At 63.6% G+C, this 56,390-nt stretch carries 52 protein-coding genes and 2 pseudogenes (2 of these 54 running past the window's edge); 31 read left to right on the forward strand and 23 right to left on the reverse strand.

The genetic code is table 11. The annotated features are described in order from the left end of the window. The 4 genes from EGM71_RS19110 to EGM71_RS19125 all read right to left on the reverse strand — a co-directional run. Positions 1-693: the 5' portion of a hypothetical protein gene (locus EGM71_RS19110; protein WP_188486414.1), read on the reverse strand. 447 nt of this gene lie to the left of the window's left edge; 693 of the gene's 1,140 nt are visible here — the first part of the coding sequence; the start codon lies at positions 691-693; its stop codon lies beyond the left edge, outside the window. Positions 694-895: 202 nt separating this feature from the next. After that, entirely contained in the window at positions 896-1,501 is a 606-nt protein-coding gene (locus EGM71_RS19115; RefSeq protein ID WP_188486416.1) for a thioredoxin family protein, read from the reverse strand. 19 nt (positions 1,502-1,520) lie between these two features. Continuing rightward, a complete protein-coding gene (locus EGM71_RS19120) occupies positions 1,521-3,020 on the reverse strand; it encodes a peptide MFS transporter (protein ID WP_188486418.1) in 1,500 nt (499 codons plus the stop codon). A 181-nt stretch (positions 3,021-3,201) separates the two neighbouring features. Continuing rightward, a complete protein-coding gene (locus EGM71_RS19125) occupies positions 3,202-4,077 on the reverse strand; it encodes a tryptophan 2,3-dioxygenase (RefSeq protein ID WP_100442121.1) in 876 nt (291 codons plus the stop codon). 335 nt (positions 4,078-4,412) lie between these two features. On the opposite strand from EGM71_RS19125, the gene pdhA reads away from it, so the two are divergent. The 4 genes from pdhA to EGM71_RS19145 are packed head-to-tail and all read left to right on the forward strand — an operon-like array spanning position 4,413 to position 8,295. Continuing rightward, positions 4,413-5,495 carry a pyruvate dehydrogenase (acetyl-transferring) E1 component subunit alpha gene (pdhA, locus tag EGM71_RS19130; protein ID WP_019338597.1) on the forward strand — a complete coding sequence of 361 codons (1,083 nt, stop codon included), beginning with the start codon at positions 4,413-4,415 and terminating at the stop codon, positions 5,493-5,495. Continuing rightward, the gene (locus tag EGM71_RS19135; RefSeq protein ID WP_005419896.1) at positions 5,488-6,555 is read left to right on the forward strand and encodes an alpha-ketoacid dehydrogenase subunit beta; all 1,068 of its coding nucleotides are present in this window, start codon (positions 5,488-5,490) and stop codon (positions 6,553-6,555) included. Before pdhA ends, EGM71_RS19135 begins: the two co-directional genes overlap by 8 nt. A 1-nt stretch (position 6,556) precedes the next feature. Then, complete coding sequence (locus EGM71_RS19140) at positions 6,557-6,910, forward strand: SH3 domain-containing protein (RefSeq protein ID WP_008265756.1); 354 nt, start codon at positions 6,557-6,559, stop codon at positions 6,908-6,910. Next, positions 6,907-8,295 carry a dihydrolipoamide acetyltransferase family protein gene (locus EGM71_RS19145; RefSeq protein ID WP_188486420.1) on the forward strand — a complete coding sequence of 463 codons (1,389 nt, stop codon included), beginning with the start codon at positions 6,907-6,909 and terminating at the stop codon, positions 8,293-8,295. Before EGM71_RS19140 ends, EGM71_RS19145 begins: the two co-directional genes overlap by 4 nt. 198 nt (positions 8,296-8,493) lie before the next feature. Here the strand turns inward: EGM71_RS19145 and EGM71_RS19150 are convergent, their stop codons facing one another. The 3 genes from EGM71_RS19150 to EGM71_RS19160 all read right to left on the reverse strand — a co-directional run bounded on the left by EGM71_RS19150 (position 8,494) and on the right by EGM71_RS19160 (position 10,547). Continuing rightward, on the reverse strand, positions 8,494-8,880 hold the full coding sequence (locus EGM71_RS19150) for a VOC family protein (RefSeq protein ID WP_188486422.1): 387 nt from the start codon (positions 8,878-8,880) through the stop codon (positions 8,494-8,496). A 324-nt stretch (positions 8,881-9,204) separates the two neighbouring features. Continuing rightward, on the reverse strand, positions 9,205-9,912 hold the full coding sequence (locus EGM71_RS19155; RefSeq protein WP_188486423.1) for a helix-turn-helix transcriptional regulator: 708 nt from the start codon (positions 9,910-9,912) through the stop codon (positions 9,205-9,207). After that, a complete protein-coding gene (locus tag EGM71_RS19160; protein WP_188486425.1) occupies positions 9,912-10,547 on the reverse strand; it encodes an NAD-dependent dehydratase in 636 nt (211 codons plus the stop codon). The genes EGM71_RS19155 and EGM71_RS19160 overlap by 1 nt, the downstream gene beginning before the upstream one ends. Before the next feature lie 105 nt (positions 10,548-10,652). Here EGM71_RS19160 and EGM71_RS19165 point away from each other — a divergent pair, with 105 nt between their 5' ends. Continuing rightward, a complete protein-coding gene (locus tag EGM71_RS19165; protein ID WP_188486427.1) occupies positions 10,653-12,191 on the forward strand; it encodes a GGDEF domain-containing protein in 1,539 nt (512 codons plus the stop codon). A 438-nt stretch (positions 12,192-12,629) separates the two neighbouring features. Here EGM71_RS19165 and EGM71_RS19170 read toward each other — a convergent pair whose 3' ends face one another. Next, entirely contained in the window at positions 12,630-13,556 is a 927-nt protein-coding gene (locus tag EGM71_RS19170) for a DUF808 domain-containing protein (RefSeq protein ID WP_188486429.1), read from the reverse strand. 207 nt (positions 13,557-13,763) lie between these two features. On the opposite strand from EGM71_RS19170, the pseudogene EGM71_RS19175 reads away from it, so the two are divergent. Both EGM71_RS19175 and EGM71_RS19180 read left to right on the forward strand, forming a co-directional pair. Then, a pseudogene (locus EGM71_RS19175) lies at positions 13,764-15,410 on the forward strand (ABC1 kinase family protein); the annotation flags it as partial. 244 nt (positions 15,411-15,654) lie between these two features. After that, the gene (locus EGM71_RS19180) at positions 15,655-17,760 is read left to right on the forward strand and encodes a phosphoglycerol transferase I (RefSeq protein WP_188486433.1); all 2,106 of its coding nucleotides are present in this window, start codon (positions 15,655-15,657) and stop codon (positions 17,758-17,760) included. Positions 17,761-18,308: 548 nt separating this feature from the next. Here EGM71_RS19180 and EGM71_RS19185 read toward each other — a convergent pair. Beyond that, positions 18,309-20,729 carry a DUF3772 domain-containing protein gene (locus EGM71_RS19185; RefSeq protein ID WP_188486435.1) on the reverse strand — a complete coding sequence of 807 codons (2,421 nt, stop codon included), beginning with the start codon at positions 20,727-20,729 and terminating at the stop codon, positions 18,309-18,311. A 121-nt stretch (positions 20,730-20,850) separates the two neighbouring features. After that, complete coding sequence (locus EGM71_RS19190; protein ID WP_006399378.1) at positions 20,851-21,099, reverse strand: hypothetical protein; 249 nt, start codon at positions 21,097-21,099, stop codon at positions 20,851-20,853. Between the two features lie 182 nt (positions 21,100-21,281). On the opposite strand from EGM71_RS19190, the gene EGM71_RS19195 reads away from it, so the two are divergent. The 3 genes from EGM71_RS19195 (at position 21,282) to EGM71_RS19205 (ending at position 23,604) form a co-directional block, all read left to right on the forward strand. Then, complete coding sequence (locus EGM71_RS19195; protein ID WP_053497449.1) at positions 21,282-21,776, forward strand: lipocalin family protein; 495 nt, start codon at positions 21,282-21,284, stop codon at positions 21,774-21,776. Positions 21,777-21,789: 13 nt separating this feature from the next. After that, positions 21,790-22,998, forward strand: a complete 1,209-nt coding sequence (locus tag EGM71_RS19200) for an NAD(P)/FAD-dependent oxidoreductase (protein WP_188486437.1) — start codon at positions 21,790-21,792, stop codon at positions 22,996-22,998. A gap of 126 nt (positions 22,999-23,124) precedes the next feature. Further along, a complete protein-coding gene (locus EGM71_RS19205) occupies positions 23,125-23,604 on the forward strand; it encodes a hypothetical protein (protein WP_014038776.1) in 480 nt (159 codons plus the stop codon). Positions 23,605-23,756: 152 nt separating this feature from the next. Here EGM71_RS19205 and EGM71_RS19210 read toward each other — a convergent pair whose 3' ends face one another. Next, positions 23,757-24,191, reverse strand: coding sequence for a PepSY domain-containing protein (locus EGM71_RS19210; RefSeq protein WP_188486439.1), 435 nt, complete (start codon positions 24,189-24,191; stop codon positions 23,757-23,759). Positions 24,192-24,342: 151 nt separating this feature from the next. Between EGM71_RS19210 and EGM71_RS19215 the strand changes: the two genes are divergently transcribed. Genes EGM71_RS19215 through EGM71_RS19225 form a run of 3 tightly spaced genes read left to right on the forward strand, consistent with a single transcriptional unit; the run spans position 24,343 to position 26,608 of the window. After that, on the forward strand, positions 24,343-24,633 hold the full coding sequence (locus EGM71_RS19215; RefSeq protein WP_014038778.1) for a PepSY domain-containing protein: 291 nt from the start codon (positions 24,343-24,345) through the stop codon (positions 24,631-24,633). Beyond that, a complete protein-coding gene (locus EGM71_RS19220) occupies positions 24,633-25,292 on the forward strand; it encodes a response regulator transcription factor (RefSeq protein ID WP_188486441.1) in 660 nt (219 codons plus the stop codon). The genes EGM71_RS19215 and EGM71_RS19220 overlap by 1 nt, the downstream gene beginning before the upstream one ends. Beyond that, positions 25,289-26,608 carry a sensor histidine kinase gene (locus tag EGM71_RS19225; protein ID WP_188486443.1) on the forward strand — a complete coding sequence of 440 codons (1,320 nt, stop codon included), beginning with the start codon at positions 25,289-25,291 and terminating at the stop codon, positions 26,606-26,608. Before EGM71_RS19220 ends, EGM71_RS19225 begins: the two co-directional genes overlap by 4 nt. Before the next feature lie 639 nt (positions 26,609-27,247). On the opposite strand, the gene EGM71_RS19230 is transcribed toward EGM71_RS19225, so the two are convergent. Both EGM71_RS19230 and speA read right to left on the reverse strand, forming a co-directional pair. Then, the gene (locus EGM71_RS19230) at positions 27,248-27,568 is read right to left on the reverse strand and encodes a DUF6122 family protein (protein WP_006474656.1); all 321 of its coding nucleotides are present in this window, start codon (positions 27,566-27,568) and stop codon (positions 27,248-27,250) included. 44 nt (positions 27,569-27,612) lie between these two features. Next, positions 27,613-29,502 carry an arginine decarboxylase gene (gene speA, locus EGM71_RS19235; RefSeq protein WP_012512349.1) on the reverse strand — a complete coding sequence of 630 codons (1,890 nt, stop codon included), beginning with the start codon at positions 29,500-29,502 and terminating at the stop codon, positions 27,613-27,615. A gap of 190 nt (positions 29,503-29,692) precedes the next feature. Here speA and speE point away from each other — a divergent pair, with 190 nt between their 5' ends. Beyond that, on the forward strand, positions 29,693-30,544 hold the full coding sequence (speE, locus tag EGM71_RS19240; protein ID WP_188486445.1) for a polyamine aminopropyltransferase: 852 nt from the start codon (positions 29,693-29,695) through the stop codon (positions 30,542-30,544). A 117-nt stretch (positions 30,545-30,661) separates the two neighbouring features. Here the strand turns inward: speE and EGM71_RS19245 are convergent, their stop codons facing one another. Then, positions 30,662-31,567 (reverse strand): aspartyl/asparaginyl beta-hydroxylase domain-containing protein, encoded by a 906-nt coding sequence (locus EGM71_RS19245; protein ID WP_024957655.1) that lies wholly within the window; start codon positions 31,565-31,567, stop codon positions 30,662-30,664. Between the two features lie 436 nt (positions 31,568-32,003). Between EGM71_RS19245 and EGM71_RS19250 the strand changes: the two genes are divergently transcribed. After that, a complete protein-coding gene (locus EGM71_RS19250) occupies positions 32,004-32,663 on the forward strand; it encodes an RIO1 family regulatory kinase/ATPase (RefSeq protein ID WP_188486447.1) in 660 nt (219 codons plus the stop codon). A gap of 89 nt (positions 32,664-32,752) precedes the next feature. Here EGM71_RS19250 and EGM71_RS19255 read toward each other — a convergent pair whose 3' ends face one another. Next, entirely contained in the window at positions 32,753-33,091 is a 339-nt protein-coding gene (locus EGM71_RS19255) for a P-II family nitrogen regulator (protein WP_005411374.1), read from the reverse strand. Between the two features lie 155 nt (positions 33,092-33,246). Here EGM71_RS19255 and ubiK point away from each other — a divergent pair, with 155 nt between their 5' ends. Both ubiK and arr read left to right on the forward strand, forming a co-directional pair. Further along, on the forward strand, positions 33,247-33,498 hold the full coding sequence (gene ubiK, locus EGM71_RS19260; RefSeq protein WP_005419983.1) for a ubiquinone biosynthesis accessory factor UbiK: 252 nt from the start codon (positions 33,247-33,249) through the stop codon (positions 33,496-33,498). Positions 33,499-33,624: 126 nt separating this feature from the next. Further along, positions 33,625-34,059 (forward strand): NAD(+)--rifampin ADP-ribosyltransferase, encoded by a 435-nt coding sequence (gene arr / locus EGM71_RS19265; RefSeq protein ID WP_188486448.1) that lies wholly within the window; start codon positions 33,625-33,627, stop codon positions 34,057-34,059. On the opposite strand, the gene EGM71_RS19270 is transcribed toward arr, so the two are convergent. The 4 genes from EGM71_RS19270 to EGM71_RS19285 form a co-directional block, all read right to left on the reverse strand. Then, positions 34,052-34,498: a DUF4279 domain-containing protein gene (locus tag EGM71_RS19270; protein WP_188486450.1), complete on the reverse strand. Its 447-nt coding sequence runs from the start codon at positions 34,496-34,498 to the stop codon at positions 34,052-34,054. The genes arr and EGM71_RS19270 overlap by 8 nt on opposite strands. Before the next feature lie 143 nt (positions 34,499-34,641). Further along, positions 34,642-35,493: a hypothetical protein gene (locus EGM71_RS19275; RefSeq protein WP_188486452.1), complete on the reverse strand. Its 852-nt coding sequence runs from the start codon at positions 35,491-35,493 to the stop codon at positions 34,642-34,644. A 221-nt stretch (positions 35,494-35,714) separates the two neighbouring features. Further along, a complete protein-coding gene (locus EGM71_RS19280) occupies positions 35,715-36,854 on the reverse strand; it encodes a hypothetical protein (protein ID WP_188486454.1) in 1,140 nt (379 codons plus the stop codon). A 301-nt stretch (positions 36,855-37,155) separates the two neighbouring features. Then, the gene (locus tag EGM71_RS19285) at positions 37,156-37,758 is read right to left on the reverse strand and encodes a DUF998 domain-containing protein (RefSeq protein WP_188486456.1); all 603 of its coding nucleotides are present in this window, start codon (positions 37,756-37,758) and stop codon (positions 37,156-37,158) included. A 644-nt stretch (positions 37,759-38,402) separates the two neighbouring features. On the opposite strand from EGM71_RS19285, the gene EGM71_RS19290 reads away from it, so the two are divergent. After that, complete coding sequence (locus EGM71_RS19290) at positions 38,403-38,759, forward strand: hypothetical protein (RefSeq protein ID WP_121504212.1); 357 nt, start codon at positions 38,403-38,405, stop codon at positions 38,757-38,759. Positions 38,760-38,804: 45 nt separating this feature from the next. Beyond that, a complete protein-coding gene (locus EGM71_RS19295) occupies positions 38,805-39,335 on the forward strand; it encodes a cold-shock protein (RefSeq protein ID WP_188486458.1) in 531 nt (176 codons plus the stop codon). A gap of 52 nt (positions 39,336-39,387) precedes the next feature. Here the strand turns inward: EGM71_RS19295 and EGM71_RS19300 are convergent, their stop codons facing one another. Together EGM71_RS19300 and EGM71_RS19305 are read right to left on the reverse strand one after the other, a co-directional pair. Continuing rightward, positions 39,388-39,705 (reverse strand): hypothetical protein, encoded by a 318-nt coding sequence (locus EGM71_RS19300; protein WP_188486460.1) that lies wholly within the window; start codon positions 39,703-39,705, stop codon positions 39,388-39,390. A 75-nt stretch (positions 39,706-39,780) separates the two neighbouring features. Further along, positions 39,781-40,410 carry a hypothetical protein gene (locus tag EGM71_RS19305; RefSeq protein ID WP_188486462.1) on the reverse strand — a complete coding sequence of 210 codons (630 nt, stop codon included), beginning with the start codon at positions 40,408-40,410 and terminating at the stop codon, positions 39,781-39,783. A gap of 887 nt (positions 40,411-41,297) precedes the next feature. On the opposite strand from EGM71_RS19305, the pseudogene EGM71_RS19310 reads away from it, so the two are divergent. The 11 genes and pseudogenes from EGM71_RS19310 to EGM71_RS19360 all read left to right on the forward strand — a co-directional run. Beyond that, positions 41,298-42,200: pseudogene (locus tag EGM71_RS19310) on the forward strand (YifB family Mg chelatase-like AAA ATPase); the annotation flags it as partial. Between the two features lie 92 nt (positions 42,201-42,292). Beyond that, complete coding sequence (locus tag EGM71_RS19315) at positions 42,293-44,530, forward strand: hypothetical protein (RefSeq protein ID WP_188486464.1); 2,238 nt, start codon at positions 42,293-42,295, stop codon at positions 44,528-44,530. Beyond that, entirely contained in the window at positions 44,523-46,577 is a 2,055-nt protein-coding gene (locus tag EGM71_RS19320; protein WP_188486465.1) for a hypothetical protein, read from the forward strand. The genes EGM71_RS19315 and EGM71_RS19320 overlap by 8 nt, the downstream gene beginning before the upstream one ends. Before the next feature lie 720 nt (positions 46,578-47,297). After that, the gene (locus tag EGM71_RS19325) at positions 47,298-48,557 is read left to right on the forward strand and encodes a site-specific integrase (protein WP_188486467.1); all 1,260 of its coding nucleotides are present in this window, start codon (positions 47,298-47,300) and stop codon (positions 48,555-48,557) included. Between the two features lie 284 nt (positions 48,558-48,841). After that, positions 48,842-50,422: an ATP-dependent nuclease gene (locus tag EGM71_RS19330; protein WP_188486469.1), complete on the forward strand. Its 1,581-nt coding sequence runs from the start codon at positions 48,842-48,844 to the stop codon at positions 50,420-50,422. Continuing rightward, entirely contained in the window at positions 50,400-51,503 is a 1,104-nt protein-coding gene (locus EGM71_RS19335; RefSeq protein ID WP_188486471.1) for a UvrD-helicase domain-containing protein, read from the forward strand. The genes EGM71_RS19330 and EGM71_RS19335 overlap by 23 nt, the downstream gene beginning before the upstream one ends. A gap of 71 nt (positions 51,504-51,574) precedes the next feature. Further along, positions 51,575-51,922, forward strand: coding sequence for an ArsR/SmtB family transcription factor (locus EGM71_RS19340; protein WP_188486473.1), 348 nt, complete (start codon positions 51,575-51,577; stop codon positions 51,920-51,922). Then, complete coding sequence (locus tag EGM71_RS19345) at positions 51,919-52,449, forward strand: arsenate reductase ArsC (protein WP_188486475.1); 531 nt, start codon at positions 51,919-51,921, stop codon at positions 52,447-52,449. Before EGM71_RS19340 ends, EGM71_RS19345 begins: the two co-directional genes overlap by 4 nt. 10 nt (positions 52,450-52,459) lie before the next feature. Next, positions 52,460-52,870, forward strand: coding sequence for an arsenate reductase (glutaredoxin) (arsC, locus tag EGM71_RS19350; RefSeq protein WP_188486477.1), 411 nt, complete (start codon positions 52,460-52,462; stop codon positions 52,868-52,870). Further along, positions 52,867-53,592 (forward strand): arsenical resistance protein ArsH, encoded by a 726-nt coding sequence (arsH, locus tag EGM71_RS19355; RefSeq protein WP_188486479.1) that lies wholly within the window; start codon positions 52,867-52,869, stop codon positions 53,590-53,592. The genes arsC and arsH overlap by 4 nt, the downstream gene beginning before the upstream one ends. A 17-nt stretch (positions 53,593-53,609) precedes the next feature. Further along, complete coding sequence (locus tag EGM71_RS19360) at positions 53,610-54,914, forward strand: arsenic transporter (RefSeq protein ID WP_188486481.1); 1,305 nt, start codon at positions 53,610-53,612, stop codon at positions 54,912-54,914. A gap of 135 nt (positions 54,915-55,049) precedes the next feature. Here EGM71_RS19360 and EGM71_RS20885 read toward each other — a convergent pair whose 3' ends face one another. Then, positions 55,050-55,226, reverse strand: coding sequence for a hypothetical protein (locus EGM71_RS20885; RefSeq protein ID WP_223224504.1), 177 nt, complete (start codon positions 55,224-55,226; stop codon positions 55,050-55,052). A 194-nt stretch (positions 55,227-55,420) separates the two neighbouring features. After that, entirely contained in the window at positions 55,421-55,981 is a 561-nt protein-coding gene (locus EGM71_RS19370) for a cyclin-dependent kinase inhibitor 3 family protein (protein ID WP_188486483.1), read from the reverse strand. 280 nt (positions 55,982-56,261) lie between these two features. Between EGM71_RS19370 and EGM71_RS19375 the strand changes: the two genes are divergently transcribed. Further along, positions 56,262-56,390: the 5' portion of a hypothetical protein gene (locus EGM71_RS19375; RefSeq protein WP_188486485.1), read on the forward strand. Its footprint extends 315 nt past the window's final position; only the first 129 of its 444 coding nucleotides appear in the window; the start codon lies at positions 56,262-56,264; its stop codon lies beyond the right edge, outside the window.

A 56,390-nucleotide genomic window follows, 5' to 3' on the forward strand; every position in this document is an offset into this window, starting at 1 on the left:
GCACCAGATCTGCGGCTGTCCGTGCGCAGTGACGCTGTACAGCGCCAGTTCGTTGGCCGGCGGATAGCCCAGCATGGTCACCCGCGCTGCCAGGCTGTCCTGGCCCATCGCGCGCAGGAAACCGGGGCGGCTACGCCCTTCCTGCATCCACGCCAGGCCCAGCGCGCCGACCAGCCAGGCCTCTGCGACGTCCTTGCTGCCGGCGGTGGCACGTTCGTCACTGGCCAGATACCAGGCCAGCGATTTCGGCTCGGCGACATCGTCCAGGCCCCAGCGGCTGTCGTCCCCCAGCACGTGGCGTACCGGCAGGCGGGCCGGTGCGGTTTCGCCACGTTCGCCGGTCTGCAGGAACGGCAGCACGCCCTGGATGAAGGTGGACAGATCGATGGCACGCACGCCGTGGCCCTGCCATTCCGGCGGCAGCAGGCCAGCCAGCTGGCCCTCGGCGGCCAACGCGTCCAATCGCGATTTCTGCTCCACCAGTTTCTGCACCGCGCCCTTCAGCACCACGTTGTCGGGCAGCGCGATCTGCGGCAGGCGGTGGCGTGGCGGTTCCAGTTCAACAGCGTCCTCGCCGATGCCCGCGTCATCCAGCAGGGCCTCCTGCGGCGGCAGGGTCACGCCCTCGCCTGCCCCACCCTCGGCCAGGTCGCTGGCAGGTTCGGGCAATCGTTCGGCGTGGTCGCTGTGCATGGGCGTTCCGGTAGGTTGCGTCGACGGGGCGTCGACTGAGGTCCTTGCCGGTAACGGCGAGCGCGGTGCGATATTGAGATGCCGATTCCGGGAATGTGACCGCAACCACAGTAGATCCACGCCATGCGTGGATGCGACCCAACATCAGTGCCGACCAACGGTCGGCACCCACCGAAGCTGCCGGCCAGCGGCCGGCACTACCCTATTCCGGTTTGTCAGGCGCCCACTGCTTGAGGAAGGCGGTCACCCGTGCGGCCTGGAAGGATTCGCCCTTGCGCAGCTCGCCGGTCGCCTGCGACACCAGCAGGCCGCCATCGGCGTCGAGTACCAGCAGGTACGGGTAGTCGCGCTCCATCACCGGGTAGTGGGCGAAGAAGGCGGCGTTGGGCTGTTCGTCGCTGGCGTTGACCTTCACCCACACGTAGTGGGCATCGCGGAAGCGGCGCAGGTCGCCGTTGCCTTCCACCACTTCGTCCAACGCCCGGCAGCGATCGCAGGCGGCGTTGCCGACCTCGAGCAGGATGCGCTTCTTGCCGCGCTGGGCTTCCACCTTGGCGGTGGCCAGATCGTCGGCGGGGTCGCGGGCCGGGTCGAACTGCGCGCCGAGCCCGGCGATGGCGGCGATGTCCGCCGCCACCGGGGTGTTGCCCGAGGCCACCGGTTCGCTGGGGTCAGCGACCGGTGGCTCGGTGGGTCGGGTATCCAGGGGCTGCGTAGGCTCGGCAGCGGCAGGCGGTTGCGGTTGGGAACAGGCGCCGATCAGCGCCGCACAGACCACCACCACTGCACTACCGAGCTTGCTACGCATGCCTTCTACCCTCTCATCATCATTTGACGCCGTGCATCAGCTTGTTGATCAGCGGGGCGACCAGGAACAGCACCACGCCGGAGCCGATCAGGGCCCAGAACCCGAAGGTATACCCCTTCAGGGCCGACTCGACCGTCATGCCGCCTTCACCACTGACCACGCCAGCGAAGATGCCCGACAGGTTGTTGCCGATGCCGGTGGACAGGAACCAGCCACCCATGCCGAAGCCAACCAGCCGCACCGGGGCCAGCTTGGTCACCATCGACAGGCCGATCGGCGACAGGCACAGCTCACCCACGGACTGGATGACGTAGACCATGAACAGGGTCCAGAACGGGATCTTGCCGTCCACGACCATCTGCGACAGCGCATACATCAGCAGGGCGAAGGCGGCGCCGTTGAACAGCAGGCCCAGGCCGAACTTGCGCGGAATGGACGGATTGGCGCGGCCCAGGGCCACCCAGATCCAGGCGATGATCGGCGCCAGAGTGATGATGGCCACCGAGTTGACCGACTGGAACCACGCGGTCGGGAAGGTCCAGTCACCCATCTGGCGGTTGACGATGTTCTCGGCCAGGAAGGTGAACGAGCTGCCGGCCTGTTCGAAGAACATCCAGAACATCACGTTGAAGGCGAAGATGATCAGCATGGCGATCACGCGGTCGCGCTGCACCTTGCCCTCGCGGATGCCCTCGACCAGCAGCAGGATGGCCAGGGCGGTGAACATCGCGCCCAGGATCCAGGCCAGCGCGGTTGCGCCGGTGGCCAGCAGGAAGTACGCGACCGGGATGGCGACCACGGCGCCGACCAGCACCATGATGATGCGACCGAAGCCTTCAGCGCCGGCCGGCGGTGCACCGATGCCCTTCAGGCCGGCACGACCGATGTAGAACCACACCAGCGAGATCAGCATGCCCACGCCGGAGGCGATGAACACGACCTTGTAGGACGGCATCGCATCGGTACCGAACACCTTGCGGGCCAGGTACTCGGTCAGCACCGGGGCGATCATCGCGCCGATGTTGATGCCCATGTAGAAGATGGTGAAGCCCGAGTCGCGGCGCTCATCCTTCAGGCCGTACAGCTTGCCGACCATGGTCGAGATGTTGGGCTTGAACAGGCCGTTGCCGACGATGATCGTGGCCAGGCCGAGCTTGAAGATGTGCTCCTGCGGCAGCGAGATCATGAACAGGCCGGCAGCCATGATGATCGCGCCGGTCAGGATCGAGCGCTGGTAGCCCAGTACCCGGTCGGCCACGTAGCCACCGAAGATCGCCGCGGCGTACACCAGGGCCAGGTAGGCGCCGTAGATGCGGCTGGCGTCGCCTTCACCGGCAGCGCTGCCGTTGTAGAACTGGGCAACGATGTACAGCACCAAGGCCCAGCGGATGCCATAGAACGCAAAGCGCTCCCAGAACTCGGTCATGAACAGCATCCACAACGGGCGCGGATGGCCCATCGTGGTCTTGAAGTCCGGCAGCGCCGGCTCTGGGGTGTTCGCAGTGGCGTTTAGGCTCATGCGGATTTCCTGGTTCGGTGGATGACGAGCACGTCCGGTGTGCAGTTGGAGCAACGCGCGAGGATCACCGACTTCTGGCGTTCACGTCAAATACACGCCGTTTGAGGCAGGTGGCAACCTGCTCGCTGAACTTGCATCTGAAACGATCCAGCCGCCGGCCGGGAACCAAGCTGAATGGGGATCAGCCCAGCTCTGCCGGGGGCGCGGCCTGCAGGCTGGTGCGCACCTGGAACAGTTCGGGGAAGAAGGTCAGTTCCAGCGCCTTGGCCAGGAAGCCCACGCCGGACGAGCCGCCGGTGCCGCGCTTGAAGCCGATCACGCGCATCACGGTGCGCATGTGTCGGAATCGCCACAGCTGGAAGGCAGTCTCCAGGTCCACCAGGTCCTCGCACAGCGAGTACTCGCGCCAATAGCGGTCGGTGTCCTGGTAGATGCGTTCGAAGACCGGCTGCAGTGCGTCGTCGGCCACATGCGGCTGGGTCCAGTCATGGGCCTCGTAGACCGCCGGGACGGCATGGCCGAAGCGGGCCAGGTACTTCAGGAACTCCTCGTACAGGCTGGGCGCTTCCAGCACGATGCGCAGCTGCGCCTGCCCGGCCGGGTCGTGTTCGAACACCTGCAGCATCTGCGCGTTCTTGTTGCCCAGCAGGAACTCGATGTAGCGGTACTGCAGCGACTGGAAGCCCGAAGACGGGCCCAGCACGTCGCGGAAACCCATGTATTCCGACGGGGTCAGCGTTTCCAGCACCGACCACTGCTCGGTGAGCTGGCGCAGCACCTGCTTGCTGCGTGCCAGCACCTTGCGGCACTGCCAGACTTCATCGCGCTGCAGGAAGCCGATCGCCGCGCGCAGTTCGTGGCCGAGCAGCTTCAGCCACAGCTCCGAGGTCTGGTGCTGGATGATGAAGAGCATCTCGTCGTGGTGCGGCGGACTGGACAGCGGCTGCTGCGCGCTGAGCAGCTGGTCCAGCCGCAGGTAGCCGCCGTAGGTCAGGCGTCCCTGCAGGTCGGTGTGGATGCCGGCTTCGAGATCGCGTTGGTTGTTGTCGACGGACATGGGCGGGACCAGATCGGGGGCGGCAAGGGTAGCGCGTTGCCGCCGCGCTGGCAGCCGCCGGGTCCATACCGGGGCGTGCGGTTGGTCGTGGAGCATCGGCCGATGCCGGGCCTGCGCGTGGAACCGTCCAGGCCGTTGTACTGGCGGTCAGCCAGAGGCGTATTCTGATGCTTTGCAGCAACGACTGAATACGTTGTTGTTATTGGCCCCCCACCCGCCGGCAGGGGTAAAACGGGGAATCGCCGTGTTGCGGCGCAGGAAGGCTATTCCGTACGCGTTCCTTAACATGGCGATTCATATCATTTGTAACTTCTCTGTCGAAGGTGCAGTACGCAATGACGGTTGCCGCTGAATTCAAGATCGAATACCTGCAGTACCTGGACGCGGACGGCAAGCTCGTCCGCGATGACCTGCCCGCGTCGCTGCGCGACCCCAAGGTCCTGGTACCGCTGTTCAAGCAGATGCTGTTCGTACGTACGTTCGACAGCAAATCCATTGCGCTGCAGCGCACCGGCAAGCTCGGCACCTATGCCGCCTGCCTGGGCCATGAAGCCGCGCACGTGGGTATCGGCGCTGCGATGCAGAAGGACGACGTGTTCGCACCTTCGTACCGCGAGTATGGCGCGATGTTCATGCGTGGCGTGCGCCCGCACGACGTGCTGATGTACTGGGGCGGCGACGAACGCGGCAACGATTACGGCGGCAACGCGGCCAAGGACTTCCCGTTCTGCGTGCCGATTTCCACCCAGTGCCTGCATGCCGCAGGCGCCGCGCTGAAGTTCAAGCTCAACAAGGAACCGCAGATCGCCGTTGCGGTGTGCGGCGACGGCGGCAGCTCCAAGACCGACTTCTACGCGGCACTGAATTCGGCCGGCGCCTACAAGCTGCCGCTGATCCTGTGCATCGTCAACAACGGCTGGGCCATCTCGGTTCCGCGTTCGGCACAGACCGGTGCCGAAACGCTGGCGCAGAAGGGCCTGGCCGGCGGCCTGCACTGCCTGCAGGTGGACGGCAACGACCTGATCGCGGTACTGGCGGCAATGGAACAGGCGCGCGAACGTGCGCTGGCCGGCGACGGCGGCACCGTGCTGGAACTGATGACCTACCGCCTGTCCGACCACACCACCGCCGATGACGCGCGCCGCTACCGCGACGACGCCGAAGTGAAGGATGCCTGGCAGCGCGAGCCGATGCTGCGCCTGCGCAAGTACCTGATCAACGCCGGTGTGTGGAGCGAAGAAGAGGAAACCGCTTGGGTCGCCGAGTGCGGTACGCGCGTGGACGAGGAAGTGAACCTGTACCTCAACACGCCGGTGCAGCCGGTCGAGGCAATGTTCGACTTCCTGTATGCCGATCCGCCGCCGGACCTGCTGGCCCAGCGTGCCCAGGCAATCGCCCTGGAGAAGCGCCATGGATGAGATCAAGAACGGCGCGCCCGGCGCGCACACCAACGCCGCCGACAGCGCTGCTGTCGCGCGCGGAGATGACAGCATGACCACCACCCCGATCACCCTCATCGAAGCCATCACTCAGGCGCTGGCCTGGGAGCTGGAACACGACCCGTCGGTGCTGGTGCTGGGCGAAGACGTGGGCGTCAACGGCGGCGTGTTCCGCGCCACCGCCGGTCTGCAGCAGCGCTTCGGCTCGGACCGCATCCTCGACACCCCGCTGGACGAAACCACCATCGCCGGCCTGACCATCGGCCTGGCCGCGCAAGGCATGAAGCCGGTGGCAGAGGCCCAGTTCGATGGCTTCATGTACCCGATGGTCGACCATATCGTCTGCCACGCCGCACGCCTGCGTTACCGCACGCGTGGCCGCCTGCACTGCCCGATGGTGCTGCGCGTGCCGTGGGGTGGTGGCATCCGCGCGCCGGAACACCACAGCGAAGCCAACGAGGCGATCTTCACCAACGTGCCGGGCCTGCGGGTGGTGCTGCCATCGTCGCCGCAGCGTGCCTATGGCCTGCTGCTGGCCGCGATCCGCGAGCCGGATCCGGTGATCTACATGGAGCCCAAGCGCATCTACCGCCAGTACAAGGAAGTGGTCGTCAACGACGGCGAAGCCTTGCCGCTGGACGTCTGCTTCGTGCTGCGCGACGGCACCGACGTGACCCTGGTGACCTGGGGCGCGCAGGTGAAGGAAGCGCTGGAAGCGGCCGACAAGCTGGCCGGTGAAGGCATCAGTGCCGAAGTCATCGACGTGGCCACGCTGCGTCCGCTGGACTTTGCCACCATCGCCGAATCGGTGGCCAAGACCGGCCGCTGCGTGATCGTGCAGGAGGCCCCGAAGACCGCGGGCTTCGGCGCCGAGATCGCCGCGCGCCTGGCCGAGGAATCGATCTACGACCTGCTGGCCCCGGTCGAGCGCGTCACTGGCTACGACACCCACATTCCGCTTTTCCGCCTGGAAATGAAGTACCTGCCGAGCGTTGAGCGGATCGTGGCTGCGGCCAAGCGCGCGGTGGCGGCCGGCTGACATGCGGGCCCGCCTTCTGGGGGCTTACCGCAGCCAGTATCCCAACCCGCTCCGGTTCCACACCGGCCAGATCGTCGAAGTAGGTGTCCGTGACGAGGAATGGCCGGCGTTTGCCTGGGTTCGCACCAACGATGGGCGCGCTGGATGGGCGCCCGTCGCCTGGTTGCAGCTGCTGGACGAGGGTCGCGCCGAAGCGCTGTGCGACTACGACGCCCGCGAGCTGGATGTGGAAAGCGGCGAGATGGTGAAGCTTCATCACGAACACGGCGGGTGGTGGTGGTCCGAGCGCGCCAATGGCGCGACGGGTTGGCTGCCGGCCCGCGAACTGGAACTGCTGGAAGAGAACTGCAAATGAGCCAGACCAAGAACTTCAACCTGCCCGACCTGGGCGAAGGCCTGCCGGACGCGACCATCGTCGAGTGGTTCGTCAAGGAAGGCGATGTGATCAAGCTGGACGAGCCACTGGTCTCGATGGAGACCGCCAAGGCCGTGGTGGAAGTGCCCTCGCCGTTCTCCGGCAAGGTGCTGAAGCTGTCCGGTGGTGCCGGCGACATCATCCCGACCGGATCGGTGCTGGCCAGCTTCGAACTGGACCCGAACCTGCCGCAGCGTGCCGATGGCCAGGACACCGGCCACAGCCATGGCCACGCCGCACCGGCCGCCGCACCGACCCCGCCGCCGCTGCCGGCCGCCGCTGCACCGGTGGCCGCCGAAGCCGCCAAGCCGGCCGCTGCCGAGCGTGATGACGCCGGTACCGTGGTCGGCGCGATGCAGAGCTCCAATGCCGTGCACGCCGAACAGGCGCTGGCCGTCGGTGGCGTCAAGGCCGTGCCGGCCGTGCGTGCGATGGCGCGCAAGCTGGGCGTGGACCTGAGCCGCGTGGCCGCTACCGGCACCGATGGCGCGGTCACCATGGCCGACGTCAAGCAGGCCGCCGCCAACGGCACCGCCAAGCTCGGCGCTGCTCCCGCACCGGTCGCTGCCGCCGCCTATGCCGCGCCGGCCCCGGCACAGGTGTCTGCCCCGGTGCAGAGCGAAGCACGCACCCCGCTGTCTGCCGCCGGCAAGCCGATGCGCACCCAGCCGCCGGGCGTGGTCGCCAAGGGCCAGCCGGAACCGCTGAAGGGCGTGCGCCGCAACATGGCCCGCGTGATGGCCGATGCGCACAGCAAGGTCGTGCCGACCACGCTGAACGACGACGCCGACATCCACGCCTGGCTGCCGGGCAACGACGTCACCGCACGCCTGGTGCGCTCGATCGTGGTCGCCGCGCAGAAGGTTCCGGCGATGAACGCCTGGTTCGACGGCGAAGCGCTGACCCGCACCCTGCACGCGCAGGTGGACATCGGCATCGCCGTGGACACCGACGACGGCCTGTTCGTGCCGGCGCTGCGCAATGCCGACATGCTCGATGCACGCGGCATCCGCGAAGGCGTCAACCGCCTGCGCGAGCAGGTGGAATCGCGTTCGATCGCCGCCTCGGAACTGAGCGGCTACACCATCTCGCTGTCCAACTTCGGCATGTTCGCCGGCCGCTACGCGACCCCGGTCGTGGTGCCGCCGTGCGTGGCCATTGTCGGTGCCGGCCGTGCCCGCCACCAGATGACCCCGGTGATGGGCGGCGTGGAAGCGCACAAGGTGATCCCGCTGTCGGTCACCTTCGACCACCGCGCGGCCACCGGTGGCGAAGCAGCCCGCTTCCTGCGCGCGATGATGGACGACCTGGCACTGGCCAGCTGATCGACCACCTGATCGGTGGGTGCCAACCGTTGGTTGGCACATGTACGGGAAAAGCGCCGGGCACTGCCCGGCGTTTTTTTGTGCCTGCTCTACCGTAGAGCCGAGCCATGGCCGGCTGCTTCTTGCCTTCATCCACGCATGGCGTGGATCTACTGAAAAGCAAGCCGAGCGTGGCTCGGTTCTACAGAACGCATGTGCTCAATCGCGCGCGACCATGCCCTCGGCACGGCTGTACACACGCAGGCGGTGACCATCAGGGTCGGCACCGACGAAGGTGTGGCCGAATTCCAGTGTCACCGGTGCCTGCAGAATCCGCACGCCGAGCGCGCGCCACGCATCGTGCATCTTCTGCACGGCCTCCGGGTTGCCGACCACCATCGCCAGTTCCGCGGCGCCGGCCTGCGCGGACACCGGCGGCTGCACGTCGTCGCCTTGCCACAGGCCCAGTGCGGCGCCATCGCCGAGCAGGAACAGGGCGAAGCCAGGCGACTGCTCGACCGGCGGCTTGCCGAGGATGCCGCTGTAGAAGGTGGCGCTGGCGGCGACGTCGCGCACGTACTGCAGCAGGGTGCTGGGCTTGAACATGGGGAAGCTCCGTTGTTGGGAGCGTTCATGGTGGTACGGCGCTACTGACAGATTCTGTCAGTAGCGTCGAGCGTGCTCGACTGCTGTTGCCCCCGCCTTGGTAGAGGTCGAGCTTGCTCTACTGCTGTTGCCTCTGCCGTGGTAGATGTCGAGCTTGCTCGACTGCTGTTGCCCTTGCCCTGGTAGATGTCGAGCTTGCTCGACTGCTGTTCGCGAAGATCAAAAGCGGTCGAGCAAGCTCGACCCCTACCAGGAACGAAGAACGAAGGCCCCCTCCCCCAGAAGCAGGAAGCGAAGCGCGGAAGCAGTCGAGCAAGCTCGATGCTACAAACGATCCAGCCAGTCCGGCGCAATGCCCTGCGCCTTCTGCCAGCGCCGCAGCAGCGTGGCACGAGGCACGAGGTAGTGATCCTCCAGCGCGCGCACCTGGCGGATGCGGTCCAGTCGGAAATGACGGAAATCCTCGCGGCTCTCGCACCACGCCGCCAGCATCGGCACTTCGTCGAAGTAGCCCAGCGCGAACGGCCATACAATGCGCTCGCTGCGCCGGCCTTGCGCATCCTCGTAGCCGAACTTCAGGCGCTGCTGTGAACCCACAGCCTCACGCACGGCCTGCAGACGCGCGGGGGGAACCTTGCTCCCAGCGCGCGAAGGGCCAACGCGCAGACCACTGTCACGCAGCGCTTCGCGACGCGCGGCAGGCAATACATGCGCGATGCGCGCCAGGGCATCACGTGCGGCCTCGGCCAGCGCAGGCTCGGTGCGCGCCGCAACCCAACGCAGGCCCAGCACCAGTGCATCGATCTCGGCGGGTGGCAGGGTCATCGGCGGCAGGGTATCGCTCGGTGCCAGCTGGTAGCCGACGCCAGCCTCACCACGCAGGTCGGCGCCCTGCTCGCGCAGGGTCTCGATATCGCGGTACAGCGTGCGCAGGCTGATGCCCAGCGCTTCGGCCAGCACCTGCCCCGCGACCGGCCGCCGATGGCGGCGCAGCAGCTGTTGAAGCTGTGTCAGGCGCAGCGCACGCGACATCAGCCGGCCAGTGCGCTCGATGCCACCACGTGCTCACCCGGTTGCGGGGCCAGCGCGGCATCCACCAGTGCCTTGGCGATCTCGCTGGCCGGGTTGATCCGCCACGCCCGCGGCAGTACCGGCCCCAGCACGCCGAGTACCGTCAGTGCGAAACGCTCGCCACGGCGTACCTGCTGCCGCTGCCCGCCAATCAGGCCGGGCCGCACCAGAGTGAGCGAAGCAAATTCGAGCGCGCGCAGATCGCGCTCCAGTTCACCCTTCACCCGGTTGTAGAAGATCGCGGAGCCTGCATTGGCCCCTGCTGCCGAATTCAGTACGAAGGCGCGCGCACCCTGGCCGCGTGCCAGCCGCGCAAATGCGAGCGGGTAGTCATGGTCGATGCGATGGAAGGCCTCACGGCTCCCCGCCTGGGCCATCGTGCTGCCCAGCGCGCAGATCACCGTATCGACCTGCGCCCAGTCGGGCGCCTCCGGCAGGGCGTCGAACTGCAGCAGCGGGGCGTACAGCTTCGGGTGGGCCAGGGTCAGCGCCCGTCGGGTCGGGGCCACCACGGCACGGCAGCGCGGGTCGTCCAGCAGCATCGGCAGGGCCAGCCCGCCGACCAGCCCGGTTGCCCCCAGCAACATCACGCGCATCACCACCTCCACTGCGGCATCCTGTCGCCCATCCTAGCCGTTCAAGCCGTCGGCGGCCGCGCCGATATGCTGGAACCAGTCCCTGCCAACTCCAGGATTTGCTCGATGACGGACCAGCCCGACCACCGCCCTGCCCCCGGTACCGCCCTTGGGCCGCCGGCACGCGTGCGCGCGGTGGTGGACGATGGGCTGGGCGACCGCGTGGTGTTGCAGGGTGGCGGTGGCGTGGCCCTGCAGCAGCTGTTCGCCGGCGCCGATGCGCCGGAGCCGCTGCTGGCGGCGTTCGCCAACGGCATGGCCACCCTGCCCGGCGAGCTGGGCGACATGGGCGACCGCCTGCAATCGGCGCAGGCCAGTGCCGATTGGCCGCGCTACGGGCGCGCGATGCGGCAGTTGATCGACAAGTACATCCGCACCATCGAACAGCATTCCCCGGATGGGCAGCCGGAAAGCCTGCGCTTGTCCGAGCAGCTGCGGCTGCTGCTGGGCGGCGCCGTGGTGGCCCTGCTGCAGCACGACCCAGATCTGCGCGAACAAGCGCAGGCACTGGCCATGAACCTGCGCCAGTGGCAGCCCGGTACGGCGCTGGAACCGATCGAACAGGGCGTGCGCGAACTTGGCCACCAGGTCGGCGTGCGCGCCGAGAGCTGGCAGGAGCAGCAGGCCTTGCTGCTGGAGCTGTTCGCGTTGCTGCTGGAGAACGTGAGCGAGCTGCTGGATGACCGCAGCTGGCTGCAGGGCCAGATCGCGGCGGTACGCCAGCTGCTGGACGGGCCGCTGGAAGCCGAGGCGGTCGAGCGCACCCGCGCCGAACTGCGCGAAGTGATCTACAAGCAGGGCCTGCTGCGCCAGGGCATCGACGACTCGAAGGCGGCGATGCGCGGGTTGATGGGCGAGTTCATCGAGCGCATGGACGGCATGGCCACCAGCACCGGTGAGTACCATGACCGTATCGGCAGTTACGCGCTGCAGCTGCGTGAGGCGCGCAGCATCGCCGACCTCAACCAGCTGCTGCAGGACGTGATGCGCGACACCGGCAAGGTGCAGCAGCAGGCCGCACAGGCCCGCGACCACCTGGCCAACGCGCGGCAGGAAGTGGAACGTGCAGAGCAGCGCATTGCCGAGCTGGAGCAGGAACTGCGTGCCGCCGGTGACCTGGCACGCATCGATCCGCTGACCCAGGCGCTGAACCGACGTGGCCTGGACGAACTGCTGCAGCGCGAGCTGGCCCGCGCCGCACGCAACAACTCGCCGCTGGGCGTGGCGGTGATCGACCTTGATGATTTCCATCAGACCAACGATGCGCACGGCCACGCCGGTGGCGATGCGCTGCTTCAACACCTGGTGGCCGTGTGCAAGCTGCTGCTGCGCGCCACCGACGGCATCGCACGCCTGGGCGGCGACGAGTTCGTCCTGGTGCTGCCGGAAACCCAGGGCGCCGACAGCATGGCCACCGTGCAGCGCCTGCAGCGTTCACTGGCGCATCGCGTGCTGACCGTACAGGACCGCCGCGTGCCCGTGCATTTCAGCGCCGGGCTGGCGCAATGGCAGCCCGGCGACGATATCGAAACCCTGCTGCGGCGCGCCGATGACGCGCTGTATGCAGCCAAGCGGCAGGGCAAGAACCGGGTACAGGCGGGGTAGTTCTTCCGTACACCGAAAACTGCTTCGGTAGGTGCCAACCCTGGTTGGCACACGTGGAAACAAAGCGCCGACCAAGGTCGGCCTCTACCAACGCAGAGGACAGCGCTTCGGTAGGTGCCAACCTTGGTTGGCACACGCGGAAACAAAGCGCCGACCAAGGTCCGCCTCTACCAACCCAGAGGACAGCGCTTCGGTAGGTGCCAACCTTGGTTGGCACACGCGGAAACAAGGCGCCGACCAAGGTCGGCCTCTACCAACCCAGAGGACAGCGCTTCGGTAGGTGCCAACCCTGGTTGGCACGCGTGGAAACAAAGCGCCGACCAAGGTCGGCCTCTACCAACGCAGAGGACAGCGCTTCGGTAGGTGCCAACCCTGGTTGGCACGCGTGGAAACAAGGCGCCGAACAAGGTCGGCCTCTACCGGGCAATGAGCCGCCGCTTACTTACCGCGCAGCTTCTGGAACCCGGTCACCGCCGCCAGCACGATGGCGCCGGCGATGATGCCGACCACCATGTTGGCCGCAGCACCGATCAGCCAGCCCCACTGCCCCTCGCCGCCCAGCGCCTGCACCGCGTGGTGCAGCGCCGGCACGTTGTGCACCAGGATGCCGCCGCCGACCAGGAACATGGCGATGGTGCCGGCTACCGACAGGAACTTCATCAGCCACGGCGCCGACGCCACCAAGCCGCGACCGAAGGCGGCAATGGCACCGCCCTTGCGCGACAGATACAGGCCAACGTCATCGAGCTTGACGATGCCTGCCACCAGTCCGTAGACGAACACGGTCATGGCCAGCGCAACCACGCTCAGGGTGAGGATCTGGTTGGTGAACGGCGCGGCGGCGACTACGCCCAGGGTCAGCACGATGATCTCGGCCGAAAGGATGAAGTCGGTGCGGATCGCACCCTTCACCTTGTCCTTCTCCCACGCAACCATGTCCACCTGCGCATCGGCCAGCGCCTTGCGGCGTTCGGTCTGGCGCTCGGCATCGTCGTCGGAGGAGTGCAGGAAGCGGTGCGCCAGCTTCTCCACGCCTTCAAAGCACAGGAAGGCACCACCGATCATCATCAGCGGCACGATCAGCGGCACGTTCCAGCCGCGGCTGTGCAACCACGCCTCCAGCGCACTGATCGCCAGGGCCGCCGGCACCAGGATGACCTTGTTGACCAGCGAGCCCTTGGCCACCGCCCACACCACCGGCAGCTCGCGGTTGGCGTTGACCCCGGTGACCTGCTGCGCATTCAGCGCCAGGTCGTCGCCCAGCACGCCCGCGGTCTTCTTCGCCGCGACTTTGGTCAGCACCGAGACATCGTCGAGCAGGGAGGCGATATCGTCGAGCAGGGCGAACAGGCTGGCACCGGCCATGGGGCGTCCAAGAAAGGGAATGCGCCGATTCTGACCGATCCGCCGGTCCCTGCGATAGCCGCGGGGTTCACTGTGTGCCTACCGTGCCCCGGCGACACTGCGAAATCCGGACATTGCCGGCCAGCGCCCGGCACGACCGCCTTTGCCGCATGGGAGTCCCGCTTGAGCAATCCGCCCACCGCCAATGGCAATCCCCCGCTGGTCAAAGGCATGAACCGGCGCAGCCAGATCCTGCGCCTGTTGATGCGCTACCGCCATTCGGGCGTGTTCTCGGGCATGAACCTGGACGCCGCCAGCAACCAGGCCGACGTGCCGGCCGACGGCAACCCGGAACAGTTCGTCAGCGACCTGGAAGCGCTGGGGCCGACCTTCGTCAAGCTGGGCCAGATGCTGTCCACCCGCCCGGACATGGTGCCGGTGGAATTCGCCACGGCGCTGGAGCGCATGCAGGAAAAGGTGGCCGAGATCCCCGTCGAGCGCATCCATGCCATCGTCGAGCAGGAACTGGGCGCACCGGTGAACAAGCTGTTCGCCGCGTTCGATCCCGAGCCACTGGGCTGTGCGTCGATCGCGCAGGTGCATCGGGCAGTGCTGCACGATGGCCGCCAGGTGGCGGTGAAGGTGCAGAAGCCCGAGGTCGCCGCGCAACTGCGTTCGGACCTGGAGGCGCTGCGCAGCTTCGCGCTGGCCGCCGACCACCTGACCCAGGTGGGCCGTCGCGTGCGCCTGCGCGACTGGCTCAACGAGTTCGCCAAGACCCTGATGCAGGAGCTGGACTACCACGCCGAGGCCGAGAACCTGGCCCGGTTCGGCCGACACCTGAAGCCGTTCCGCCGCCTGTGGATTCCGCAGCCGCTGTGGGATTACAGCAGCCAACGCGTGCTGACCATGGAACTGGCCACTGGCGTGCGCGTGGATGCGATTCCCGATGTGCGCCGCACCGAGCAATCGATGGATCCTCTGGCGGCGGCACTGATCCGCGGCTACCTGGACCAGATCTTCGTGCACGGCGAGATCCATGCGGACCCGCACCCCGGAAACCTGCGGGTGATGCCCGATGGCCGGCTGGCGATCTTCGACCTGGGCATGGTCGCGCACATGCCGCCGCGCCTGCGCGAGCGGCTGCTGAAGATCCTGTTCGCCGCTGTTGATGGTCGTGGCGAAGAAGTGGCCGACGACCTGATCAGCATCAGCACGCGGCTGGAGGCCTTCGACGAGGAGCGCTACCTGCGCGAGACCGGCCAGCTGATCGCGCGCTACGCCGCCAGTGGCAGCTTCTCGGAAGGCCGCGTGGTGCTGGACATGGTGCGCATCGCCACTGCCTGCGGCCTGCGCACACCGCCGGAACTGAGTCTGCTCGGCAAGGCCCTGCTCAACCTGGAAACCGTGTGCCGGCTGCTCGCACCGGAGCTGGACACGCGCCGCATCGTCGAGCGCCAACTGCAGCACGTGATGCGCGCGCGCCTGAAGAAATCACTGTCGGCGGCCAACATCGCCAGCGAAGCGATGGAGCTGCAGCAGCTGCTGCGCGATGGGCCACGCAAGCTGTCGGACATCATGGCGCTGCTGGCCGAGAACCGCCTGCAGATGAAGGTGACCGGCCTGGAAGAATCGCGGTTGATGGAGAACCTGCAGAAGATCGCCAACCGCGTGGCGGCCGGCATCATCAGCGCGGCATTGATCATGGCCGCCGCGATGATGATGAAGATCGACACCGGCTGGCACCTGTTCGGCTATCCCCTCATCGCGCTGGTACTGCTGTTGATCGGCGTGGTGCTGGGGTTGGGCATCGTCATCAGTGCATTGCTGTTCGACCGCCGCGCACGGGCACGCGAGGAACGCGGGCACCGTTAGTACATCGACAAAAAGCCGCGTATTCATGCGGTTTTTAATGCAACCCAACGAATCATTTCACGCTCGTTTTACCTTCTGAGCGCGATTGCGCGCGCGTCATTTCAACAAACATTTCAGTCAGGTTCGTGCATGCACTATCGGGTCATCGGCCTGTCATGTGAGTGTGCTTGCGGCAGCGTCGGTCGGATGGACACGCGTCGGTACGACGTCCATCACCACCACCCCGTCACTGCCGAAGCTGCCTATGCTCTGGATACTGCTGCTGTCGTTGTTGCTGCTGTGCTGGTTGTTCCTCGCGTCCGACAAGTGGGTGTGGTGGAAGGCCGGTGCGTTCTCGGTGCTGCTGCTGACGCTCAGCGCGTGGTGGCTGATCGACAAGTTGTCCGGTGATGGGCTCAATGCCGCCACCCTGTACCACCTCGGCGCCGACATGGAAGGCGCCGGTGTCTCCGATTTCAAGGGATATATCGCCGGCTTCATCGTGCTCGCGCTGGTCTCGCTGCTGCCGCTGTTCGCCACACGGGTGAAGCGCTGGCGCCGGCCCGGCCACGGTGGCGCGTTGTTCGCCGGTTTCGCGGCCGTGTGGGTGGCCACGATCATGATCAGCCCGCTTGCCCGCGACGGCCAACGCCTGTACCAGCAGCTGCGCCCGGTCGACTTCGCCCGCATCGCCCCCGAGTACCAGGTGCCGACGCAGCCGCTACAGCGCCCGCGCAACATCGTCTGGATCTACGGCGAAAGCCTGGAACGCACCTATCTGGACGAGGCCGTGTTTCCCGGCCTGATGCCCAACCTCAACCGCCTGGCGTCCAAGTCGCTGGACGTACGTGCCCTGGCTTCGGCCGAGGGCAGCGGCTGGACCATCGCCGGGCTGGTCTCGTCGATGTGCGGCGTGCCGCTGACCACCTCGCAGGGCGATGAGAACAGCATGGACCGCATGGGCAGCTTCCTGCCCAAGGCGGTCTGCCTGGGCGACTACCTCAAGCAGCAGGGCTACACCAACCACTATCTGGGTGGTGCCAACGGCCAGTTCGCCGGCAAGGGCCAGTTCCTGGCCAGCCATGGTTTCGATGAAGTGCATGACCTGGCGTGGTTCAAGCAGCAGAAGAAGATCGGCCGCATCCACTACTCGGCCTGGGGCGTGCACGACGATGTGCTGCTGGATACCGCCTACCAGCGCTTCGAGCAGCTCTCGCGCGCCGGATCGCCGTTCATGCTGACCACGCTGACCATGGACACGCACCACCCGGCGGGCCACCTGCCGGTGTCGTGCAAGGGCGAGCGCTACCAGAGCCAGTACGGCAACATCAACATGCTCAACGCGCTCAAGTGCAGCGACCGGCTGATCTCGCAGCTGGTGCAGCGCATCCAGGCTAGCCCGTACGGCAAGGACACGCTGATCGTGATCGCCTCCGACCACCTGGCGATGCCCAACGATCTGACCCACATCCTGACCCGGCAGAAGCGCGAGAACCTGCTGCTGTTCCTCGGCGATGGCATTGCCCCGCAGCAGCTCAGCGCCGACGCCGGCACCACCCTGGATTCGGGTGCGACCCTGCTCAGCCTGCTGGACCCGAACCTGAAGACGATGGGCTTCGGCCGTTCGCTGATCGACAGCCAGCGCGCGCCCAGCGCCAGCGTGGCAACCCAGCGCGATGGTGGCCGTGACTATCCGCAGTACCTGGCCTTCGCGCGTTCACTGTGGCTGGGCGAACCGACCCGCGAGCTGAAGATCGATGGTGATGACCAGGTGGTGGTCGGCCTGCAGCACGTGCAGCCACCGGTACTGCTGGAGTACGACAAGGACTGGGGGTTGAAGTCGGTGTACCTGGAGAACACCTCGCGCCAGTTCGATGATGCCAATCCGGACAACACCCTGGCCTACGTCGACCGCTGCACCGCATTCGAGGATGGCTCGGCCGACGGCGACTGGTGCGCCCTCCTCGTCAACCGCGACAACGGCATCAAGCTGTACCGCGACAACGACCTGCGCGGCGGAATCGCGGTGGATGCACCGCTGGATGCGCTGCAGGGCCCGCGCCCGAGCGTGCGCCAGGCGCACATGATCACCCAGAAGGGACGCCGCACCCGTGCCGGCCAGTACATGCTGCAGCTGGTGGCGAGCACGCGCCCGGATCGCGGTTTCTGGATCGAAGCGGTTTCCTCGCAGCGCAAGGTGGTGCTGGCCCAGCAATGGGTGCAGCCCGATGCCAACGGCAAGATCAACGTGTCGTTCGGGCTGGACCACGAAGTGGATGATCTGGAGATCCGCGCGTGGTTGAACCACGCCGAGAAGCTGGCGGTGGATACGTTCGCACTGGTGCCCTCGCGCAGCCGACCACGAGGATAGGGGTTTCTTTGCAGGGCTGCGCCCTGCACCCGTGGTAGTGCCGGCCGCTGGCCGGCAACCTCAGAGGCAACAGCAACAGCAACAGCGGGCATTCCGTGGGATGGCGGGGCGGTGTCGCAGTGCGGGGACGCCGTGAACCCATCCCTGGGGGCTTGGCAGCCGCATCCATGCGGCTGACACCCCGCACTCCGACACCGCCCCACCTCTGACAGATTTCTGCGGCCGCCGGTAGGTGTCGACCTTGGTCGACACATCTGTCAGATATCGAATGAATTTCCGGGGTCAGATCCGTTTTCCTCCGGAAAACGGATCTGACCCCAAGAGCATGTCCAGCAGATCACGGAAATCTGTCAAAGGCGGGGTGGGTCCGGTTGCGGGAGTGTCCGCGGCATGGATGCCGCGGCCAAGCCCCAGGGATGGGTTTACGACGTCTCCCGCAACCGGACCCACCCCGCCATCCCACAGGAAACCAGCTTTTGCCGTTGCGGTTGCTGTTGCCGTTGCTCCGGCTTGTAGCAGGTGCAGGGCGCAGCCCTGCAAAGAAACCCCTACTCCTGCGGATCGCGGGTGATGTGGATATCGGTCGGGGTCGACAGCGGAATATTCCGCTCGGCCAGGATCTGCAGCAGGCTGAAGTACAGATCGCTGCGGGTGGCATAGACCTGCCGCGGGCTGGCCACGTACGCGAAACTGTTGATGGTGATCTGGCCACCGGCAATGCTGTCGATGTAGACCGTCGGCGCCGGCTGCTTCAGCACGTTGGTGTGCGCGGTGTACGCATCCAGCAGCGCCTGCCGCAGGTTGCCGACATCCGTGCTGGGCGGCACCGCGAACTGGATCTGGATGCGACCCTGGTTGTTGCCCATCGTCATGTTGCGCACGGTCTTGGTGACCAGCTCGGAGTTGGGCACGATCAGCGTCGACTTGTCGCCCACCTGGATCTCGGTCGAACGCAGGCTGATGCGGCGGATGTCGCCCTCCTGGTCGCCCAGCTTCACCCAGTCGCCGATCTTCACCGGGCGCTCGGCCAGCAGGATCAGGCCGGAGACGAAGTTCTGGGTGATCACCTGCAGGCCGAAACCAATACCCACCGACAGCGCGCTGACCAGCAATGCCAGCTTGCTCAGCTGCAGGCCCATCGCGCTCAGCGCCCAGATCACCGCGATGATGATGCCCACGTAACGGGCAACGGTACTCACCGAATTGCGTGCACCCAGGTCCAGCTCGGTCTTGGGCAGGTAGGTGTCGGTCAGCCAACGCTGTACCAGCTGGGTAACGGCCAGGCCAGCCAACAGCACCAGCACCGCCAGCACGATGCGCACCGGCTCCAGCTTGGTTCCGCCAATATCGAATCCAGAGGTGAACAGCGAAGAAAAGCGCTCCACCACCGCGCCGATGTTGCCGAACGGCGCCACCAACGCCAGCAGCGCAAGCAGCACGACAATCGTGCGCAACGCCGCCGACAGCAGCACGCCCGCCTGTTCCAGCCGCGACACGCTCAGGCCGGTGCTGAGCAGGATGGTCTGGCCGACCTTGCTGTCGGCGTTGAGCATCCAGGTGCTCAGGTCGTCGACGAACTTGAACAGCAACGTCGCGGCCAGCACTACGATGCTGCCGCCGATCAGCTGCTGGTTCACGAACTTGGCGAAATTCAGGTAGCCCAGCAACGTGGCAATGATGGCGGCCACCACGGCGATATTGCCCGCTACCCGGGCCAGTACCAGCCAGCTGCTGCGGCGCACCGGCGTACTCACGCCAAGGCCATCGGCCTGTGCTTCCAGCTTGGCCTCGGCCTCGGCGGTCTGCCGCCGATGCAGGCGCGCCAGGGTCACCAACATGGCCATGATCAGGCCGAGGTAGGTCAGCGCAATCAAGCCGTCCAACGCCACCGTGGTGACATCGCTGGTGCGCGTGGCCTGGTCCAGGGCCACCAGCACCGTGCTCAGCCAGGCCAGCGCCGCCGCACCCCAGGCGTACTTGCGCAGCTTCAGCGCGGCGGTATCGTCCAGGTTCAACAGCCGCCATGACGGGCGCTTGGGCACCAGCAGGCAGGCGCTGAGCGCTGCAATGAAGGCCGCACGGAAGGTGGCGGTCTCCAGCCCGTCGGCCACCACCTGCAAGCGCGGCGCGATCGCGTCGATGGCATCCAGCGCCGCCATCAGCACCACCACCGCATAACCCGGCAGCAGCGTGCCCACCAGCAGCAGCCACATGGCCAGGCCGGACCGGCGCAGGCGACCGTCAGGCGCGCGCTCGGACGCGGCGAACCTGCGTCCCAGCGCGCGCAGCCACAGCCGCAGCGGGAACATCATCACCAGCGCGGCCAGCAGGCCCAGCAACGGCGTGCCCCAGCCATGGGTGCGGATGCCGGCGACCAGCGCGTCGCGCCCCTGCTCGGCCAACGGCGCAACGCGCGCGATATCGATCGGCAGGCGCTCGGCCACCTTGCTCCACAGCGCAGGCGACAGCGGCGAGGCGACCTTCTGGCCCAGTTCTTCCGTGCGTTGTGCGGTGCGCTGCTGCTCGATGTCCGCCGCCAGCTGCTGCGCACGCACGGCACTGGCCTTGGCCTGCACCACCGAAGCGGCCAGGCCGTCGCGCTGTTTGGTGAGGGTGCGCCGCTGGGTTGCCAGTTCCGGCGGTTCGGTCGTGCCTTCTGCCGGCGTTCCCAGCTGCGCCAGCTGTTCGTTGAGTCGATCCAACTGTGGCTGCAGCGCCTTTTCCAGCGCCTCGGCGTCACGCCGTGCCTGCGAGGCATTCTCGGACAGCATCGCCAGCGTCTCGGTGGCTTCTGCATCGCCACGCTTGCGCTCCACATCCTTCAGGCTGGAATCGATATCCGCCAGCTGCTGCTTCGGCGTGGGGTCCTCATCCTGCGCCAGCACCGGCGCAGACAGCAGGAAGGCAGTGCACAGCAGCAGGACCCACCAGGGCCCCCGTGCACGGATCGATCGCAGGAAAGAAGACACGCAGCCACACCGGTTCGCGCGGACCACCGCGCCTGCGCGCGACTATACGGCAGAGGCGGTAAAGGGCGGATGCGCGGTTCCAGCAGCGTCGAGCAGGCTCGACACTGCCCGTCCGCGGTACTCAGTACTTCAGGCGCAGCTCTTCCACGGTCGGCTGCTGCAGCGCGTACCAGTCCTGGAACTCTTCCTCGGTGATCTCATCGGGCGCGTACACCGCCACCGGGTGCCAGTCGTGGTCGGTCGGCAGCGGTTGGCGCGGGCCGGCACGCAGGCTGTAGGCCACGCCCTCGTAGTCGACCAGGTCGTCGACCTGCGGCCACTGTTCGCGCGCGAACGCGGATTCACTCTTCAACAGGATCACCTGGTACATCGGCACCTCCACCTCGGTTGGATCAGGAAAACACGGCGCTGGCGGCAGGATACCGCCACGCCGGTGACAACGCGCGCTCCGCCGGGGCGACGGACCGTTCTGGACACGGCCATCGCCCCGGCTTCACCCGCCCATGGCAAGGCCATCGGCATCGTGGAGGCCCACCCCTGTCACGATGACCGATGACCGAGCACCCGCCGCTGAAGACCGTCGCCGACCTCAAGCTGCCCCGCTACCTGGGCACCTGGTACGAGATCGCGCGCCTGCCGATGCGCCACGAGCCGGAGGGCTGCACCGACGTGTCGGCGCACTACACCCTGCTCGACAACGGCAACGTCGGCGTCACCAACCGCTGCCGCATGGACGGCGAGATCGAGGAAGCCACTGGCGAGGCCTGCGCCGTCGACAACGACAGCGCGCGCCTGGAAGTGAGTTTCCTGCCCAAGGGCCTGCGCTGGTTGCCGTTCGCCAAGGGCGACTACTGGGTGATCCAGGTTGCCCCGGACTACAGCGTCTCGCTGGTCGGCAGCCCGGATCGCAAGTACCTGTGGCTGCTGGCGCGCGAGCCACGCCTGGACGCGACCGTGCAGGATCATTATCTGGCGGCCGCCCGCCTGCAGGGCTTCGATCTGTCCGAACTGATCCAGACCCCACATACCGGCCAGCCCACGGCCTGAGCCACGCGCAGCCATGGACCTGAAGAGCGGTTACCCCTGGTGGGCGGTACGCAACGGCCTGATCCATGCCTTCCCGCCGCTGCAGCAGGACCTGCGCTGCGACGTGCTGGTGGTCGGCGGCGGCATCACCGGTGCGCTGATCGCAGACGAGCTGTCCCATAACGGCCACGACATTGCGGTGATCGAACAGCGCGACATCGGCTGGGGCAGCACCGCCGCCAGCACCGCGCTGCTGCAGTACGAGATCGATACCCATCTGCTGGAACTGACCGAGCGCTACGGTCAGGACGCCGCTGCACGGGCGTACCGGGCCTGTGCGGAGGCAATCCCGGCCCTGGCCGAGGTGGCGCGCGGGGTGAAGGACGTGGATTTCCAGCGCATGGACAGCCTGTACCTGGCCAGCCGCCATCGCGACGTGCCGCGCCTGATGGCCGAAGGCGAGGCGCGGCGCAGCATCGGCCTGGATGCCCGTTGGCTGGGCCCGGAGGCACTGCAGGAACGCTTCGACGTGAACGCTGGTGGTGCCCTGCTGACCCGGCAGGCCGCGCGGGTCGATCCCTACCGCCTGACCTATGGGTTGCTGCAACGCGTGCGCCGGCGCGGTGGCAATGTGCATGACCGCACGGTGCTGCACACGCTGACACCCACCGCGCGCGGCGTGAGCGCGGTCACCGAGGGCGGCGCTACCATCCATGCCCGCCACGTGGTGCTGGCAATGGGCTATGCCAACCAGGCGTGGCTGCAGCAGCGCGTCGCACGCAACCGCAGCAGTTATGCCTTCATCACCGATCCCATCGATGCGGACGTGCTCGGCCGGCTGCGCAACACGATGGTGTGGGAGAGCGCACGCCCGTACCTGTACCTGCGCGCCACCGGCGACCGTCGCCTGCTGGTGGGTGGGTTGGACGATGCCATTGATATCCCGGCCCGGCGCGACCGGCGCGTACAGCGCAAGGCCGACACGCTGATGAAACAGCTGCTGCATTGGTTCCCGCGGTTGGACCCGGTGCCGGCCTTCTCCTGGGCCGGGACCTTCGCCGAAACCGCCGACGGCCTGCCGTTCTTCGGCCCCCACGCGCAGTGGGGCCCGCGGGTGCATTTCGCCATGGCCTACGGCGGCAACGGCATCACCTATTCGATGATCGGCGCCCAGCTGCTGCGGGCCCGGATCGAGCGGCGCAGGCATGCGCTGGAAGGGCTGTTCGGGTTCGGCCGGTTGTGACCTGCAGCCAGGCATGGCCTGGCTCTACCCCAATCCGGCGCCGACAGGCATCATTCAAGCAACCCCTGCTAGCGTCGGCCTGTACCGCCGCGTGTTGCGCGGCCACCTGTCCGCTGGAGCGCCGTCATGATCCGCCCCCTGACCCTGCTGCTGTGCCTGGCCCTGCCGGGAACCGTGCTGGCCCAGTCCGCCGCTGGCGCCACCGCGCCGCAGGCTGCCGGCCTGGACCTGACGCTGCCGCAGGCGCCGATGCGCTACCTCAACGACCCGGCCCTGCAGCAGGACCCGCCCGGCACCTATTACGGTGACAAGAGCGGCCCGCGCGTGCATGACGACGCCAAGATCGCCGACGTGACCGACGACAAGGTAAAGGTGTCCGGCAGCTTCACCACCGGCATCGGCTATTCGAAGAACGGCGGCAACAGCCACTACAACGCCGCCACGCTGAACCTCAGCAAGAACTACACCACCGATGAAGGCAAGACCCACGGGGTCAACCTCAACATCCACGTGAGTGAAGGCAAGGGTCCGGGCTTCTTCGGCCCGTATGGCGGCTACTACGGCCGCGGCCCGGGCTGGGATTACCCGCCGCCGTACGGCTGGTAAGCCCCGCGCCGGGCCTGGGCCGGCCAAGGTCGGCCGCTACCGCAGTGTACGCTTGGTAGGTGTCGACCTCGCATGTGCGGGTGGGTGTCGACCTTGGTCGACACGCTCTGCGCTCTGTGCCGGCCAGCGGCCGGCACCTACCGGTACGCGAATCAATCCAGCCAACCGTCACGCTCGCTGTGCAGGATACGGCCGTCATAGCCACTCAGGCGCACTTCCACCTTCTGGTTGCGGGCATTGCGCGCTTCCAGCGACCAGGTCGCACCATCGCGTTCCAGCGAATGGATTTCGCGCAGGCCATGCGCCTGTGCACGAGCCAGTACCTGCTCGGTGGTCAGCAGCGTGCGGCCGCTGCGCTCATCGAAGATCTCGCCGGTCTTCGGGTCCACGTAGACCTCGCTGAAGCGGCCATCAGCGCGGCTCACGTCGGCTTCCCACAGGCCGTCATCGCGTTCGATCTCGTGGATCTGGGTGTAGCCGGCCTTGCGCAGGGTCTGTTCGACCTGGGCCATGCCCAGCGGTGCGGCCTGTACGGCCGGTGCGATGGCCAGCGCAGCAAGGGTGGCGAGGGTGAGGGACTTCAACATGGGGGTTCTCCTGTTCGTGTTCGTGGCCGGACCATCCCGGCAACGCCACGATGCATGCCCCGGTTAACAGCGCCTTAGCCGTGGCTGTTAGCCCGCTGTTAGTCATCCCGGCCACACTCGCGCCTGTACCCCTCTTTCTTTCCGTACCCGCATGCTCGCCACCCTGCCCCTGCTGCTGGCCCTGGCCAACGCCCCGATCGCCGCCGCGCCCGTACAGGACCCGGCGCAACAGGTCGCGCGCCGTGCCGTGCAACAGGGCCGCTACGTACCGCTGGAAAGCGTGGTCCGCGACGCACTCAAGCGCTACCCGGGCCAGTTGCTGGAAGTGGAGCTGGACGACGGCGTCTACGAAGTGGAGATCCTGCGCGGCGACGGCGTGGTGGTGGAGCTGGACTATGATGCGCGCAGCGGAAAGCTGCTGAAGACGGAGCTAGACGATTGATGCGCATCCTGTTGGCCGAAGACGATGCCGCACTGGCACAACGCCTGGTGCCCCTGCTGGAACAGGCCGGCTACGTGGTGCACGTGGTCGCCGATGGCCGCGAGGCCGAAGAGATCGGCCAGATCGAGGACCTGCAGGCCGCCATCGTCGACCTCGGCCTGCCCGGGCTGGATGGACTGAGCGTGATCGAGCGCTGGCGCGGCAACGGCCGCAGCTTCCCGGTGCTGGTACTGACCGCGCGCGGGCGCTGGCACGACAAGCTGGCCGGCTTCGACGCCGGCGCCGACGATTACCTCACCAAACCCTTCCAGGCCGACGAACTGGTGCTGCGCCTGCGCGCCCTGATCCGCCGCAGCCACGGCCACGCCAGCCCGCGCCTGCACTGCGGCCCGCTGCAGCTGGACGTCAACGCCGGCCGCTTCGAACTGGACGGGCAGACGCTGCCCCTCAGTCCGCAGGAGTTCCGCCTGCTCAGCTACTTCATCCACCACAGCGGGCAGGTGATCGGCCGCGACCGGCTGGGCGAGCAGGTGTTCGACGGCGGCCATGACCCGGACTCCAACGCACTGGACGTGCTGCTCGGACGCGTGCGCCGCAAGCTCGGCACCGACCTGATCCAGACCGTGCGCGGCCAGGGCTGGCGGCTGGCCGCGCCATGAAGCAACAGCCGTCGCTGCGGCGGCGCCTGCTGCTGGCCGGCGGTGTCGGCCTGCTGCTGGTCTCGCTGCTGGCCAGTGCACTGCTGGGCGAGCTGTTCAAGCGCAGCGCGCGTGACCGCTTCGACCACGAACTGCAGCAGGACATGCTGACCCTGCTGGCGCAGGCCGAAGTGGATGCAGACGGACAGCTGCGCCTGCGCCAGGAACCCAATGACGCACGCTTCCAGCGCGTGTTTTCCGGTGCCTATTGGCAGATTGCCGGTGCCGATGGCCGCGTGCTGCTGCAGTCGCGCTCGCTGTGGGATGAGACCCTGCCGGCGCCGGCTACCGGGCCGGCCACGCGCAATCTGCCCGGACCGATGCAGCAATCCCTGCGCGCACGCGTGCAGCAGGTTCGCCTGCCACGCGCCAGCGAACCGTTCGTGGCCGCGGTCGCCACCGATCGCAGCGCGCTGGATGCGGATGTCGCCGCGTTCCGCAAGCGCACCGCCATCGCCCTGGGCGTGCTGGTCGCGGCGTGGCTGGCGGTGCTGGTCAGCCAGGTGCACTTCGGCCTGCGCCCGCTGCATCGCCTCGGTGCGCAGCTGGAACGGGTACGGCGCGGCGATGCGCAGCGCATCGACACGCAGGAACTGGGCGCGGAGGTCGCACCACTGGGTGAAGAACTCAACGCGCTGCTGGACCACCAGCAACGCATGGTCGCGCGTGCGCGCACCAGTGCACAGGATCTGGCGCATGCGCTGAAGACCCCACTGAGCGTATTGGCCACCGAAGCTGACGGCGACGGCAGGCATTGGCGTGCCACCGTGCGCGAGCAGAGTGCGCGCATGCAGGCCAGTGTCGACCGTTACCTGGCTGCAGGACTGGCTGCCGACCATCGCCAGCGCACCGACGTGGCGGCCGTCGCACAGGCGATGTGCCGGCTGATGGCACGCGTGCATGGCGAACGTGGCATCACATTCACGGCGGAAGGCATCGATCCGGCGCTGCAGTTCGCCGGTGCCAGTGCAGATCTGGAAGAGATGCTGGGCAACCTGCTGGACAACGCCGGGCGCTGGGCGCAACAGCAGGTCACTGTCGAAGCGGAAACCAGCGAAGGGCAGTTGCGCATCGAAGTGCGCGACGATGGCCCCGGCCTGGCTGCGGATGCGCTGGAACGGGTCACCCATCGTGGCGTGCGGCTGGATGAGCGCGAGGGCAGCAGTGGATTGGGGTTGGCGATTGTCGGGGATATCGCTGCCAGTTATGGCGGACGCGTGGCGCTGGAAAATGCGCAGCCCGGCCTGCGTGCGACGTTGTGGTTGCCGGTGGCGTGAAGCGACCAACCTGACGGTGGATAGTGCCGGCCGCTGGCCGGCAACCACGCGGTCATCGGGAACACCCTGCGGAAGCCGGCCAGCGGCCGGCTCTACCAAGCGCCAATCCGACCGGTCGCCGTACACCCGGTAGGTGTCGACCTCGGCCAACATGCATCAAAAAGCGCCGACCAAGGTCGGCATCTACCAAAGCAGTCCGTCAGTTCCGCCGATGATCATGCACCCGGTAGGTATCGACCTCGGCCAACCTAACGGTGGGTAGTGCCGGCCGCTGGCCGGCAACCACCTGCCCACAGGGAACACCCTGCGGAAGCCGGCCAGCGGCCGGCTCTACCAAGCGCCAATCCGACCGGTCACCGTGCACCCGGTAGGTGTCGACCTCGGTCGACATGCATCAAAAAGCGCCGACCAAGGTCGGCATCTACCAAAGCAGTCCGTCAGTTCCGCCGATGATCATGCACCCGGTAGGTATCGACCTCGGCCAACCTGACGGTGGGTAGTGCCGGCCGCTGGCCGGCAACCACGTGGTCACCGGGAACACCCTGCGGAAGCCGGCCAGCGGCCGGCTCTACCAAGCGCCAATCCGACCGGTCGCCGTGCACCCGGTAGGTGTCGACCTCGGTCGACACGCACCCAGCATCAACGGTGATGCATCCACCAGCAATCAATCGCGTCCAGCACGATGTGGATCATCAAACCGATGCCGAACAACCGCGTTTTCTTCGGCACGCACAACCCGGCATAGACCGCGATGGCCGGTGCGGTGTGCAGCGGGTGGAACCCGATGCTGCAGCGATTCGGCGCATAGATCGGGTCGGCCAGCAGATGGTCCAGATCGATGATCCAGCCCAGCAGCATCAGCAGCCACGCCGAGGCGAAGCGCTTACGCCAGAACAGCCATGCCAGCAGCGCTGGCACGGCGGCATGCAGGAACAGGTGGAAGATCGCGCGCGCGCTCATCGGGGCCGGTAGCGCCGGGCCGATGCCCGGCGTTCCCGTTTACCTCAGACCAGCGGTTCGTCGGACAGGTAGGTGTAACCGGTCAGGCCGGCTTCCAGCGCCTCCGACAGCTCCTGCGCGCGTTCCGGCGACAGCTGCGCCTCGGCCACGCGCTGCGCATAGGTCGCACGCAGTTCGTCCAGGCGGTAACCCACGTAATCCAGCATCACATCGGTGGTGTCGCCACGGCGCTGCTGGGTAATGGCGTAGCCATCGGCATCGGCCAGCACTTCCACCGCGTCGGTATCGCCGAACAGGTTGTGGATGTCGCCCAGGATCTCCTGGTAGGCGCCGACCATGAAGAAACCGATGCGGTAGCTCTCGCCCGGCTTCATCTTGTGCAGCGGCAGCGAGCTGTCCAGGCTCTCGTTCTCGACATAGGTTTCCACCATGCCGTCCGAGTCGCAGGTCATGTCGGCGATGATGCCGCGACGGTCCGGGGTCTCGTCCAGGCGCTCGATCGGCACGATCGGGAACACCTGATCGATCGCCCACACGTCCGGGATCGATTCGAACACGCTGAAGTTGACGAAGTACTTGTCGACCAGGCGCTCGTTCAGTTCGTCCAGCACCGGGCGATGGCTCTTCTCGTCATAGCTCAGGCGCGCACGCACGCCGTGGGCGATGGCGTAGAACAGATCGTCGATGCGCGCACGCTGCGGCAGGTCGATCTGGCCCAGCGCGTAGCTGGCCAGGCCTTCGGCATGGAAATGCTGCGCTTCCTGGAACAGCTCCACCGCCGGGCGCACGTCCAGCTCGTCGTGGATCTCGCGCAGGTGGCGGATCGCCGCCGGCTCGTCGTCGTGCTGGTCCGGCACGCGGCCTTCCTGCGCCTCTTCCACCTCCGACACGTTGGCGATCAGCACCGCGTGGTGCGCGGTCATCGCGCGGCCGCACTCGGTGACGATGCGCGGCGGAGTCAGGCCGAACTCTTCGCAGGCATTGGCCAGCGGCTGCACGATGTTGCTGGCGTAGGAATGCAGGCCGTAGTTGATCGAGCAGAAGCTGCGCGAACGGGTGCCTTCATAGTCCACGCCCAGGCCACCGCCCACATCGACGTGGGTGATCTTCGCGCCCAGGCGCGACAGCTCCACGAAGTAGCGGGTGGCTTCGCGCATGCCGTTGGCGATGTCGCGCACGTTGGAGATCTGCGAACCCATGTGGAAGTGCAGCAGGTTCAGGCAGTCGGCGTACTCGGTGTCACGCAGCGACTTCCACAGGTCCAGCAGCTGGCGCGGCGACAGGCCGAACTTGGCCTTGTCGCCACCGCTGTTCTGCCACTTGCCGGCGCCCAGCGAGGCCAGGCGCATGCGCACGCCCAGGCCCGGCTTCACGTCCAGCGCCTTGGACTCTTCCAGCACCAGCTTCAGCTCGGACGGCTTCTCGATGACGATGAAGGTCTGCAGGCCCAGCTTGCGGCCGATCAGGGCCAGGCGGATGTACTCGCGGTCCTTGTAGCCGTTGCAGACGATCAGGCCACCCGGGCGCGACAGCGCCAGCACGGCCATCAGCTCGGGCTTGCTGCCCGCTTCCAGGCCGAAGCCTTCGCCGTGGTGGCTGGCCAGGGTGCCGGCCACGCCGCGGGTCTGGTTGACCTTGATCGGGTACACGGCGGTATAGCCGCCGCTGTATTCCCAGTCCTGCTGGGCCTGGCCGAAGGCCGCCTGCAGCTTGCCCAGGCGCTGGCCGAGGATGTCCGGGAAGCGCACCAGCAGCGGCAGCTTGGCGCCGGCCGCACGGGCCGCGTCCACCACCTTGGGCAGCGACACCACCGGGCCGTCCGCCCCGGTCGGTCTCACCACCATGTGCCCGGCCTGATCCACGTCGAAGTAACCGTCCGCCCAATGCGGGATCGAGTAGGTCTTGCGGGCTTGGTCGAGGGACCAATCGGTCATTTCAGTCGGCCTTGTTGGCAATAAAAGGGGGGGCATGATAACGCCTATATGCCCACAGGTTCGTTATCATGCGCGCCCGCGCCCGTGACAGGTTTCAACCTGAACGGGCCGATCCGTCCGGATGTGGCATCTGTGCCACGCGGCCCCGCCCGCCAGCCCGGCTCCACCCCTCCGAACAGGACTGTTTTCAATGACTGACAGCAACAACTGGTACATCGAACACTTCGAGCGCACCGGCTCGGCCATCGGCTACCGCATCACCGGCAAGCTGGACGAGGTGCAGTCGCCGTTCCAGAAGATCGAGATCTTCCAGACCACCGACTGGGGCAACCTGATGACCATCGACGGGGCCATCATGCTGACCAGCAAGGACAACTTCTTCTACCACGAGATGATCAGCCACCCGGTGCTGTTCACCCACGCCGCGCCCAAGCGCGTGGTGATCATCGGTGGCGGCGACTGCGGCACCCTGCGCGAAGTGCTCAAGCACACCGGCGTGGAGAGCGTGACCCAGTGCGATATCGACGAGCAGGTCACCGTGATGGCGCGCAAGCACTTCCCGGAACTGTGCGATTCCAACGATGACGCCCGCGCCGAGCTGCTGTTCGACGACGGCGTGGCCTACATGGCCAACTGCCCGGCGGGCAGCGTGGACGTGGTGATCGTCGACTCGACCGATCCGGTCGGCCCGGGTGAGGGCCTGTTCAACAAGGCCTTCTACGAGAGCTGCTTCAAGGCCCTGAAGGACGACGGCATCCTGGTGCAGCAGTCCGAGTCGCCGCTGATGCAGCTGGAGCTGATCAACGAAATGCGCACCGAGATGGGCAAGGCCGGCTTCGGTTCGTTCAAGACCCTGCCGTTCCCGCAGCCGTGCTACCCCACCGGCTGGTGGAGCGTGACCATGGCGCGCAAGGGCGACAGCAGCTTCGACTTCCGCCAGGCCGACTCGGCCGCCAAGACCTTCAGCACCCTGTACTACACCGCCGCGCTGCACACCGGCGTGCTGGTGACCCCGCCGTTCGTACAGGCGGCACTGAAGTAAGGCGTGCCGACCAACGTCGGCACCCATCAATGCAAAAGAAAAACCCGCGCTGGCGACAGCGCGGGTTTTTTCATGTTCCGGTAGTGCCGGCCGCTGGCCGGCAACCGCATGTAACGATCAAAGCGCCCAGATACCCGCGATCACCGCCACCACCAGGCCCCACTTGATCAACTGGTAGGCCACCACGCTGCGCTCGCGCAGTGCCTTGGCCTTCAGGCGCACCTTGTAGACACTGCCGAACGCCTTGTTGACGCCACCGGTCGGGTCACCCGGCAGGTTCGGCGAGGCACCACCGGCCAGCAGCGTGGCCGCCACCGCGCGGTTGAACAGCCCCGGCAGGCCGAAGCGCAGCGGGCGGGCGATGTCGCAGAACAGGATCACGCGGTCATCCGGCGTCTCGTTGTGCGCATGGTGGATGTACGTCTCGTCGAACATCATCCACTCGCCATCGCGCCAGCTCTTCTTGATGCCGTCCACTTCGATGTAGCAGCCGTCGTTGTTGGGCGTGGCCAGGCCCAGGTGGAGGCGCAGCGAGCCGGCGAACGGGTCGCGGTGCGGGCGCAACTCGCTGCCCGAAGGCAGCTGCGCGAACATCGCCGCGCGCACATCCGGCAGCGACTCCAGCAGCGCGGTGGTCTTGGGACACATCGCCTTCGCCGACGGGTGCGACGGGCCGTACCACTTCAGGTAGAAGCGCTTCCAGCCACGGCGGAAGAACGAATTGAAGCCGGCATCGTTGAACGTGCTGGACGCAGCGATCTTCTGTGCATCGCGCAGCGCCAGCGCCTCGTCGCGGATCATCTGCCAGTTCTGGCGCAGCGGCTCCAGCTGCGGGAACTCCTTGGCCGGGTCCAGGAACGGCGTGGTCGGCACCTTCGAGAACATGTACATGACCACGTTGATCGGGGCCATGAAACTGGAGTGGTCCAGCAGCTGGCGCGACCAGCGCGCGCGCACCTTGCCACGGAAGTGGATGTACAGCACGCAGGCCACGAACAGCGCTGCAATGACGATTTTGATGATCAAAGCACTTTCCTCCAGCCGCAGCCGGAACGGGAAACGGGGCGATGCACGGCCTGGCGGCCAGCACCGGTTGGGAACGCGGCAGGGGACGGGGACGTGCCGGAGGGGGGCGGCCGCCGATGTCGCGGGTTAACAGCTTATGGTCGGCAGGGCGTGCGCCGGGGTCAAGCCGGACGTGCGTGGCGTTCAGCGCGGCGCCGATGAATGGGCCGGAAGCGCGCCCAACTCCTTGATCCAGCAGGGCGAGCCTCATAAGTGAGACGGAATTGTCCGATTCTGCATGACGAACTGTTCCAGCCACGACCCCGACATTTCTCCGACAAATCGTGGAATAGCGAACTGGCGAGTACTAAAATTAACGAAAACTTAGTAACTCCCTGTAACACCGGTTCGCTTGACGCTTTGCGCCACCCACCGGGTCGTCCGAGACCCCGACATGTATCTTCCTGCTCTCCCCCCCTCCTCCTGCGGCAATGACGCCGCCTCCCCGCTGCTGCTCAAGCGCGGCGAGCGTTTCCTGGCCCCCGACGTCTACCGCACCTGCCTGGATGGGCGCGAGGCCGTCATCAAGGACTACTCCCGCTACCGCGGCACCCCCGTTTCACTGATCGCGCGGCTGATGGTGCGCCGTGAAGCCCGCATGCTGCAGCGCCTGGGCGGCTGGAAGCATGCCCCCGCACTGCTCGGCACCCTGGGCGGCCTGGCGCTGGGCATGGAGTTCATTCCCGGCCAGACCCTCAGCACCGCGCAGGCCGTCGGCAACGACGTCTTCGAGCAGCTGCAGCACGCGCTCAGCCGCCTGCATGCCGCCGGCATCACCCACAACGACCTGCATGGCACCAACGTGGTGGTCAGTGGCGGCGTGCCGGTGCTGCTGGATTTCACCTCCGCCTGGCGCGTACCCCGCTGGCTGCGCTGCGGCCCGCTGAGCCGGCAGATGCGCCGCAGCGACATGAAGAACCTGCTGAAGATCCGCCAGCGCGTGACCGGCCAGGCGCCGAGTGCCGCGCAGGCCGCGCTGGTGGCCGACCCTGGTTGGGTAGCGGCTGTGCGGCAGGGCTGGAAGCGGTTCTACAAGTGGGCGAAGCGCCGGTAAATGCTTTGCTTTGGTAGGGGTCGAGCTTGCTCGACCGCTCCTCTGTAGAGCCGGCATCGGCTCGGCTCTACAACATCCCGCCGAACGGGTTACAACGCGTCCGCGTCCAGCTCACCGGTACGAATACGCACCACGCTGCCCAGGTCGTACACGAACACCTTGCCGTCGCCAATCTTGCCAGTGCCGGCGGCCTTCACGATGGCCTCAACCACGGCCTCAACCTGGTCATCGGTCACCGCCACTTCCAGCTTCACCTTCGGCAGGAAATCGACCACATACTCCGCGCCGCGGTACAGCTCGGTATGGCCCTTCTGGCGACCAAAGCCCTTCACTTCCGTCACCGTGATCCCGGTGACCCCACGCTCGGCCAGCGCTTCGCGCACGTCGTCGAGCTTGAACGGCTTGATCACCGCCATGACCATCTTCATCGTCTATCTCCTGTCTTCCGGCGTGGAGGATAGCGCCTGAACGCGGCCCGTGCGAAGCCGCTGCCGCCTGTCCGGGCGATGGGTGCCAGCAGTATCCTTGTGCCCGAATGGCCTGCCCGCGCCGGATGCACGGGCCCACCCCCACGGAGCACCCCATGATCGACCTGAACCAAATCGATGACCTCGCCCGTCGCCTCAGCGACCTGGTGCCGCCGGGCCTGCGCGAATCGCGCGAGGAACTGCAGGCCACCTTCAAGAGCGCGCTGCAGGCCGGCCTGGCCAAGCTCGACCTGGTCACCCGCGAGGAGTTCGAAGTGCAGCGCGCCGTGTTGCTGAAGACCCGCCAGAAGCTGGACGCGCTGGAAACCGCCGTGCGCGAGCTGGAAGGACGCGGCGCCGCAGAATGAAAAAAGGAGGCGCACCGCGCCTCCCGTTTACAGAGTATTTCCCGGATGGGGCCTTGCAGCAAGGCCCACCGGGCGCCCTAGACTCGCCGGCCTGTCAATCCGGCAGGACACGCAGGGGCAGTGCCGATGGCGCAGGACACCGAATGGACACCCGTTTCGCATGACACCTGCGACCAGGTCGTCGGGCCGTTCTACCACGGCACCCGCGCTGATCTGGCGGTGGGCGAACTGCTGAGCGCGGGCTTCCGCTCCAACTATCGCGATAGTGTGGTGATGAACCACATCTACTTCACCACGATTGCCAAGGGCGCCGGGCTGGCTGCGGAGATGGCCAAGGGTGAAGGGCGGCCGCGTGTGTATGTGGTGGCGCCGACCGGGCCGTTTGAAGACGATCCGAACGTGACCAACAAGAAGTTTCCCGGGAATCCGACGCGGTCGTATCGCAGTGCGCAGCCGTTGCGGGTGGTGGGGGAGATTACGGAGTGGGAAGCCTACGACGCGGAGTTCGTTCGGCAGTTGAGGGCGTTTGTTGCTTCGGGGAGTGGGGAGATCATCAATTGATGACCTGTTGGCGTTGGGCGTTGCGCGCTTCTTCATCGGCTTCATAGATGTCCAGCCCTAGCTCAATGCCGCGCTGACCAAGGGCGAGCAGCGCGCGGGGCGAAAGCGAGACACCACCGTTGCTGCTGCCCATGAAAAGACCGCAGAACAGATCAGGCCGGAAGCGTGCCAGAGACTGCCATACGGCGAGATCGCCGGTGAGCTGATCGAGGATTTCGAAGATCTGAGCGTCCAGATCTCCAGGCTCACGACGCTCCGCATCAAGTTGCCAGCTGCCAGTCCTGGCGATACGCACGGTGCCTGATTGGTTGCCTCTGAGTTCCTGGCCTTTGTGATGCGAAGCGGTTGGAGTCGCCCCGAGCAAGGCACTGACTTCTTCGGGCAGGAGGTCGTCCCCGAAGAATCGGAGGGTTACCAGGGAATGATCGAATGCGGCCATGGGAATCCAGTTGTCCTTTGGGAATTCCTTTCTTTCTGCATGCCTCTTGGATGTCAGCTAACTGCCAGAAGCGGACGTGCCCAGACTGCTGGCAGCCTACAAAGATGGCTCCGATTCAAAGTGCCGTCGACACAGACGAATTGTTAGCCGGTACGCCGAGGTATCCAGAGTAGCGTGGCTCCTAGGTACCGGCTGACAAATGACCTAAGTAGAAGGTGAACGCGCCTAGCGAAGAACGCATCATTTCCATCTGCCGAGAAGTTACGAATTCGTGCGAGTTCATCGCGATATGGACCGCCGCCTTGCTCCGATCCTTCCTGCTCCAAAATTTCCGCCAAGTAAGCAATCAGCCTCTCATTTGCGCGTGGCAAGCTCTCGTTCAGGCGCTCCTCGGATAGGTGTATCAGCACCTCTACGATGGGCCGCCTGTTCACTTTTTCCAATTCACTGTGGAGATAAAAGAAATTCGATTCAGGCGTGAAAGTGACATGGCGATGCTTCTTATGCTTAACATCGTGCACGTCTAGCCAAGCAATTCGATCCAGTAACTCTCCTGCATTGTAATGAGCCTGCAGCTCCTTTTTGCAAAGTGTGCTATTTGTCGCATAGAAGGTTGCATAGCCAGCTTTCGCGAGCTTCGCAAGGCTTTCCCATTGATGAAAATCGTCAATGTATTTTTTACTCTTACCCAGCGTACTATGCGGAATCTTGAACCGGTAGTATGGCTCATTCCAATGAGCCCATTGCGCTGCGCCCTGGCTAACTAGTTGATCCGAAAGCTTGTACTGAATGAACAGGTTGCACCCATCCTGATCAGGATGCCCGCCTCCAAACCATGGCACCACAAATGCAGTATCCCAGCCAAGATCGAACTCATCCCAAAGTGAAACAACGTGTGGCAACAGCCAAGCCCCGTGGTATTCCCAAGCATGCCGGACCAAGGCGCCATTCACAGCAGATTGCAGTTGCGACTCTGAAAAATTTGGATCGACCATGATTTCCCCATTGCTGGAAAATTATCTAATAGACGGCCCTATGGGTACGGTTATACAGCCTACCCAAGGCTCATATGAAAACCATCCTGTGACCCGGTTTCTAGTGCCTGAGCCACCGACGCGCCACGCGAATAATGAAACCGTGCCTCGAACAGCGCCAGCTTGTTCGAATCGTTAGACATGCGCGGCGGGCTCTATTGCCATGATCGCTTTCACCATCGCTACAGTGCACCATGTTCACGAGCCCATTCAATGGGCGCCGACCTGACGGGGATTATCGAATGGAACCCATCATGTAGGTTATTTGCTACTCGGCTCAACAAATCCAAGAGCCGGTGGGCGCTGGCCGATGACTCCCGAATTACTTGCTTCAGTTTCACGGACGCATCACCGCTTTCCCGAAGGTAAACTTCATCAACCTCACCGCCGTTGTGCTCAAAAACGTGGCGCCTATGGAACTGTAGCGCGATGAACTTGAGATCCTCTGACCTCAAATCACGACCGATGTCGATATCAAAGAACGAATTGAACATCGAAGCCGTTTCGTCAAAGTTATGAAACCTTCTACGAAGTCTGTCGAGCCTTCTGTTTGTCATGGGGACAAGGATTGCCAGCTGCTTCGCGTACTGACCCGCGAACGAGTCGAATGCGGAAACTGCACTTCGCACCGCATCTTCGGCACGACTGTTGGAATTTAATATTTCGCGAATTGCGGATACGGACTCACCCTTGAAAACTGCAAGATCATTGCGCGTTCCACATGACGAGCAATACGCGTAACGTCCAAGTACGTCATTGAATGATCGGCATGCGGCGCAATAAAACTGGTGCTGTTGACTCTGTTCGGATACGTAGAATGCTGGCTTTGGAGTATCCGCACCTACCGCATCAGCCACTGCATCCATGTCTATCTCAATGACGCCATCTTCATCTGAATCGAAAGCTTCGCTCATGCGGGCGCAGTACTGCCTGATGAAAGCGTTCTGCGCATCCGACAGGAAACTAATTGGCGGAGCTTCAAAACGGCAGTAGGGGCAGATCGCTGGCCACGGTCCGCTGCGCCAATATCCCTCACAGCGCGGGCAACGATGTCCAAACTGACCCGTGCTATCTGAGCAAATCATGACCAGCCAAGCACCTGGCACCGATGGCGGCGTAGTCGCTTCTCCTATTCCTGCAGCGTCAACTGGTTCAAGGGCGATGCCCTGCGGCAGGACATACAGTTGAATCAATGTTGCGGGGACCGCACGGCGATGGACATATCGAAGTTGGTAGGCCCTCCTTCCGGAATCGTGGTGAGTCATTACCCGAACTTCGATTCTTCCTCCAGAGTGTCCGATCTCCTGAAATTCAGCAGTCACGCGCACCTCCATCTGACCAGAGCTTTCCGATTATCTCTAGTATCGCGTCGTCGTCCACTCGATGCCAACGACCAATGCTCTGGGCTTGCCCTCAATTGCCACGTTAACGACCTTTGTCCGCTATGATTTTCCTTCCGGCCGTCCAACAAACGACTACCGTCTACGGATGTCTCCACCCACCACGCGCGCAGTGAAGTGATCCTGGTGCACTTGAACGTAGACCAGCTGGCGGCGAAAAGTTCTCATCTTGCTCCCAACTCCGCACGCTCAATCGTCGGCCAAGTGCATGCATACCCTTCCATCAATGCGCAGGCTGCGCCTTCAGCGCGCTTGAACCCCTTCGCAGCAGGTACAACGCAACCAGGAACGGCCACAGCGAGTTGATCGACGAGAACAGGCGCTGTGTCAGCCCCCTGAAGCCCTCCGGATCCGCTCCCACCACGTTCAACCAGAGATAGACGATGCCCGCGATGCTCACCAATGCGGTCACGGCGTACGCCCTTCGGTTTGCAGACCACGTGCTCAATTCGATATGCGACATCGCGGGTGCAATGATGTTTGCGATACCGATGGTGTAGAAGCCGTGCATCGGATGGCCCATGGGCCAGAGCCCGTTGGTCAGCATGGAGATACCAAAGATCATCCAGCAGATCGCACCCACGGCAATCCGTCGCCCGGACTCCCGCCACACCCCGATGGAAAACGCCACGAAGCTCACGCCGGAGCCGATGGCGGCAATCCTGGCGCAGATGCTTGCGAGCGTTGGCGCCTGCAGCAGCTCGCTGGCGTGCTGTGCAAGCGGGTTGTAGCCCGGTGCAAACACGGCGGCAACGCTGGTCCAGAACAGGAACCACGGAAGCGGGACCAGACCCGCAGACAGAAGAAGTCGATTGCGGCGTAACACGTACAGTGATCCTTGTATTGGCCTGCGCCAGTGGGTGGAATCCGTTCAAACGCTACAAGACCGTCCTGCTGCGGGCAGGGCAGCCCCGCGTGACTACAGCAGTAGTCAGATTGCGCGCGGCATTCGGTAGGTTCAATAGGCAAGAAGTCATTTAAACCATCCAGCGGGTGTCGCAGCGGTTCGGTTACATGAGCGATCACACATTGCCGTCGGCCCGATGCTGTCGCATTTGCCGCTCCCTGCATCTCTGGCGGAAGGTTCTGACGACTCCGTTCCAGAAGTGCCGTCCCGCCTAGCACGCCAAGGCTCTCGCCGCTTCCGGTGCTATGCGACAATGCCAAAAGCGTCTCGGGATTTGGCGGCATTGACCCCTACCCGTTGGCATTCCGAACAACAGCAGGTAATCGTTACTCCGCCACCGTCCATCGGTGGTCGGGACTCGAAAGCCCGTTTTGTTGGGAAGTAGTTTGCGCTTGCCAGCCGGCACCACCGCGCGTGGTGCCGGCTGGCAATCCGTCTGCCGGCTATGGCGGGCGGGGCGTGGGGGTCTTGTACCCGCCGGTTCCCAACATCCGGTTTTCGAGCCACGCTCTGCCCGCCACCTTTATCGGTGGCGGCTTCTGCCTGCATGCACGGAGCCCGCCATGACCACACCGCACTCCCCGCCCCCTCGCCCGATCCAGGAAGCGCCCTCGGCCGCTCCGGCCCCGGACCCCAACAGCCTCATCGCCATCCTGCACGCCATCGGCGCGGGCGCTGCGGCCGACGGCCAGCCCTGGCCCGAGCGGCACCATCTACGCAGCCGGCAAATGGCGTTGTCCGACGCCGACTGCGCACTCACCGGCCAGCGCATCGTGCAGGAGATCCTGCTGGCGGCCGAGCGCACGCGCCAGAACGGCGAGCCGGAGCAGTACGTGGGCGACCGGGTGATGGAGGGGTTGGTGATGGCCGATCTGGCGCTGACCGCCTTCATCCACGAGCGGATGCGACCCAAGGACTGAGCGCGCTTATGGCGCGGACCTTTCTGCCTGTGTGCAGGGTGACGAATGAAGATGCACGGCTTTGCCGCTGCGGTGGGGTGCATCGCGGTGATCGGCGCGATGTGGGTGGAGTGGCCCGAGCCAGCGGGCGATCAGGTGTGGGCCTACCAGAAGCTACGACCGGCCGATTACCGCCAGCTGCGCAGTGATGCGCTCGGCTTCGTTACCGCGAAGGCATACGAGGGCTTTGAACTGCACGCGCGTCATGCCGGAGCGACGTCCTTCGAGATCCGGTGCAAGGGCGTGCTGGTGATGGACGTGGAGAACGCGCCCTCGCGCGTGCTGATCCGCATGCCTGCCGATGCGCGATGGCGGGCGCCGGATATCGAACGCCTGCGCAGCAGCTTCGAGCGCTGGCTGGATCTGCACCAGAGCCAGGGGCGGTTGCTTGTGGAAAGCGCGGGGCCTTCGTGGATTGAGGCGCGGTTTGGGCGCTTCACTGGGTTGGTGCCTGATGAGCAGCGGTGTCTGCTTGGGGGCCCAGGCCACCACCAGGTCAACCCCAGCAACTACTTCAGCGCTGGAGTGCCATCGTAGGCCGACGCTTGCAGTGGGGTTGCGCCTGCACCGCAAGGGGCAGAGCAACCGGTCAGGGGCCGAACCCGAGTGCCATTGCAACCACTTTTCCGTCCCGGACGTAGAAGCATATGTTCGATCCGCCTTCCGAGAACCCGCAGGTTCGCTCGACCTTGAAGCCGCCCAGCGTTGCCTGCTCTGTTTCCCCCTGGCCATACCTGCGTGCTGTGCCGATGGCCTTGGACGCCGGGTCATCCATGGCAACACCTTTCAGCTTTACACCCCGCAAGCTCTCGGTTCTGCCTGCGGCGGGTTGCCCCGCGCTGATCGATGAAACGCGGATTTCATCGATGGTTCGGAACTCCGGGGCGACGTCAGGGTTGGAGGTCATCAGCACCTCCAAGCGGGTAGTGGGATCCAGGTATCTACGCCGTATCAGCACTGTCGTGTCCACGACCAGCTCAACTTAATCCGGCTTTCGCTCTTCACTTGAGAAAACGCCATTGCCTCTCTCGAGAAAGAACACCGACTCCGGAATAGTGCTATTGCCGAAGTTCCTGACTCTAACGCCGATCACCCCCCTTTTTCTATCGAAGTAGAAGGAGTTGGCGTGGACGCCATCCCTTTCCACATCCACCTTTAGAACTTCGCGATCATCGGCCAGCATGGGAATGGAGAGGGCCTCTACCACGGCGAAGGTAAACGCGCCCTCTTTGTACCTGTCACCAACCTTCCCTCCTATGGGCACCTTGTAGAGCGCCATGAAGTCAATCTTGAGACAGTCCGACGAACCACCAGCCTGGCAGGGCTCGAGCTTGCCGAACTCGCTGCCATAACCAAAAAGGCCCTTCCCGGGAAGTATGGTCAATCTGGAATCCACGCCGTTTGTCGAGTACCGCATATCTGGCGCGTAGTTTATGTATAGGGCATCATCCGCCCTGGAATGGATACTCACCACCATACTGGCCAACGCAACTGCAGCAGCTAGTATTCTCAGCTTCATCATCGCCGCCCTCTCGGTCCTGTCCTTATACACCGCGGCGCGTACAGCACCTCCAAATCCATCCATTGCGCTTTGGGGGAGGAATGGCGCCATCCATGCGTCGGCCAGTAGGTTCCATGAGCTGCTGCGTGGGGAACACCTGCGTAGCCGGAGGCCGCCACGGAGATGACGCACGCAACTAAAGAGTCGTATCGAATATCGCACGGGATCTCCTGGGCACTGACGGCGGAGGACACTGCGTCGCGTTGTGGGTCTGCCTGGCGCCGTAGATGGGCACGGGGCCGGCCAGCGCCGATTCTGCCACGGTATTGGGGCGAGTCCATGGCGTTGACTGGGCGCCACACGCCCTGCCTGCGAGCCCATCCGTATTTCTGTCTGTTCGCCCGATGCTCGATCATCAAGGGCGGCGCCAAGGTCATGGGCGGTCTGTACTGACGGAAACCGAGCCGTCCTCCCGCAGGCGGACGTTTACATATGCGTCTGGCGGAGGTATCCGGTCGATCGACGCTCCTGCGGGGAGAATGTCCCAACTGGTGATCGGGCCGCAAACTGTCCTATGAACCAATCGGCGACCATCCAACCCTCGCTTGGCAAGCTCGGCCACAACTACTTCAGGAGGCTGGCGGTCGAAGCCCTTGTAGGCTGTGCACGTCTCTCCCGTCTGGCCAATGGGATACGTTGAACTCTCCACCTCATCCCGGCACCCCGGCAGGCCCATGACGAGCGAGAGGGCCATCAGTACTCGAATGCACTGCATTTCAGCTCGCTCCTTTTCTTTACTGCCCTGTTGTAAGCCTTGTCTGACGCAAGACCTTCGAAACCGCCATCACAGCGCCGCGCTGCACAGGTCAACTGCCCTTGATGCGAATGCTGCACCCTTTGCAGGCAGGGATATCCCGAGACGCATTGCCGGCAAATCCCGATAGTCCCACACAGATTACCTGTCGCACCATCAAGCGACTCTCTGCAGGAAACCACACATGAGCCTGGCGCTGGTCCACAGCCGTGCCCGCGCCGGGGTCGATGCCCCGTTGGTGCGGGTGGAGGTGCATCTCTCTGGCGGCCTGCCTGCCACCCAGATTGTCGGACTGGCCGAGACCAGCGTGCGCGAATCACGTGAGCGCGTGCGTGCCGCCCTGCTCTGCGCGCGCTTCGACTTCCCGCAGCGGCGCATCACGTTGAACCTCGCGCCCGCCGACCTGCCCAAGGAAGGTGGGCGCTACGACCTGGCGATTGCACTGGGCATTCTGGCGGCCAGCGGCCAGGTCGATCCGCAGTCGCTGCTGCAGTACGAATTCCTGGGCGAGTTGGGCCTGACCGGAGAACTGCGCCCGGTGGCTGGCGCGCTGCCGGCGGCGATTGCGGCGGCCGACGCCGGGCGCATCCTGGTGGTGCCGCCGGGCAATGCCGCCGAGGCTGCGTTGGCCGAGCATGCCGATGTGCGGGTAGCGCGTACGTTGCTGGAGTGCTGCGCCGGGTTGGGGAACCCACGCTTGCTGCCGCCAGTAGAGCGTGTGGACACGACGCCGTTGCCATTGCCGGATCTGGCCGACGTGCGCGGACAGGCGCATGCACGGCGCGCGTTGGAGGTCGCCGCTGCGGGTGGACACCACCTATTACTGATCGGTAGCCCTGGTTGCGGCAAGACGCTGTTGGCGTCACGCCTGCCCAGCCTGCTGCCGGACACCGAGGAAGCCGAGGCGTTACAGCTGGCCGCGATTGCCTCGGTGAGTGGTGAAGGGCTGGACCCACGGCGCTGGCGGCAACGGCCTTTCCGATCCCCACATCACAGTGCCAGTGCGGCGGCGCTGGTGGGTGGCGGCAATCCTCCCTGCCCCGGCGAAATCTCGCTGGCTCATCACGGTGTCCTTTTCCTCGATGAGCGCGGTGTTTAGCGCTGATAGCGGCGTTGTCACAGAATTAACTAACCCTTATGTATCAATAGGATAGGCGCGCATATTTAGGTCCCCGGGCCATGCCAAGTGTCAATGTGATCGAGTGCTTCTCGGGTTACAGCTTCCGAGCCATCTCCCCAAAGATGGAGAGCGCCCTACGGTCCGAGCAATCGACACTATCCGACGCGGATCTTAGAAAACTTGAGTGTTACCTCCAAATTACTCGGCGCCGCTTTCACGAGGGTGATTCTCGATCGCGTCAAGTCGCGGCGATTCGAGGATTCATCTATGCGCTTTTTCACGAAGAGTTTTTCCCAAACTCATCACCTTGGGCAATCGCTCGTCGCGCGGTTCAGACCTTCGGCGTTATTTATCCCGAGGAAGATTGGCCTAAATTCCCATGCACAGCTTTTAGGAATCGTTGGCCATCTTCGTTCGCAGATCAGGTGTCGGCATTTGGAGACACATCGTTCGACAAGGAACGACTGGACTTCTGGCGGGGTTGGTCATGCACGAATAAGCAAGGGCAGAAGGTGAATTTGCGCCTACACCAGTTCTCGGAGCACTTTGGCAACTCCCGGGCACTTGAGCTTCTAGGCGCCGCAGCAACTTGGCTACGCGGAAGGAGGGCTACAAGAGCACCACTCGTCCAAGAGTTTGCAGCTTACGCCGTCCGAACCTATCCAGAAACTGATTTCAGCCGTCCATTGGACGTCTCGCGCCTAATCAGTGGGTTCTTTGAAGACTTCTTGAGAGGCGCAGCGTCAAAGGCGTACGACTTAACAAGCGCTGTCAGTCGCTGGAATTCGTTCAGAAGCATTCTCGTCGATCATCTGCTCGGGCTAAGCTGGGCAGCGCCCTCCAAGGCCGTACCATACCCGAGCGCCCCCCGCCAAGCCCCCGAATATTCAAAGATAGTCACGCTCAAAGACGGCAGTGAAGTTAAGAATTCTCTTCTTACCCCCGTACCTCTTGACCTTTCGAGTAGCCAAGCAAGCGAGCTCATTTTCAAGTCAATCAAGAACGACGTGCGGTTAGTGGAGCAGTGGGCCACGGAAGAAACACGACAGTCTTGGGAACGTGCACGGCAACGAAAGATGCTTGCGAAGCAGGGAACTCCCCATAGCGCGGGCCAGCTTGGCGTGACAACTGGAATGAAAAAACGCCGTCAAAGGCCTCATCCAGAGTATCTCATGCACGCCGCTGCGACATTTGAAGACGAGGGCCTATCCGACCCTGCCCTGGCATACGTCAAATATCCTACACCGGGATGGCTTACGGCTTGGGAGCTCGGGATACCCAGTGACGTACTGCTCTTTGCCCACGCTTCGCTACTTATTATCGACCACCCTGAAATTACGTCGTCGCCCCTTTCCCAAATAGAGCTCTACAACAAGGACGGTCAAATGACGGGGCTCGTAGAAATCGACGGGCGACACTACTTGACCCTCTACAAGAACCGCAAAGGTCCGGATCAAGCGGAACAGCGAATCCTCCTCACCGCGCGGTGTGTTGAGGTGGTGCATCGCCTTATCGAATTGACTACTCCACTGAGAGATCATCTTAGAAGAACCGGCGACGTCAAGTGGAGGCTCCTGTTTCTCTACATCAAGTCGATGGGATCCCTGCCTCGGAGTTGGACTCCAGCTGGCTCAGCCAACTATCGCGCTCCGATCCTTGCCACGAGAATGCAGATAATCACGGGCATAGACGAGGAAAAATCCACCCAACTTGGATGGCGCTTCACCCTAACTCGTTTGCGCGCTTCAGTCGGAGTACTGGTACTGATTAATAGCCGGTCTACTGAGGAGATGGCAAAGGCGCTGGGGCATGCAGAGTACAGGCCAGAGCTGCTGTCACGCTACATTCCGCTGCCACTACAGCAATACCTTTCCGAAAGCCTGGTTCTCAGGTTTCAAACCAGTATGGTCTGTCGCGCCTTACAAGACTCGCCACATCTCCTTGAAGCATCCGGCTTTGCGTCGATGGATGAGCTCGATCAATTCCTTAGCGAATATGCCCTTCAGCAAGTTCCGGCACATCTGCTTCCCCTGGAGAGCAGGCATGACATCCAGACGCCAGACAAAGTCGTATTCGGCGTTAGTTTGGGCGTTCTTCAAGTGCTCTGGAGCCTGGTGATCGCTGTATCCACCGACGAAGAGAGCGCATGTGGACGTGCTATCCGGTGGGCCCACATCGGCCGCCAGCTATTCAACCATCTCGAGAGTCAGAAGGAACAGCCCGAGTACCGGAGAATTGCGGCCGAGGCGAAAGCACGTGCGAACCCTGGCTTAGTTCGGAGCATTCTCAATGGCTAGGTCGAAAGCACGTCTTGCAGAAGACGTAGAAGCCATCCTCGCACCGTTCACTTCAGATCTGAAGGGTAGATACAGGAAGGCATCATGGCTTACCTCGCAATTTGACGATGAAGTGTGGACCACTACTGTCTTGGGCGCAGTAGTTATCGACTGGCGGGTGCGCCTTAACGATGGAAGTCTCCTTACTTCGCCCAAGAATACCGAGCTTCTCGAGATATTCAAGTCGTTCGCCATACTTCAAACTCATCCGGATACGAACGGTGGGCGCCTCGTATCTTCCCGCACTCAAAGCAACCAGCTGGCCAGAGCCATCCATTGCATCGACTATTTCTTGGTGCGATCAGCAGAGTTCGACTTGGCTGCCCACGGCCTGCGGGGAGTTACGAGCGACATGCTGAAGGGCGTTCTGAAGGAAATTTGTAGCGACAGGAACGTCGCAATCGGAGTTTACAGATGGCCCCGTCGGCTATCGGAGCTTGTAAGGTCCAACATTTCCAACATCGACCCAACGCAGGCTCCCCCCCCAGATGGGAGCGATGCGATCGCCGACCATCGCTTGACCGACCTTTCCGACTCCGAGATTGCCCGCGCAAGGCAATGGCTACAACGTGCGTCGCTGTACACCTACAAGCCTGGAGTGTATCGACACACGGTCAATCGAAGGGCCATCGCGCTGCTGCTCTACGCGGATACACTGGCTGGGCAGCGAACCCATCTCCCGCTACCGCATGAGCTATGCATCGATGGCTCCCCGCTCGGTGACTGCGAACTCCCCAGGGCAAAGGTCGTCAGTGGTAGTAACGGCCGCATGAGAGCTCGCCTCGCCCGCCGGTATGCAAACACTCTTGGCGGCTTCGGCTTGCTAAGTGACGAGGGAATGGCATGCCCCCCTGTATTCGCTGACGAGATGATCTCCGCGATTGAAGAGTTCGCGCTGCAGTCAGACGGCCGATTCAAGACCCCGCCGTTCTCGGTCATGATGATAGCGCTGCGCGAAGCCGTCGAGTTCGTGGTCAAATTTGGCGACCCCATCGTAGACACCTTCCTCGAGGCGGCGCTGGAAGCTAAAGCCAAGGGTCAAACGATCGCCGCAGTTCTAGAAGAACCCGCCTGGTTCGATCGCACGATTGGAGCCGAAGATTCGATCTCCTTTAAAGGCTGGCGCATCCTCCACGGAAGATATGCAAATAGGCGGGATTACTATCGTGAACTCCGCTCGAGCCCCGGCCTTCTTGAATGTCTCACCCTATTGCAAGGCGCAACAGAAGTGGTTGTGGGCGCACTCAGTGCACGGCGAGAAGGTGAGATCCGGAGCGTAACCCACTGCGATCCACTCGACCAAACAGAAACCCGGCTAGTATTCAAGCAGGGCAAGACAGGCAGTGGAGACTACCGAACCACAGCCTCAAGGCCGCTTGCACCTATCGGGGTCAGGTGCATAAAGCTAATTAGACGCCTTCAGAGTGGCGTGTCCCAAATTTTCCCACAGGTAGAGTCATCAGGCCTCCCTCTCTTTGCCAGGCTAAGAGACCGAGAGCCAATTGGCTTCACCCGCCTAACATCGCCAAGCTATCGCAGAGCCATTGATCTGTTCTTCGATTGGATTCAAATCCCTTGCGATGAGACAGGTGCTCGATACTACATTCGTCAGCACCAGTTCCGCAGGTTCTTTGCGATGTTGTTTTTCTACGGCGACGGTTTCAGCAGCATTGACACGCTCAGATGGTACCTTGGCCATACGGACGCAAAGCATCTCTGGCACTACATCACTGAGTCAGTCCCGGGGTCCGTGCTGAGGTCCGTGGCTGCCGGATTCGCAACGTACCAGGTACGACATGGTACGACTGAGGCCGAAGGGCTGGCTGAAATCCTAAAGAAGGAACTTGGTGTTAGTGAGTTCTCGGTGATCGACGACGAGACTCTTTCCGCATACGTGAATCACCTCATCGAAGACGGGCTGGTCCAGGTAGAGCCACAGTTCTTGGACAATGGGAACAGATACAGGATCGCGATCATTGTTCGCGGCACGCCAGGGCTGAAATCGTAAAGAGGCAGGTATGAACAGACGATCTCTCCGCTCTCGCAACTCCATTCTGGCTTTGAGGAAAGTTCTTGACCGCGCGTTGATCGAGCCGGCAGAGCTTAGCCCGGAGTTGAGAAGAGCTTTGCAAACACAGTCACTTTTGGCTGCGTACCGTAGTGATGACGAGGGCATCGTGGCAATGTCATTGAACCATCAAAAGAAGATAGCCAACGATGCATTTGGCTCTTATGAGGTACTCGATTCCCTGCGGCGGCGCGTCCTGGAAAGGACCCAGCCAATGGACAAGAGTCAGCAACGACACTCGAGCGCCACTCGGGAGAGTCAGAGGGAACGGATCTTGGCGCTCGAGGCTATGGTGAAGGCACTCAGCCAAGACCTCTTCATTCTACAAAGGGCGTTTGATCTCCGCTGCCTTCAAGCCAGGGCCTATGCCACCAAGGCTGGCGACGCGGAGCTTCGACAGTGCGATACGCACCAGCGGGAGTTAGAGGCCAGTTTCCGCCTCAGAACCTTGAGCCTTCCTTCCGACAAGGTCGTTCCATTACGAGGGAGGCGCTGACAGTGCGCACGGTCATAGATGGTCAGCTACATTCTCTCACCGAGGAGAACTTTAGGGTTCCTCACTTCGTCGACCACTACGGAGTGCTTCATACCCGCAACGGGGGGAACATTCCGCTTCTATACTGGCCGGGCGGCCACTGGTGCCATTACGGGAACGCTTTCGTGCGCCACCTGATGGAGAAAGGCCAGTCAAGACGGAACAGAGGAGGGACACTTGCGGTCACGGCGTCCAACATCTCGCATCTAATCAGGTACTGCTGGAAGGAGCGGATTGACCTAATCGAGCTCGATGACAATCACTTCAGGGTGTTCATTGACGGCCTCTGTCGAGAACCGCACGCCTCCCGCAAAGGACAACTCGCCCGAAACTCCAGTACCGTGATCGCGATTGGTAGAAGCTGCCTGCAGTTTCTTTCCTACATTGCGGACGCTAGAGGAGATGTGGATTTCATCGGGCAGAACGGCAGAATTCGAGCCACATTGCCAAAAGCAGAGCACAAAAAGCGCAACAGCAGCTTGGAGCGACGGAGTAATCACGCGGCATCCGAGAGCTCTACATGGACCCATGCCTCACTTCCCCTTCCTACTGCCAAGCGCAGGCGCTTGCCCATCAGCAGCCGAAACATCGAGCTTCTCCGGGACGCTGCCTCTCGCATCAGCACCACGGCGCATCAACGCATGCGTCGGCAGGTGATGCTCACGCTACTGGAGACCACTCTGGGGAGGCGCAGTGAGATCAATGAGATAACGCCAAAGTCGATAATTGACGCCCTGCAGATGGATGTACCGATGATTGAACTTCCGACACTAAAGCGGCGCGGGCAATTTACTCGTCAAATTCCTATGCCCAGAAGCGATCTGGAATTCATCGCGCAGTACATCACGTTCTACCGCAGTAGCGTCACGCGACGACGTCCCAGCAATACTGGCAAGAACGGTGGCCTCCTGCTGAATGATCGTACAGGCGAGCCTATCAAGGCTGACACAATAACCGGCGAGATCCGTCTGCTGCGGGAGGCGGCGGGTATAAGTGAGCAGGCATGTGCCCATATGTTTAGGCATCGCGGGATCACCAAATTCCTCGTGGCGCTTATCGAGCAGTATGAGCCTAAGAGTGCAGATGACTTCAGGCGGCTGCTCGTTGACATAGAGGCGCTCAAGCTGAAGACGATAGAGTTCACCGGTCACGCCGACATCTCAAGCCTCGATCCATACATCAACTTGGCCTTTGATGAGGTCACCAACTTCAAAAAGAGCTATGACCTAGTGAAGGCAAGCTGTGCCATCGACTCGTTCAGGAACTCTATCAAGGTACAGCTTTTGGAGCTTGCGCATGGCGCTTCGGCTGAACGGACAGCCGAGGCCATGGAGTCATTGGCCAGTGCTTTACTCAGGGACCTTGGCCCAGCCCAGTCCGAATAGGTGGGCCTACCCCATGTCCGCAGACTACTCTCGCCTGTCGAGCGGAGGCACAGCGTCCGCTACTGAGGTCCTAGTGCGCTAAGAACTTGAGCGGCGTGATGACCGTTGTAAGACCAAAGCCCCCCTGATGGCGAGCCACCGATTTCCAATCTGGCGCCCATTGCCGTATCGGGCCATTATGCGCTCGTGATCGCCAGTTAAACGCTACGGGACGGAGAAGTCCGCTCACGGGATGGCTGCCCCTTCTTCCCTCCGCACTCGCACTTGGCCACCAAAGGATTGCCATGCCGATCGAACGCGTCGTCATCAACAATTTCAAGTCACTTCGCCACCTAGACTTGACCTTAAACGCACACATGAATTTGGTGGTGGGCGACAACGAGGTAGGCAAATCCACGCTACTGGAAGCTATCCACGCAGTGGTGACGGGACAGTTGCATGGCCGAAACCTGACCTATGAGCTCACGCCCTATCTGTTCCACCAACCCACGGTACGGGAATATTTCGCTGCAGTCGACGCTGGCACGCACGGGTCACCGCCGCGGATTTCCATCGAAGCTTATTTAGGGAACGATCCCAGGCTCGCCTCGCTGCGCGGCACCAACAATTCGTTGGGCCTAGACAGCGCGGGCATTCGGCTGCTGGTCGAGCTGAATGATGACTATCGTGATGAGTTCAATGCCTACCTAAGGCAGCACCAAGGAGTGGCGAGCCTGCCGGTCGAGTACTACACGGTACGTTGGTATTCCTTCGCCAACAATGGCGTCACCGCGCGTACCATCCCGTTTGATTCGACCATCATCGACACCCACGGCATCAGGACGCTGTCCGGAGCCGATCGCTACATCGCCGGCATCATCGAACAGGCGCTGACGCCAGCGCAGCGCGTCTCGCTGTCGCTGAGTTTCCGTCGCATGCGGCAGAGCTTCTCCGAGGAAGCCGATGTAGCCGCTGTCAATGCCTACCTCACCGAGCACACAGGGGACATCAGCCACCGGGCATTGACGGTGGGCGTGGACACATCGCCGCGCTCGACATGGGAAACCAGCCTGTCACCGTACCTGGATGAGCTTCCCTTCACCCAGGCGGGCAAGGGCGAACAAAGCGCGGTCAAGATGAAGTTGGCCATGCATGCTGCAGGCGCGGCGCACGTTCTGCTGATCGAGGAGCCGGAGAACCACCTCTCCTTCTCCAGTATGACCCAGCTGATCGACAAGATTGCAGCGCTCTCGGCGGCCCAGCAGGTGGTCATAGCAACCCACAGCAGCTTCGTTCTGAACAAGCTTGGCGTGGACAACGTGATCCTGTTCAGCGCCCAAGGCCAGATGAAACTAGATCAGCTACCGCCCGATACGCACGACTATTTCATGAAGCTGCCAGGCCATGACACGCTGCGGCTGATCTTGGCCAAGCAGGCGATCCTGGTGGAAGGCCCATCCGATGAGCTGATCGTACAGCGCGCCTACCGCGACCACCACGGCGTGCCGGCACTGGCCCACGGGGTGGACATCATTTCGGTCAAGTCGCTGGCGTTCAAGCGCTTTTTGCAGATCGCCGAGCGTCTGCACATTCAGGCAAGAGTGATCACCGATAACGATGGCGATATCGCCGTGGTGCAAGAGCGCTATGCCGACTATCCCAACGCCATCTACTACGACTCAGACGAAAGCGCGCCATCCCTGGAAGAGCAGTTGATAAAAGCCAACTCGCTGGCTGTCCTCAACACCGTGCTGGGCAAGACATTTGCCGACGGGGTGGCGTTGCTCAAGTACATGAAAGGTCATAAAACCGACACGGCCTTGGCGATCTTTAACAGCCCTCACTCGATCAGGTTCCCGGACTATGTCCAGCGTGCTATCGCCTAACCGGGTGCTGCTTTCGGCCGCCGGCTCCGGCAAGACCACCTTGCTGGTCCGCCAGGCCCTAGAGCGACCGCTGCGCCGCATCGGCATCGTTACCTACACGCTGGAGAACCTCGAAGAGATCCGGCGTTCGTTCGAGTTCCACGCCGGCGCTGTGCCCGCGCACGTCACATTGCACAGTTGGTACGGCTTTCTGCTACGCGAGTGCATTCGGCCGTATCAGGCCGCCCTTTGCCGCGAGCCACGGATCGAATCGATCCTGTTCGTCGAAGGACGGACCAACAACCGGGCGCCGCGCTCGCAGGTCGCCCGGCACTATCTCGCCGGCAATCGGATGTACTCCGATAGGGCAGCCGACTTTGCCGTTCGCTGCGACGAGTCGACTCAGGGTCAGGTCATCGCGCGCCTGGCGGACATGTACGACGAGGTGTACGTTGATGAAGTGCAGGACTTGGCTGGCTACGATCTGGACCTGATCGAACGGCTGTTGAAAAGCTCCATTGCCGTCACGCTGGTCGGCGATACGCGCCAGGCGACGTATGCGACCAACTACGCACCTCGCCACAGCCAGTTCCGCGGGCCGAACCTTGCGACTTTGTTCCAGCTTTGGGAATCTGAAGGTTTGTGCCAGATCGATCACCGCCTTACGAGTTTGCGCTGCGTGCAGGCGCTGTGTGATCTTGCCGACGCGCTCTACCCACAGATGCCTCGGACCCACTCAGGCAATGACCAAGCGACAGGTCATGATGGCATCTACCTCGTCGCGCCAGAGCATGTGACCGCTTACATGCAGGAGTTTTCGCCGACCGTGCTTCGGCATGATCGACGACAAGCGTGCGAAGGACTTCTCGCGGTGAACTTCGGCCAGTCCAAAGGCCGCACCTATAGTCGAGTCCTCATCTTTCCAAATGGGCCGTTAACACAGTACCTGCGCACGGGAGATGCCTCCCGTATCACCGCACCCCCCAAATACTACGTGGCCTTTACCCGGGCACGGCAGAGCCTGGCATTTGTGTATGCCGGGACGTGTGCGCTGCTGGGTCACCGGCTCTATGTACCCACAGACCCTGATGGGCGGAACTGAGTCGGCTTGGTAGCCAGGAACGCTTGCGGCGTTCCATTTGCATCCTACAAGGATCGTTGTAGAATGCCCGCATGAACGATGATTCCGCCGTGCTAGCGCTCTCTGCGCTTGCTCAGTCTGACCGCTTGGCCGCATTCAGGATGCTGGTTCGGGCTGGCCCCGAAGGCATGCCGTCCGGCGAAATTGCCGAGGCTCTCGCGATCGCACCGCCGCGCATGAGCTTCCACCTCGCGGCTTTGGAGCGTGCGGGATTGCTGCGCTCGTGGCGCGACGGACGGCGTGTTCTGTACGCCGCGAGCTACGAGCACATGCGACAGCTTCTAGCGTTTCTCACTGAGGACTGCTGCGCCGGGACACCGGAGATCTGCGGTGACCTCTTCACACTTGGCAACCCGTGTACTTCGGAGACCTGCCCATGAGCCCTCCTCAACCCTTCAACGTCCTGTTCCTGTGCACCGGCAATTCCGCCCGGTCTATCCTGGCCGAGAGCGTCCTGCGCAAGCTTGGCGATGGCCGCTTCAACGCGCACTCGGCCGGCAGCCATCCCAAGGGTGAGGTTCACCCGCTTGCGATCGAGACGCTGCGTCAGGCCGGCTATCCAGTCGAGGGCTTGCGCTCCAAGGCGTGGGATGAGTTCGGCGTGCCGGATGCCCCGCGCATGGATTTCGTGTTCACCGTCTGCGACCAAGCCGCCGGCGAGACCTGCCCGTTCTGGCCGGGACAGCCGGTTACCGCGCACTGGGGCATCGAGGACCCTAGCCACGAAACGCGCGGCGACAAGTGGCAGCGCGCCGCCTTCCGGCAGGCGCTGGTGTACATGGAGAACCGTATCAAGGCGTTCGTGGCGCTACCGATCCACACGCTGTCGAAGGCGACCTTGACAGCGCAGATAGGCGACATCGGGCAGTTCGAGGGCACCACGTCGCCCCGACCCGGCGTGGCTTGAGGGAATCATCATGACGCTGACGATCTACCATAATCCTGCCTGCGGCACGTCCCGAAATACCTTGGAAATGATCCGCCAGTCCGGCGAAGACCCTAAGGTCATCGAGTACCTGCAGACTCCGCCGACCCGTGAGAAGCTGGTCGAGCTGATCGGCGCGATGGGCATCGCGCCTCGCGATCTCTTGCGCCAGAAAGGAACGCCCTTCTCGGAGCTGGGCTTGGGCAATCCCGCGCTCACGGATGACCAACTGGTGGACGCGATGATGGCGCACCCCATCCTCATCAACCGTCCCATCGTGGTTTCCGGCCGGGGCGTAGCGCTGTGTCGGCCATCTGAGAAGGTGCTGGCGCTGCTGGAGAACCCGGTGTCTTCCTTCACCAAGGAAGACGGCGAAATTGTGACAGCCGGAGCGCCGTTGTGATCGATCGCGTTGCCGCAGATCTGCCAAACATCGACCCCGCTCAACTTGCACCGATCGACGTCGACGCCCTAACAGGCGCCGGCGACCCGGGCCATCCGCCGCGAATCCTCATCCTCTACGGCTCGCTGCGGGAACGTTCCTATTCGCGGCTGCTCGCGGAGGAGGTCGGTCGGCTCCTGCGCTGGTACGGCTGCGAGGTGCGCATCTTCGATCCGCATGATTTGCCACTGCCCGACGGCGCCTCTCCCGATCACCCGAAGGTGAGCGAGCTTCGCAAACTCGCTTACTGGTCCGAGGGTATGGTCTGGGTCAGCCCAGAGCGCCATGGCGCCATGACCGCCATTATGAAGGCGCAGATCGACTGGATACCTCTGGCCGACGGCGCCAAGCGACCCACACAAGGCAAGACTCTGGCCGTCATGCAGGTTTCCGGCGGCTCGCAGAGCTTCAATGCAGTGAACCAGCTTCGCGTACTCGGCCGATGGATGCGCATGGTGACCATTCCTAACCAGTCCTCCGTGGCCAAAGCCTTCCAAGAGTTCGATGAGGCCGGGCGCATGAAGCCATCAGCCTACTATCAGCGTGTCGTTGACGTATGCGAGGAGCTGGTGAAATTTACCTGGCTCGTACGCGGACGCTCAGCCTACCTGGTCGATCGTTACTCCGAGCGCGTTGAGAACGCCGAAGATCTGTCCAAGCGCGTAAATCAGCGCTCCATCTAACCCCGCCGGAGCGCTGCATGCTTGCCCTCGCGATCTTCATCGCCACCCTCATATTTGTCATTTGGCAGCCTCGCGGGCTCGGCATAGGCTGGTCGGCACTGGCCGGCGCCGCCGTTGCGTTGGCCACCGGGGTTGTCGGCTGGAACGATGTCGGCACGGTATGGGGAATTGTCTGGGATGCGACGTTCACCTTCGTCGCCCTCATCATCATCTCGCTCATCCTCGACGCCGCCGGGTTCTTCGCGTGGGCGGCTCTGCATGTGGCCTGCTGGGGCGGCGGCAATGGTCGGAAGCTTTTTCCGCTCATCGTTCTGCTTGGCGCTGCGATTGCGGCAGTGTTTGCCAACGATGGCGCGGCTCTTCTACTGACGCCGATTGTTCTTGCCATCTTGTTGCGCTTGAACTTTCCGCCTGCAGGCGCGCTGGCGTTTACTGTGGCCTGCGGCTTTATCGCAGATACGGCCAGCCTGCCGCTCGTGGTCTCTAACCTGGTCAACATCGTTACGGCGAACTTCTTTGACGTATCGTTCGGGCGCTACGCCGCGATCATGGTACCGGTGAACCTGGTATCGGTCGGAGCTACCTTGGTTGTCCTATGGCTCTGGTTCCGTCGCGACATCCCAAGCAGCTATCCAGTCCATGATCTCGAAGCACCCCGTGACGCAATACGCGACATGGCAGTCTTCCGCACCGCCTTGCCCCTTCTCGCAGTGCTACTGGTTGCGTACTTTGTAACCGGCCCGCTCGGCGTACCCATAGCCTTGGTGACGGGGGTCGCTGCTCTGGTGCTGATGGGTGTTGCAGGCCGCTGGGCAACCGGTGGCCGAGGCGCCACCATGGCCGTGACCCAGATCCTGCGTGACGCGCCCTGGCAGATCGTGCTGTTTTCGATCGGCATGTACCTGGTGGTCTATGGACTGGGCAATGCCTGGTTGACCGACGTGGCAAGCGCGGTCTTGGAGTGGCTGGCAACGCAGGGCAGCTTCATGGCGACCGTTGGCACCGGCTTCGCGGTAGCTGCGCTTGCCTCCATCATGAACAACATGCCGGCAACGCTGGTCGGTGCGCTTGCCATCGACGGGGCAAACGTCCCCGCAGCCACCCGCGAACTGATGATCTATGCCAACGTTGTGGGCAATGACCTCGGCCCCAAGCTAACCCCGATCGGGTCGCTGGCGACCCTTCTGTGGTTGCACGTCCTTGGCGGGAAGGGCCAACGGATTACGTGGGGGCAGTACATGAAGGTGGGGCTCATCCTGACGCCCCCCGTCCTGTTGGCCACGCTCATCGCGCTCTGGATCTGGCTGCCGTTTGCCCGATAACCGCGTTAGCACCACACAGGCAAGCCGCAGAGATCACAATTTCTTCAAGGGCGCCGCCGTGGGCGGCGGCGGCACCGGCCCCGGGTCGTTGAACGAAAGCACCACCTGATCAATGTTGAATTGATCTGACAACACCTAGGCAATCACAGCGTGCACCAGGTCAAGGTCAACCGCGGGGGCAGCCACCGTGATGGTGGCCGCGATCGCGCGGCCAGGCGGCTTGCCCGGGACCAGCCGCAGATCGTCTACCGCCTTCACGCCTGGGTCGGTGAACATCGCCGCCCGGACCTCTTCCAAGTTGAGCTCGTTCATGAGCTTGGGGACTCCTGGATGATGCGATCGCCGCAGCTGGCCCGGTCGCGATGCAGCCAACGCGAAGCGCAGGTGCGGATCTGTGCTGATAGCCTTTGGGGTTGGAGCGCTATGGACCAGCGTTGTGGAAAGCACAATCCAACCCGCCGGAGGCTTCCGCAGCTATGCCGAACGGCGATGTAAGCGTCCTGCAGTCAACTGCCTAGACCCAGGCCCCAATCACATATGAACTTCTCCTGCTCGCGCGTCTCGACCGCACCCGGCCTCACCTGTCGAACCATGCGTATGGCCTGCTCGCCAGTGGTGGCCATGCCTGTTCCTAACAGCAACAAGCAGGCTACGGTGCCAGCTCGTCCTAGCCCACCCTTACAGTGCACAACCGCCCGGCCTCCTCGCAGTAACTCCTGACTGAGTGCTGGGCCCAGTTCACGCCATGCCTCCAAGAAAGCTCTACTGGGAGCTGCGCCGTCTGCGATTGGGAGCCCATACCACTTGATGCCCTGCGCCATGGTCCGCTCGGGAAGCGCGGCAATCCTAAGCTCATCGAACTCCCATGGCTCTATCAGAGAGATCAAGTACCCCGCCCCCCATTGGCGAATCGTGGAAAGGTCCACGTCAATGTCACGATTCCACGCCCCCGTCATCGCGAACTCTTGAAATTTCCCGGGCGCGAAAGTTATGCCTACTGCGCCACCGCTGATTCCAACAGCGAGCGTAGCGATATGAAGTGGATGCGTGTGGCTAGTTCTGCACATAGTGAAACCCCATCGCGGGAACAAGAGAGCCGTAGCGCAGCGCGCCTACCCATGCTGCCTGTGACGATCTGTAATCACTCCAGCGGACCGCTCAGGATTGGGGCGCCGGACAGCACAGCAAAGGTGATCCTTTTGCCTGTCGCAGGCAACAAGTACCAGTAGGCTCACGCTGCATGCGTACCAGTAGGCTCACGCGTGGGCGTACCAGTAGGCTCACGTGATGGACAGCGGAAGTTTACCGGAGCAAGGTGTATATCCGCCCATCCACCAGAAGCTGCACATGAAGCCAACCATCCTGGCTTTGGACCTTGAGGGAACGCTCATCTCCAACGCAGTAAGCCAGATCCCAAGGCCCGGTCTCTTCCGTTTCTTGGAAGACGTCCAATTGCACTTCAGCCAGCTCATGATG

Source organism: Stenotrophomonas maltophilia (genome assembly GCF_006970445.1).
In the GTDB taxonomy this organism is placed as follows: Bacteria; Pseudomonadota; Gammaproteobacteria; order Xanthomonadales; family Xanthomonadaceae; genus Stenotrophomonas; species Stenotrophomonas maltophilia_AU.

What these genes read in the sequence shown, in the direction of transcription:
- EGM71_RS19155 (WP_188486423.1), bottom strand. Translation starts at nt 9,912, where the DNA reads ATGTCGCGTGCGCTGCGCCTGACACAGCTTCAACAGCTGCTGCGCCGC.
- EGM71_RS19180 (WP_188486433.1), top strand. Translation starts at nt 15,655, where the DNA reads ATGCTCTGGATACTGCTGCTGTCGTTGTTGCTGCTGTGCTGGTTGTTC.
- EGM71_RS19320 (WP_188486465.1), top strand. Translation starts at nt 44,523, where the DNA reads ATGGCTAGGTCGAAAGCACGTCTTGCAGAAGACGTAGAAGCCATCCTC.
- EGM71_RS19125 (WP_100442121.1), bottom strand. Translation starts at nt 4,077, where the DNA reads ATGTCCGTCGACAACAACCAACGCGATCTCGAAGCCGGCATCCACACC.
- EGM71_RS19140 (WP_008265756.1), top strand. Translation starts at nt 6,557, where the DNA reads ATGCGGGCCCGCCTTCTGGGGGCTTACCGCAGCCAGTATCCCAACCCG.
- ubiK (WP_005419983.1), top strand. Translation starts at nt 33,247, where the DNA reads ATGATCGACCTGAACCAAATCGATGACCTCGCCCGTCGCCTCAGCGAC.
- arsC (WP_188486477.1), top strand. Translation starts at nt 52,460, where the DNA reads ATGACGCTGACGATCTACCATAATCCTGCCTGCGGCACGTCCCGAAAT.
- EGM71_RS19330 (WP_188486469.1), top strand. Translation starts at nt 48,842, where the DNA reads ATGCCGATCGAACGCGTCGTCATCAACAATTTCAAGTCACTTCGCCAC.
- EGM71_RS19150 (WP_188486422.1), bottom strand. Translation starts at nt 8,880, where the DNA reads ATGTTCAAGCCCAGCACCCTGCTGCAGTACGTGCGCGACGTCGCCGCC.
- speE (WP_188486445.1), top strand. Translation starts at nt 29,693, where the DNA reads ATGACTGACAGCAACAACTGGTACATCGAACACTTCGAGCGCACCGGC.
- EGM71_RS20885 (WP_223224504.1), bottom strand. Translation starts at nt 55,226, where the DNA reads ATGAACGAGCTCAACTTGGAAGAGGTCCGGGCGGCGATGTTCACCGAC.
- EGM71_RS19250 (WP_188486447.1), top strand. Translation starts at nt 32,004, where the DNA reads ATGTATCTTCCTGCTCTCCCCCCCTCCTCCTGCGGCAATGACGCCGCC.
- EGM71_RS19170 (WP_188486429.1), bottom strand. Translation starts at nt 13,556, where the DNA reads ATGGCCGGTGCCAGCCTGTTCGCCCTGCTCGACGATATCGCCTCCCTG.
- EGM71_RS19345 (WP_188486475.1), top strand. Translation starts at nt 51,919, where the DNA reads ATGAGCCCTCCTCAACCCTTCAACGTCCTGTTCCTGTGCACCGGCAAT.
- EGM71_RS19215 (WP_014038778.1), top strand. Translation starts at nt 24,343, where the DNA reads ATGCTCGCCACCCTGCCCCTGCTGCTGGCCCTGGCCAACGCCCCGATC.
- EGM71_RS19210 (WP_188486439.1), bottom strand. Translation starts at nt 24,191, where the DNA reads ATGTTGAAGTCCCTCACCCTCGCCACCCTTGCTGCGCTGGCCATCGCA.
- EGM71_RS19225 (WP_188486443.1), top strand. Translation starts at nt 25,289, where the DNA reads ATGAAGCAACAGCCGTCGCTGCGGCGGCGCCTGCTGCTGGCCGGCGGT.
- EGM71_RS19135 (WP_005419896.1), top strand. Translation starts at nt 5,488, where the DNA reads ATGGATGAGATCAAGAACGGCGCGCCCGGCGCGCACACCAACGCCGCC.
- EGM71_RS19360 (WP_188486481.1), top strand. Translation starts at nt 53,610, where the DNA reads ATGCTTGCCCTCGCGATCTTCATCGCCACCCTCATATTTGTCATTTGG.
- EGM71_RS19115 (WP_188486416.1), bottom strand. Translation starts at nt 1,501, where the DNA reads ATGCGTAGCAAGCTCGGTAGTGCAGTGGTGGTGGTCTGTGCGGCGCTG.
- EGM71_RS19200 (WP_188486437.1), top strand. Translation starts at nt 21,790, where the DNA reads ATGGACCTGAAGAGCGGTTACCCCTGGTGGGCGGTACGCAACGGCCTG.
- EGM71_RS19190 (WP_006399378.1), bottom strand. Translation starts at nt 21,099, where the DNA reads ATGTACCAGGTGATCCTGTTGAAGAGTGAATCCGCGTTCGCGCGCGAA.
- EGM71_RS19145 (WP_188486420.1), top strand. Translation starts at nt 6,907, where the DNA reads ATGAGCCAGACCAAGAACTTCAACCTGCCCGACCTGGGCGAAGGCCTG.
- EGM71_RS19120 (WP_188486418.1), bottom strand. Translation starts at nt 3,020, where the DNA reads ATGAGCCTAAACGCCACTGCGAACACCCCAGAGCCGGCGCTGCCGGAC.
- EGM71_RS19305 (WP_188486462.1), bottom strand. Translation starts at nt 40,410, where the DNA reads ATGGCGCCATTCCTCCCCCAAAGCGCAATGGATGGATTTGGAGGTGCT.
- EGM71_RS19230 (WP_006474656.1), bottom strand. Translation starts at nt 27,568, where the DNA reads ATGAGCGCGCGCGCGATCTTCCACCTGTTCCTGCATGCCGCCGTGCCA.
- EGM71_RS19340 (WP_188486473.1), top strand. Translation starts at nt 51,575, where the DNA reads ATGAACGATGATTCCGCCGTGCTAGCGCTCTCTGCGCTTGCTCAGTCT.
- EGM71_RS19270 (WP_188486450.1), bottom strand. Translation starts at nt 34,498, where the DNA reads ATGGCCGCATTCGATCATTCCCTGGTAACCCTCCGATTCTTCGGGGAC.
- EGM71_RS19275 (WP_188486452.1), bottom strand. Translation starts at nt 35,493, where the DNA reads ATGGTCGATCCAAATTTTTCAGAGTCGCAACTGCAATCTGCTGTGAAT.
- EGM71_RS19165 (WP_188486427.1), top strand. Translation starts at nt 10,653, where the DNA reads ATGACGGACCAGCCCGACCACCGCCCTGCCCCCGGTACCGCCCTTGGG.
- EGM71_RS19195 (WP_053497449.1), top strand. Translation starts at nt 21,282, where the DNA reads ATGACCGAGCACCCGCCGCTGAAGACCGTCGCCGACCTCAAGCTGCCC.
- EGM71_RS19290 (WP_121504212.1), top strand. Translation starts at nt 38,403, where the DNA reads ATGACCACACCGCACTCCCCGCCCCCTCGCCCGATCCAGGAAGCGCCC.
- EGM71_RS19220 (WP_188486441.1), top strand. Translation starts at nt 24,633, where the DNA reads ATGCGCATCCTGTTGGCCGAAGACGATGCCGCACTGGCACAACGCCTG.
- EGM71_RS19335 (WP_188486471.1), top strand. Translation starts at nt 50,400, where the DNA reads ATGTCCAGCGTGCTATCGCCTAACCGGGTGCTGCTTTCGGCCGCCGGC.
- EGM71_RS19205 (WP_014038776.1), top strand. Translation starts at nt 23,125, where the DNA reads ATGATCCGCCCCCTGACCCTGCTGCTGTGCCTGGCCCTGCCGGGAACC.
- EGM71_RS19370 (WP_188486483.1), bottom strand. Translation starts at nt 55,981, where the DNA reads ATGTGCAGAACTAGCCACACGCATCCACTTCATATCGCTACGCTCGCT.
- EGM71_RS19295 (WP_188486458.1), top strand. Translation starts at nt 38,805, where the DNA reads ATGAAGATGCACGGCTTTGCCGCTGCGGTGGGGTGCATCGCGGTGATC.
- arr (WP_188486448.1), top strand. Translation starts at nt 33,625, where the DNA reads ATGGCGCAGGACACCGAATGGACACCCGTTTCGCATGACACCTGCGAC.
- EGM71_RS19160 (WP_188486425.1), bottom strand. Translation starts at nt 10,547, where the DNA reads ATGCGCGTGATGTTGCTGGGGGCAACCGGGCTGGTCGGCGGGCTGGCC.
- EGM71_RS19255 (WP_005411374.1), bottom strand. Translation starts at nt 33,091, where the DNA reads ATGAAGATGGTCATGGCGGTGATCAAGCCGTTCAAGCTCGACGACGTG.
- EGM71_RS19300 (WP_188486460.1), bottom strand. Translation starts at nt 39,705, where the DNA reads ATGACCTCCAACCCTGACGTCGCCCCGGAGTTCCGAACCATCGATGAA.
- pdhA (WP_019338597.1), top strand. Translation starts at nt 4,413, where the DNA reads ATGACGGTTGCCGCTGAATTCAAGATCGAATACCTGCAGTACCTGGAC.
- EGM71_RS19315 (WP_188486464.1), top strand. Translation starts at nt 42,293, where the DNA reads ATGCCAAGTGTCAATGTGATCGAGTGCTTCTCGGGTTACAGCTTCCGA.
- speA (WP_012512349.1), bottom strand. Translation starts at nt 29,502, where the DNA reads ATGACCGATTGGTCCCTCGACCAAGCCCGCAAGACCTACTCGATCCCG.